Annotated in this window: 50 protein-coding genes, 1 rRNA gene, 2 pseudogenes and 2 riboswitches (1 of these 55 running past the window's edge); of the genes and pseudogenes, 38 read left to right on the plus strand and 15 right to left on the minus strand. The window is 40.5% G+C overall.

Annotated elements, in window-relative coordinates; all coding sequences use genetic code 11:
• Together rrf and KP78_RS07425 are read left to right on the plus strand one after the other, a co-directional pair.
• A 5S ribosomal RNA gene (gene rrf, locus KP78_RS21185) occupies window positions 1-74 on the plus strand; the annotation flags it as partial.
• Window positions 75-590: 516 nt separating this feature from the next.
• Complete coding sequence (locus tag KP78_RS07425) at window positions 591-1250, plus strand: type 1 glutamine amidotransferase domain-containing protein (protein WP_041087729.1); 660 nt, start codon at window positions 591-593, stop codon at window positions 1248-1250.
• 558 nt (window positions 1251-1808) lie between these two features.
• Here KP78_RS07425 and KP78_RS21190 read toward each other — a convergent pair.
• Complete coding sequence (locus KP78_RS21190) at window positions 1809-2051, minus strand: Gfo/Idh/MocA family oxidoreductase (RefSeq protein ID WP_084219844.1); 243 nt, start codon at window positions 2049-2051, stop codon at window positions 1809-1811.
• Window positions 2052-2512: 461 nt separating this feature from the next.
• Here KP78_RS21190 and KP78_RS07430 point away from each other — a divergent pair, with 461 nt between their 5' ends.
• The 16 genes from KP78_RS07430 (at window position 2513) to KP78_RS19560 (ending at window position 18300) form a co-directional block, all read left to right on the plus strand.
• Window positions 2513-3043, plus strand: a complete 531-nt coding sequence (locus KP78_RS07430) for a DUF2179 domain-containing protein (RefSeq protein ID WP_422723699.1) — start codon at window positions 2513-2515, stop codon at window positions 3041-3043.
• Window positions 3040-3237, plus strand: a complete 198-nt coding sequence (locus tag KP78_RS07435) for an NETI motif-containing protein (RefSeq protein ID WP_041087733.1) — start codon at window positions 3040-3042, stop codon at window positions 3235-3237. Before KP78_RS07430 ends, KP78_RS07435 begins: the two co-directional genes overlap by 4 nt.
• Window positions 3238-3319: 82 nt before the next feature.
• Window positions 3320-3421: riboswitch (purine riboswitch) on the plus strand.
• A 91-nt stretch (window positions 3422-3512) separates the two neighbouring features.
• A complete protein-coding gene (locus tag KP78_RS07440; protein WP_041087735.1) occupies window positions 3513-3701 on the plus strand; it encodes a hypothetical protein in 189 nt (62 codons plus the stop codon).
• Window positions 3702-3825: 124 nt separating this feature from the next.
• Window positions 3826-4317: a 5-(carboxyamino)imidazole ribonucleotide mutase gene (gene purE, locus KP78_RS07445; RefSeq protein WP_041087737.1), complete on the plus strand. Its 492-nt coding sequence runs from the start codon at window positions 3826-3828 to the stop codon at window positions 4315-4317.
• A complete protein-coding gene (gene purK / locus KP78_RS07450) occupies window positions 4310-5431 on the plus strand; it encodes a 5-(carboxyamino)imidazole ribonucleotide synthase (protein WP_041087739.1) in 1122 nt (373 codons plus the stop codon). The genes purE and purK overlap by 8 nt, the downstream gene beginning before the upstream one ends.
• Before the next feature lie 25 nt (window positions 5432-5456).
• A complete protein-coding gene (gene purB, locus KP78_RS07455) occupies window positions 5457-6755 on the plus strand; it encodes an adenylosuccinate lyase (RefSeq protein ID WP_041087741.1) in 1299 nt (432 codons plus the stop codon).
• A gap of 286 nt (window positions 6756-7041) precedes the next feature.
• Window positions 7042-7758: a phosphoribosylaminoimidazolesuccinocarboxamide synthase gene (gene purC / locus KP78_RS07460; RefSeq protein ID WP_041087743.1), complete on the plus strand. Its 717-nt coding sequence runs from the start codon at window positions 7042-7044 to the stop codon at window positions 7756-7758.
• Complete coding sequence (purS, locus tag KP78_RS07465) at window positions 7755-8009, plus strand: phosphoribosylformylglycinamidine synthase subunit PurS (protein WP_041087745.1); 255 nt, start codon at window positions 7755-7757, stop codon at window positions 8007-8009. The genes purC and purS overlap by 4 nt, the downstream gene beginning before the upstream one ends.
• On the plus strand, window positions 8006-8692 hold the full coding sequence (gene purQ, locus KP78_RS07470) for a phosphoribosylformylglycinamidine synthase subunit PurQ (protein ID WP_041087747.1): 687 nt from the start codon (window positions 8006-8008) through the stop codon (window positions 8690-8692). The genes purS and purQ overlap by 4 nt, the downstream gene beginning before the upstream one ends.
• Complete coding sequence (purL, locus tag KP78_RS07475; RefSeq protein ID WP_041087749.1) at window positions 8676-10895, plus strand: phosphoribosylformylglycinamidine synthase subunit PurL; 2220 nt, start codon at window positions 8676-8678, stop codon at window positions 10893-10895. The genes purQ and purL overlap by 17 nt, the downstream gene beginning before the upstream one ends.
• Window positions 10880-12301, plus strand: a complete 1422-nt coding sequence (purF, locus tag KP78_RS07480; RefSeq protein ID WP_041087750.1) for an amidophosphoribosyltransferase — start codon at window positions 10880-10882, stop codon at window positions 12299-12301. Before purL ends, purF begins: the two co-directional genes overlap by 16 nt.
• Before the next feature lie 11 nt (window positions 12302-12312).
• On the plus strand, window positions 12313-13359 hold the full coding sequence (purM, locus tag KP78_RS07485; protein WP_041087752.1) for a phosphoribosylformylglycinamidine cyclo-ligase: 1047 nt from the start codon (window positions 12313-12315) through the stop codon (window positions 13357-13359).
• A 29-nt stretch (window positions 13360-13388) separates the two neighbouring features.
• Window positions 13389-13985 carry a phosphoribosylglycinamide formyltransferase gene (gene purN / locus KP78_RS07490; RefSeq protein ID WP_041087754.1) on the plus strand — a complete coding sequence of 199 codons (597 nt, stop codon included), beginning with the start codon at window positions 13389-13391 and terminating at the stop codon, window positions 13983-13985.
• 39 nt (window positions 13986-14024) lie between these two features.
• Window positions 14025-15560, plus strand: a complete 1536-nt coding sequence (purH, locus tag KP78_RS07495) for a bifunctional phosphoribosylaminoimidazolecarboxamide formyltransferase/IMP cyclohydrolase (RefSeq protein ID WP_041087940.1) — start codon at window positions 14025-14027, stop codon at window positions 15558-15560.
• Window positions 15561-15700: 140 nt separating this feature from the next.
• Entirely contained in the window at window positions 15701-16966 is a 1266-nt protein-coding gene (gene purD, locus KP78_RS07500; RefSeq protein ID WP_041087756.1) for a phosphoribosylamine--glycine ligase, read from the plus strand.
• A gap of 1057 nt (window positions 16967-18023) precedes the next feature.
• Window positions 18024-18118: riboswitch (cyclic di-GMP riboswitch) on the plus strand.
• 32 nt (window positions 18119-18150) lie between these two features.
• Window positions 18151-18300, plus strand: a complete 150-nt coding sequence (locus KP78_RS19560; RefSeq protein ID WP_235420875.1) for an anti-repressor SinI family protein — start codon at window positions 18151-18153, stop codon at window positions 18298-18300.
• Between the two features lie 52 nt (window positions 18301-18352).
• Here the strand turns inward: KP78_RS19560 and KP78_RS07510 are convergent, their stop codons facing one another.
• Complete coding sequence (locus KP78_RS07510; RefSeq protein WP_041087758.1) at window positions 18353-18673, minus strand: helix-turn-helix domain-containing protein; 321 nt, start codon at window positions 18671-18673, stop codon at window positions 18353-18355.
• A gap of 206 nt (window positions 18674-18879) precedes the next feature.
• On the minus strand, window positions 18880-19161 hold the full coding sequence (locus KP78_RS07515; protein ID WP_041087760.1) for a YgaP family membrane protein: 282 nt from the start codon (window positions 19159-19161) through the stop codon (window positions 18880-18882).
• A gap of 166 nt (window positions 19162-19327) precedes the next feature.
• On the opposite strand from KP78_RS07515, the gene KP78_RS07520 reads away from it, so the two are divergent.
• The 8 genes and pseudogenes from KP78_RS07520 to KP78_RS19100 form a co-directional block, all read left to right on the plus strand.
• Window positions 19328-21061, plus strand: coding sequence for an adenine deaminase C-terminal domain-containing protein (locus KP78_RS07520; RefSeq protein ID WP_041087762.1), 1734 nt, complete (start codon window positions 19328-19330; stop codon window positions 21059-21061).
• 84 nt (window positions 21062-21145) lie between these two features.
• Window positions 21146-22159, plus strand: a complete 1014-nt coding sequence (locus KP78_RS07525; protein WP_041087764.1) for a DUF3048 domain-containing protein — start codon at window positions 21146-21148, stop codon at window positions 22157-22159.
• A gap of 29 nt (window positions 22160-22188) precedes the next feature.
• Window positions 22189-22500 carry a YerC/YecD family TrpR-related protein gene (locus tag KP78_RS07530; RefSeq protein ID WP_041087766.1) on the plus strand — a complete coding sequence of 104 codons (312 nt, stop codon included), beginning with the start codon at window positions 22189-22191 and terminating at the stop codon, window positions 22498-22500.
• Between the two features lie 594 nt (window positions 22501-23094).
• The gene (gene pcrB, locus KP78_RS07535) at window positions 23095-23769 is read left to right on the plus strand and encodes a heptaprenylglyceryl phosphate synthase (RefSeq protein WP_041087767.1); all 675 of its coding nucleotides are present in this window, start codon (window positions 23095-23097) and stop codon (window positions 23767-23769) included.
• A 65-nt stretch (window positions 23770-23834) separates the two neighbouring features.
• A complete protein-coding gene (gene pcrA / locus KP78_RS07540; RefSeq protein ID WP_041087770.1) occupies window positions 23835-26075 on the plus strand; it encodes a DNA helicase PcrA in 2241 nt (746 codons plus the stop codon).
• A gap of 17 nt (window positions 26076-26092) precedes the next feature.
• A complete protein-coding gene (ligA, locus tag KP78_RS07545; RefSeq protein ID WP_041087772.1) occupies window positions 26093-28108 on the plus strand; it encodes an NAD-dependent DNA ligase LigA in 2016 nt (671 codons plus the stop codon).
• An 8-nt stretch (window positions 28109-28116) separates the two neighbouring features.
• Window positions 28117-29340, plus strand: coding sequence for a CamS family sex pheromone protein (locus tag KP78_RS07550; protein WP_041087774.1), 1224 nt, complete (start codon window positions 28117-28119; stop codon window positions 29338-29340).
• Between the two features lie 414 nt (window positions 29341-29754).
• Window positions 29755-29940: pseudogene (locus KP78_RS19100) on the plus strand (transposase); the annotation flags it as partial.
• A gap of 306 nt (window positions 29941-30246) precedes the next feature.
• On the opposite strand, the gene KP78_RS07555 reads toward KP78_RS19100, so the two are convergent.
• From KP78_RS07555 to putP, 6 genes are all read right to left on the minus strand, one after another.
• Window positions 30247-32646 (minus strand): glycogen/starch/alpha-glucan phosphorylase, encoded by a 2400-nt coding sequence (locus KP78_RS07555; protein ID WP_041087775.1) that lies wholly within the window; start codon window positions 32644-32646, stop codon window positions 30247-30249.
• 3 nt (window positions 32647-32649) lie between these two features.
• On the minus strand, window positions 32650-34089 hold the full coding sequence (glgA, locus tag KP78_RS07560; RefSeq protein ID WP_041087776.1) for a glycogen synthase GlgA: 1440 nt from the start codon (window positions 34087-34089) through the stop codon (window positions 32650-32652).
• Window positions 34086-35111, minus strand: coding sequence for a GlgC family sugar phosphate nucleotidyltransferase (locus KP78_RS07565; RefSeq protein ID WP_041087777.1), 1026 nt, complete (start codon window positions 35109-35111; stop codon window positions 34086-34088). Before KP78_RS07565 ends, glgA begins: the two co-directional genes overlap by 4 nt.
• Window positions 35108-36265: a glucose-1-phosphate adenylyltransferase gene (locus KP78_RS07570; RefSeq protein ID WP_041087779.1), complete on the minus strand. Its 1158-nt coding sequence runs from the start codon at window positions 36263-36265 to the stop codon at window positions 35108-35110. The genes KP78_RS07565 and KP78_RS07570 overlap by 4 nt, the downstream gene beginning before the upstream one ends.
• Window positions 36266-36320: 55 nt before the next feature.
• Window positions 36321-38183: a 1,4-alpha-glucan branching protein GlgB gene (glgB, locus tag KP78_RS07575; RefSeq protein WP_041087942.1), complete on the minus strand. Its 1863-nt coding sequence runs from the start codon at window positions 38181-38183 to the stop codon at window positions 36321-36323.
• Between the two features lie 349 nt (window positions 38184-38532).
• A complete protein-coding gene (gene putP, locus KP78_RS07580; protein ID WP_106388547.1) occupies window positions 38533-40017 on the minus strand; it encodes a sodium/proline symporter PutP in 1485 nt (494 codons plus the stop codon).
• A gap of 459 nt (window positions 40018-40476) precedes the next feature.
• On the opposite strand from putP, the gene KP78_RS07585 reads away from it, so the two are divergent.
• The 4 genes from KP78_RS07585 (at window position 40477) to gatB (ending at window position 44353) form a co-directional block, all read left to right on the plus strand.
• The gene (locus KP78_RS07585) at window positions 40477-40920 is read left to right on the plus strand and encodes a YueI family protein (RefSeq protein ID WP_041087783.1); all 444 of its coding nucleotides are present in this window, start codon (window positions 40477-40479) and stop codon (window positions 40918-40920) included.
• Between the two features lie 229 nt (window positions 40921-41149).
• A complete protein-coding gene (gatC, locus tag KP78_RS07590; RefSeq protein WP_041087784.1) occupies window positions 41150-41440 on the plus strand; it encodes an Asp-tRNA(Asn)/Glu-tRNA(Gln) amidotransferase subunit GatC in 291 nt (96 codons plus the stop codon).
• A gap of 12 nt (window positions 41441-41452) precedes the next feature.
• On the plus strand, window positions 41453-42907 hold the full coding sequence (gatA, locus tag KP78_RS07595) for an Asp-tRNA(Asn)/Glu-tRNA(Gln) amidotransferase subunit GatA (RefSeq protein ID WP_041087786.1): 1455 nt from the start codon (window positions 41453-41455) through the stop codon (window positions 42905-42907).
• 12 nt (window positions 42908-42919) lie between these two features.
• Complete coding sequence (gene gatB / locus KP78_RS07600) at window positions 42920-44353, plus strand: Asp-tRNA(Asn)/Glu-tRNA(Gln) amidotransferase subunit GatB (RefSeq protein WP_041087788.1); 1434 nt, start codon at window positions 42920-42922, stop codon at window positions 44351-44353.
• Window positions 44354-44531: 178 nt separating this feature from the next.
• On the opposite strand, the gene KP78_RS07605 is transcribed toward gatB, so the two are convergent.
• Window positions 44532-45077, minus strand: coding sequence for a cupin domain-containing protein (locus KP78_RS07605; protein ID WP_041087790.1), 546 nt, complete (start codon window positions 45075-45077; stop codon window positions 44532-44534).
• Window positions 45078-45277: 200 nt separating this feature from the next.
• Between KP78_RS07605 and KP78_RS07610 the strand changes: the two genes are divergently transcribed.
• Together KP78_RS07610 and KP78_RS07615 are read left to right on the plus strand one after the other, a co-directional pair.
• Window positions 45278-45838, plus strand: coding sequence for a thioredoxin family protein (locus KP78_RS07610; RefSeq protein ID WP_235420876.1), 561 nt, complete (start codon window positions 45278-45280; stop codon window positions 45836-45838).
• A 224-nt stretch (window positions 45839-46062) separates the two neighbouring features.
• The gene (locus KP78_RS07615; RefSeq protein WP_041087794.1) at window positions 46063-47016 is read left to right on the plus strand and encodes a diacylglycerol kinase; all 954 of its coding nucleotides are present in this window, start codon (window positions 46063-46065) and stop codon (window positions 47014-47016) included.
• Between the two features lie 51 nt (window positions 47017-47067).
• Here KP78_RS07615 and KP78_RS07620 read toward each other — a convergent pair whose 3' ends face one another.
• Complete coding sequence (locus KP78_RS07620) at window positions 47068-47514, minus strand: NUDIX hydrolase (RefSeq protein ID WP_041087796.1); 447 nt, start codon at window positions 47512-47514, stop codon at window positions 47068-47070.
• Window positions 47515-47742: 228 nt separating this feature from the next.
• On the opposite strand from KP78_RS07620, the gene rlmD reads away from it, so the two are divergent.
• Complete coding sequence (gene rlmD, locus KP78_RS07625) at window positions 47743-49125, plus strand: 23S rRNA (uracil(1939)-C(5))-methyltransferase RlmD (RefSeq protein WP_041087798.1); 1383 nt, start codon at window positions 47743-47745, stop codon at window positions 49123-49125.
• A 27-nt stretch (window positions 49126-49152) separates the two neighbouring features.
• Here rlmD and KP78_RS18575 read toward each other — a convergent pair whose 3' ends face one another.
• A complete protein-coding gene (locus KP78_RS18575) occupies window positions 49153-49503 on the minus strand; it encodes a hypothetical protein (RefSeq protein ID WP_131272610.1) in 351 nt (116 codons plus the stop codon).
• A gap of 52 nt (window positions 49504-49555) precedes the next feature.
• Here KP78_RS18575 and KP78_RS07635 point away from each other — a divergent pair.
• Window positions 49556-49888: pseudogene (locus tag KP78_RS07635) on the plus strand (recombinase family protein); the annotation flags it as partial.
• Between the two features lie 166 nt (window positions 49889-50054).
• A complete protein-coding gene (locus KP78_RS07640) occupies window positions 50055-50741 on the plus strand; it encodes a hypothetical protein (RefSeq protein WP_041087800.1) in 687 nt (228 codons plus the stop codon).
• A gap of 878 nt (window positions 50742-51619) precedes the next feature.
• On the opposite strand, the gene KP78_RS07645 is transcribed toward KP78_RS07640, so the two are convergent.
• Window positions 51620-52258 (minus strand): isochorismatase family protein, encoded by a 639-nt coding sequence (locus KP78_RS07645; protein WP_041087946.1) that lies wholly within the window; start codon window positions 52256-52258, stop codon window positions 51620-51622.
• Between the two features lie 299 nt (window positions 52259-52557).
• Window positions 52558-53046 carry a GNAT family N-acetyltransferase gene (locus KP78_RS07650; RefSeq protein WP_041087802.1) on the minus strand — a complete coding sequence of 163 codons (489 nt, stop codon included), beginning with the start codon at window positions 53044-53046 and terminating at the stop codon, window positions 52558-52560.
• A 106-nt stretch (window positions 53047-53152) separates the two neighbouring features.
• Here KP78_RS07650 and KP78_RS18580 point away from each other — a divergent pair, with 106 nt between their 5' ends.
• The 3 genes from KP78_RS18580 to KP78_RS19990 all read left to right on the plus strand — a co-directional run bounded on the left by KP78_RS18580 (window position 53153) and on the right by KP78_RS19990 (window position 56209).
• Complete coding sequence (locus tag KP78_RS18580; protein ID WP_084219848.1) at window positions 53153-54289, plus strand: N-acetylmuramoyl-L-alanine amidase family protein; 1137 nt, start codon at window positions 53153-53155, stop codon at window positions 54287-54289.
• Window positions 54290-54941: 652 nt separating this feature from the next.
• Entirely contained in the window at window positions 54942-55922 is a 981-nt protein-coding gene (locus KP78_RS07665; protein WP_041087806.1) for a ring-cleaving dioxygenase, read from the plus strand.
• Between the two features lie 134 nt (window positions 55923-56056).
• Entirely contained in the window at window positions 56057-56209 is a 153-nt protein-coding gene (locus tag KP78_RS19990; protein WP_157841463.1) for a hypothetical protein, read from the plus strand.
• Between the two features lie 376 nt (window positions 56210-56585).
• Here the strand turns inward: KP78_RS19990 and KP78_RS07670 are convergent, their stop codons facing one another.
• Window positions 56586-57671, minus strand: partial view of a sigma-54 interaction domain-containing protein gene (locus KP78_RS07670; RefSeq protein WP_052474695.1) — the 3' portion only. Its footprint extends 621 nt past the window's final position; 1086 of the gene's 1707 nt are visible here — the last part of the coding sequence; its start codon lies off the right edge, out of view; its stop codon occupies window positions 56586-56588.

Below are 57671 nucleotides of genomic sequence, written 5' to 3' on the forward strand. Positions count from 1 at the left end.
AACACGGAAGTTAAGCTCTTCAGCGCCGATGGTAGTTGGGGGTTTCCCCCTGTGAGAGTAGGACGTCGCTAGGCACTTGAAAAAGAACTGTTACCGAAAGGTGGCGGTTTTTTTGTGTTTAAATTTTATTACGTAAATAGGCAAACCTTTTTGAGGGTATTCATTACATTGTCGTTTTCTATTTATTGCAGATAGGGGGGCAAAAGTGTTTAAAAAAACAGCTAAATGTTCAAAATATGACAAAGAAATTCAAGGGAATGAAGAGGGTTTAAGTAAAAATACGTTATCCTGAAAGAGAAGAGATGACTTAAATTAAAGCCTTTACAGCGAAAATATATTGCGAAAAGTGCTGTGATGATAAGAAAAAACAAAAATAAATAAAACTAAGGTAATTGTGAATAACATTCCAGAAAAAAGATTTCACTTTCAGAAAATCCACCGAACCAAACAAAGGTCATCTGCACACGACTTTCCCTGTTCCTAAAAGAATAATCATTCAAGAATTCTTCATTCAGTACAAGTTTACTTTTTCCCCAACCGGGTAATACATAAAGAGTGCAAACCAATAACCAAAAAGGTGGAATGCGAAAATGTCTAAAAATGTATTAATGGTTTTAACGAATACGAGTGAAATTGATGCGGATCATCCAACAGGGTTATGGCTGTCTGAGTTTGCAGAGCCTTATGTAGAATTTAAAAAAAATGATTTTAATGTGACAGTTGTGAGCCCAAAAGGCGGAGGGATTCCGATCGATCCCAATAGTTTAGAGGACGAACAGCCGGAAGAATGGAAAAAAGCACAGGAAAAGCTTGAAAAGACTGAGCTGCTTTCAAGCGTAGTGTTTGAACATTTTGATGGGATTTTCTTGCCGGGTGGGCATGGAACAATGTTCGATCTTCCAGAAGAGCCTCATTTACAGGATGGGCTTGCTCACTTCGCTGAGAATAATAAGGTCATTGGCGCGGTTTGCCATGGTCCAGCAGGTTTTGTTGGAGTTGAATTGTCTGACGGTACGCCATTAGTTAAGGGGAAAAAGCTGACTGCATTTACAAATGCTGAGGAAAAGGACACTGGTCTTGATGAGTTAATGCCATTTCTACTTCAATCAAAGCTTGAAGAAGAAGGTGCTCACTTTGTAGCGCAAGGGAATTGGGCAAATCATGTGATGATAGATGGGAAATTTATTACCGGTCAAAATCCTCAATCTAGCCAAAAAACAGCGGAAGCTTTTGTTGCTGCATTAGGTTAATAATAGAACCAATAAAAAAGAACGCGGAGCCATTTCCGTGTTCTTTTCTCTTTTGAATTAATTTTGCTGCAAAAGTAATTCGAGTGTTTCTTGTATTTTTGAATCTTCTTTAAATGAAATGAGGTCTGTTGGTGCTCCTTGAACAGCTTTAACAAATACACTAATAATGCCAGGTGCTGCTTTCTTCTCTCTATCTTGAATCAGTGCAAGAGGAGAATAGGCATTCCCTTCTTTTAGTTCAGCCCAGTGATCAAGAGAAAGGACACCATTATCACTATAAATACGATAAAAAAGTTCGTCTTTATATCCAATGGGGCTGAGTCCGTTAATTAATACTTTAACACCGTTTGCCAGTGTTCAGTGTGCGATGATCCCCTCTTCACTTAGGTTTTATCAACTGGATAATCAACGGCACTGTCTACATCAACTATGTTCCCAATAAGCTCCTGTGTAAGCTGTAAAAGGTGCGGGTAATTTCACGAATAAAGCCGCCTTGTTCTCTTTTGGCAACCCATTTATTTTGCTGCCAAAAACGAGGCCGTTGTTCAAAGTGCATGGTTAGTTCAACACGTCTAATGGTGCCGATAGTGCCATTATATAGTTTTCTTTTAGTAATGCTACTTCCTTTAAACAATGTAAAGGAAAGTGAATAGCGTTGATCTTATTTGAATTCAAGGAAGCATCTGCCATTTCTCTTGCTTCTGCTAGTGAGTGGGCTAACGTTTTTTCACAAAGGACGCGTTTTCCGGCCTTAAAAGCTTTTAACGTGAAAGCGCCGTGCCACTTTGGAGGAACGGCAATATATAAATACTATTAATTTCAGAATTTGCTAGGAGCTGATCAATAGAGGTATAGTGCATTGCACTATATGAATAGTTACTAGAGAGCTCTTCCATCCGTTCTTCATTTGTATCACAGATCGGTGCAACCTTTATATGAGAGTGTAAAAGAAGTTGTTTAATTATAGACGTTCACCAATTGCGCCTAAACCGATGATACCTATTTTAACCGGGGTGTCATTGGAAAATCACCGCTTCAATTTTATTTTAACTGTATTACAGCATTTAGAAAATTGAACAAGAGAAGAGGAGATATTTTCACAATAATACATTTTTATTAAAAATTACGAATGTCCTTTACAATTGATCCCTGTACTAGTAGGATTGCACTTGAGTTCGAATGGATAGAAAGTTTTCTCAAGAGAGAAACTTCTTTATTCAAGGTGAAAAGGAGGAACAGTTTTGCTTGAAAGTGGATTAGTCATGATGGCAATTATCTTTGTGATCAATATATTTTATGTCTCCTTTTTTACAATGCGTATGATCTTAACGCTAAAGGGGTACCGTTATATAGCAGCAGCAGTTAGTATGGTTGAAGTGGTAATCTATGTAGTGGGCTTAGGGCTTGTTTTAGATAATCTAAATGAAATTCAAAACCTGGCAGCATACGCAGTGGGATATGGACTTGGTGTGATTATTGGCATGAAAATTGAAGAAAAGCTGGCTTTAGGCTATATTACCGTTAATGTAATAGTGATGGATAATGGTATCAACCTTCCTAAGCAATTACGTGAAAAGGGCTATGGGGTAACGGATTGGGCAGCAAACGGATTAGAAGGAGACCGCATGGCCATGCAAATTCTTACACCAAGAAAATATGAGTTAAAACTTTACCAGATGATTAAGGAGATGGATCCAAAGGCATTTATTATTGCTTATGAACCGAAGACCATTCATGGTGGCTTCTGGGTTAAAAGTGTTCGCAAAAGCATGGCAAGGGAGCAGGCAAGATGAGTGAAAAAAAGTGGTTTGATGTAGAAGAAAATGAAACCATTGATGATTGTCTTAATCGAATGGCGGCGAGCGGCTTTATGCCAATTCGTCGGATAGAGGAACCGATGTTTCAAGAAATAACAGAAGGTTCCTCTGTAAAAAGAGTTCCAATTCGGCAAAAAATACGATTTCAAGGGATAAAAAGCGAACAATGATTATAATGTTATAATTATTGTTCGCTTATAAGGTTGACGTGATGATGTCAGCTTGTTATGATGATTATAGTAATTTACTGAAACGAATAATGCATTTCGACCTCATATAATCTTGGGAATATGGCCCATAAGTTTCTACCTAGTAACCGTAAATAACTAGACTATGAGGGAAAGTGATGCCTTGGATTTTCTTTACCTAAATTGGTAGGTATAGGGATAAAATTCGGAACCCAGGTGAACAACTTTCCTTCATATAAATAGGGGAATTTGTTGACGTGGGTTTTTCTTTTTTGATCCAGCTTCAGTGGCTAGCCCCTCGAGGTCATAAGCCACAATGCCCCAGCTGGCAAAGAACGCCAACCAGTGCATTGCGTCTTATGCTTGTCGGGGATGAGCGAGCCACTTCAGCTTTTCTAGTGATCCAGCTTCAAGCGGTAGCTGCTCGAGGTCACAAGTCAAGCTGACTTATTGGCAAAGAGCGCCAATTAGTCAACTCGCCCTGTGCTTGTCGCAGCTGAACGACCGCTTTCAGCTTTTCTTATACAAACGGCGAATTTTGTCGTTATTAAACGTTATTGGAGTGAGATGATGACGGCAGTAGTTGGAGTAATTATGGGTAGTACATCGGATTGGCCGACGATGAAGAAGGCTTGTCAGGTTTTAGAGGAATTAAATGTACTATATGAAAAGCAGGTAGTGAGTGCGCACCGCACTCCTGATCTCATGTTTGAATATGCCGAAAGCGCCCGAGAGAAGGGGCTGAAGGTTATTATTGCAGGAGCGGGAGGCGCTGCCCATCTTCCTGGTATGGTGGCTGCTAAAACGACCCTTCCTGTGATTGGTGTGCCGGTTCAATCAAAGGCTTTAAACGGATTGGATTCCTTATTATCCATTGTTCAAATGCCTGGAGGAATTCCTGTTGCTACGGTTGCAATTGGAGATGCGGGAGCTACAAATGCAGGTCTTCTAGCTGCTCAAATACTGTCATCCTTTGATCCGGAACTTGCTGAACGAATTGCGATAAGAAGAGAAGCTAGCAAAGAAAAAGTGCTTGAAAGCAGCGGTGAACTGTATGAGTAAAGTATTGCCAGGTCAAACCATTGGAATTATTGGTGGTGGGCAGCTTGGAAGAATGATGGCTTTGGCAGCAAAGGAAGCGGGGTTTAAGATCGCAGTACTTGATCCAACCAAAAATTCTCCATGCGGTCAGGTAGCAGATATTGAAATTACGGCTGCATTTGACGATCGTGATGCGTTAAAAAGACTGGCTGAAGTCAGTGATGTCATTACCTATGAATTTGAAAATATCGACGCAGATGCCTTGAAATGGTTATCAACGATTGCAGTTGTTCCTCAAGGATCAGAAATCATCCGGATTACGCAGGATCGCCGTTATGAAAAACAAATGCTTGAGGCCGCAGGTGTACCAGTCGCACGATATGAAATCTTTGAACACGAACATGAAATATATGATAATATAAAAACGTTCGGTTTTCCGGCTGTTTTAAAGACAGCGACCGGGGGATATGATGGAAAAGGACAGGTGAAAATAAATTCCGCTGCAGATCTTACAGAGGCAGCAGAGCTTGTTCAAAAAAATGGCCCTTGTGTAGTAGAGGCATTTATTGATTTTACGAAAGAAATATCAGTCATTGTACACCGGAATCAAAACGGACAAACAACGACGCTGCCAGTCGGAGAAAATATTCATGTGAATCATATCCTTCATAAAACCATCGTTCCGGCAAGGATCTCTGATAGTGTTTCACGGCAGGCGCTTGAACTAGCGGTGAAAATTGCGGATAAACTTGAATTAGTTGGTACACTTGCAGTCGAAATGTTTGTCACAGCTGATGATAAAATCTTTGTAAATGAATTGGCGCCAAGACCTCATAATTCTGGTCACTTTTCAATAGAAGCAAGCCTGACATCACAGTTTCACCAGCATATACGAGCAATTGCAAACTGGCCGTTAAAAAGCACAGAGCTGCTCAAGCCGGTCATAATGGTCAATCTATTAGGCCAGCATATTGAGCCAATTTTACATGCAATTGACCAGTATCCTGATTGGTCCATTCATCTGTATGGAAAATCAGAACCGAAGCATGATCGTAAAATGGGGCATGTTACGATTTTAACGAATAATATCGAACAAACTCTGAATGAAATTGATGAATCGCAAATTTGGAAATGAAGAAAAAAATCGGAGGAATGACGACATGATCGAACGCTATACACGTCCGGAAATGGGCGCAATATGGACTGAACAAAACCGTTTTCAAGCTTGGTTAGAGGTAGAAATTTTAGCATGCGAGGCTTGGGCAGAGCTTGGAGACATCCCAAAAGAAGACGTGCAAAAGATTCGAGTAAATGCATCATTTGATGTCGATCGTATTAAAGCCATTGAAGAAGAAACACGCCACGATGTGGTTGCATTTACACGTGCCGTTTCTGAAACACTTGGTGCGGAAAAGAAGTGGGTTCATTACGGACTAACATCTACTGACGTAGTTGATACGGCTCTATCGTATCTATTGCGACAAGCAAACGAGCTTCTATTAAAAGATCTTGAAAACTTTATTGATATTTTAGCAAATAAAGCAAAAGAACATAAATTGACGGTGATGATGGGGCGTACGCATGGTGTACATGCCGAGCCGACAACGTTTGGCTTAAAGCTTGCACTTTGGCATGAAGAGATGAAGCGTAACTTGGAACGCTTTAAAGCAGCAGCAGCGGGCGTTGAATTCGGTAAAATGTCAGGTGCAGTTGGTACGTACGCAAACATCAATCCTTTTGTGGAAGCGTATGTGTGTGAAAAGCTCGGTTTACAAGCGGCGCCAATTTCCACACAAACATTGCAGCGTGACCGTCATGCGGATTATATGGGAACACTTGCATTAATCGCCACATCAGTTGAGAAGTTTTCTGTTGAAATTCGCGGTCTTCAAAAGAGTGAGACTCGTGAAGTGGAAGAATTCTTTGCAAAAGGTCAAAAAGGTTCATCTGCAATGCCGCATAAACGCAATCCAATTGGATCTGAGAATATGACGGGCCTTGCACGTCTAATTCGTGGCTATATGCTGACGGCTTATGAAAATGTACCACTTTGGCATGAGCGCGATATTTCTCACTCATCTGCAGAGCGTGTGATCCTGCCGGATGCGACAATTGCGCTTAATTATATGTTAAATCGTTTTGGCAATATCGTTAAAAATCTAACGGTATTCCCTGAAAATATGAAACGCAATATGGACCGTACGCTCGGCCTAATTTATTCTCAGCGTGTACTGCTTGCGCTCATTGACAAAGGGCTATCTCGTGAAGAAGCATATGATACGGTTCAGCCAAAAGCAATGGAAGCGTGGGAAAAGCAGGTTCATTTCCGTGAGCTTATTGAGTCTGAAGAAGCCATCACCTCTAAACTATCAAAAGAAGAGATTGCTGACTGCTTCGATTACAATTATCATCTGCAGCATGTTGACACAATCTTTACCCGTCTTGGCTTAAACGAATAGCTTATGTTAAAGTCCATTGTTGATTTTTGAACAGCGTTAATTGGAGCGGATACGCGAGACTCCTGCGGGCTGAAGTGGGACAGGTGAGACTCAAGCAGGTGCGCCTGCGACCTGAGAGGCTCACCGCCCGCCCCGCGGAAGGCGAGCGCTTGAAGTGGAAATCAACAGTCACGTTGAACTAAGCCAAAGGAATAAAAATCGGGTTGGTGAGGATATTTAGTCTCACCCCGGCCCCTTTATTTTAATAATCGTGCCAATATTATGACTTTCAAGGAGTGACAAACACATGGAAAAAGGCCAGCTGCTATATGAAGGCAAAGCGAAACGTTTGTATTCAACAAGTGAAGAAGGAATTCTTTGGCTTGAGTACAAGGATTCCGCAACAGCCTTTAACGGTGAGAAGAAAGCGACAATTGAAGGCAAAGGTCAGCTTAACAATTTGATTACTAGTCTGCTGTTTGAAAAGCTAAAGGAACAAGGGATCGATTCTCATTTTGTTAAAAGATTATCTGATCACGAACAGCTTGTACGACATGTGGAAATTATCCCGATTGAAGTGGTCGTAAGAAACGTGGCTGCTGGTACATTAGCAAAACGAATCGGCTTAGAAGAAGGACTGCCGCTTAAGCAAACTATCGTTGAGTGGTATTACAAGGACGACGATTTAGGTGACCCTCTTATCAATGAAGATCACATTGCGATCTTGTCGCTTGCTTCACCAGAGGAACTTGTAACGCTGCGTCAAAAAGCGCTTGAAATTAACACATTTTTAACTTCATTCTTTAATGAAATTGGAGTGGACTTAATTGACTTCAAGCTGGAGTTTGGAAGAGGCAGCGATGGAGCCATTCTATTGGCTGATGAAATTTCTCCTGATACTTGCAGACTTTGGGATTCAAAAACAAAAGAAAAGCTAGATAAAGATGTTTTTAGAAGAGATCTTGGCAGTTTAACAGATGCATATAAAACGGTATTCACACGATTGGGAGGCGTTTCATCATGATGAAGGTAAAAATTTATGTCACGTTAAGAGAAAGTGTACTAGATCCACAGGGAACTGCAGTGAAAAGCTCATTGCACGCTATGAACTATACAGAAGTTCAAGATGTTCGCATTGGTAAATACCTTGAAGTTACGATGGAGCCAACTGAACGTCCATTAGATGAAGTTGTGAAAGAAATGTGCGAGAAACTTCTTGCTAACACGGTTATTGAAGACTTTGAGTATGAGGTGGAGGAGGCCGTCACACGATGAAATTTGCTGTGATTGTATTCCCAGGCTCAAACTGTGATATTGACATGTATCATGCGATTAAAGACGAGCTTGGCGAAGAGGTTGAGTACGTTTGGCATGATGCTGAGGATTTAAGCGGATATGACGGGATTTTGCTGCCAGGCGGCTTTTCATATGGCGATTATTTACGCTGTGGTGCCATTGCACGTTTTTCTAACGTAATGAAAGAGGTTGTTAAGGCTGCAGGGGAAGGCAAACCAGTTTTAGGTGTATGCAATGGTTTTCAAATTCTGCTTGAAGCCGGCCTATTGCCAGGTGCAATGCAGCGGAATACCAATTTGAAATTTATGTGCCGCACGGTTGGCTTGCGTATTGAGAATAACGAGACTATGTTTACAAATGGCTTTGTACCTAATGAAACAATCAAGATTCCAATTGCTCACGGAGAGGGAAATTATTACTGTGACGATGAAACCTACGAACAGTTAAAAGAGAACGGACAAATCGCTTTCACCTATGCAGGTACGAATCCGAATGGAAGCCGTGGAGATATTGCAGGAATCATCAATGAAAAAGGAAATGTTCTTGGGATGATGCCTCACCCAGAACGTGCCGTGGATGCGCTGTTAGGAAGTGCAGACGGACTTAAACTGTTTCAATCAATTGTGAAACATTGGAGGGACTCAAATGTCGTTACTGCTTGAACCAACTGCTGAGATTATTAAAGAAGAAAAAATATACAGTCAAATGGGATTAACGGATGAAGAATTCCAAATGGTCGAGAACATTTTAGGGCGTCTTCCAAACTATACAGAAACAGGATTGTTTTCTGTCATGTGGTCAGAGCACTGCAGCTACAAAAATTCTAAGCCGCTGCTTAAAAAATTCCCTGTTACTGGCGAACGCGTATTACAGGGACCTGGTGAAGGTGCCGGAATCGTTGATATTGGAGACGGACAAGCGGTAGCATTCAAAATTGAAAGCCATAACCATCCATCTGCAATTGAGCCATATCAAGGTGCAGCAACAGGTGTGGGAGGAATTATTCGAGACGTATTTTCGATGGGAGCAAGACCAATCGCTGTGCTAAACTCTCTTCGTTTTGGAGAATTGCAAACCCCTCGCGTGAAATACTTGTTTGAAGAAGTAGTAGCAGGGATCGCAGGCTACGGAAACTGTATTGGGATTCCAACAGTAGGCGGAGAAGTTCAGTTTGACGCTTCTTATGATGGAAATCCGCTTGTTAACGCGATGTGCGTTGGTTTAATTGACCATAAAGACATCCAAAAAGGTCAGGCAAAGGGTGTCGGCAATACAGTCATGTACGTTGGAGCGAAAACGGGCCGTGATGGTATTCACGGTGCGACATTTGCATCGGAGGAATTGAGTGACTCTTCTGATGAAAAGCGCCCGGCAGTTCAAGTTGGGGACCCATTTATGGAGAAGCTCTTGCTTGAAGCATGTCTTGAGCTAATTAAGTCTGATGCGCTGATCGGTATTCAGGATATGGGTGCTGCAGGACTCACAAGCTCTAGTGCTGAGATGGCAAGTAAAGCCGGGTCTGGTATTGAGATGAACCTTAACCTGGTACCACAGCGTGAAACAGGCATGACAGCGTATGAAATGATGCTGTCTGAATCTCAAGAGCGTATGTTAATTGTAATTGAAAAAGGACGCGAGCAAGAAATTGTGGACCTTTTCCATAAATATGATCTTGATTGTGTGTCAGTTGGACATGTAACGGATGATCATAACCTTCGTCTATTGCATAATGGAGAAGTTGTTGCGGATGTTCCGGTAGATGCTTTAGCTGAAGATGCACCTGTTTACTACAAGCCATCAAGTGAACCAGCATACTATCGTGAATTTAAAGCAATGGAAAATGTTGAGCCAGAGGTAGAAAACCTTGAAGAAACACTTAACCAATTACTTCAGCAGCCAACCATTGCAAGTAAAGAATGGGTTTATGACCAATATGACTATCAGGTTCGTACAAATACAGTTGTAGCGCCTGGATCAGATGCTGCTGTGCTTAGAATTCGCGGTACGGAAAAAGCATTGGCGATGACAACGGACTGTAATTCACGCTATTTATATCTTGATCCTGAAGTTGGAGGCAAGATTGCTGTAGCAGAAGCAGCACGTAACATCGTCTGCTCCGGTGGTATTCCGCTTGCAATCACAGATTGTTTAAATTTCGGTAACCCTGAAAAGCCGGAAATCTTCTGGCAAATGGAAAAAGCGGTTGATGGAATGAGTGAAGCATGCCGTGAGCTTAATACTCCTGTCATTGGAGGGAACGTTTCGCTATACAATGAAACGAACGGCACCGCTGTTTACCCAACTCCTGTAGTAGGAATGGTTGGTCTAATTGAAAACCTATCACATATTACAACACAAGCGTTTAAAAAAGCCGGCGACCTCGTCTATCTAATTGGGAAAACGAACACAGAATTTGGTGGCAGTGAATTGCAAAAGCTTGTTCATGGCCGTATTTTCGGACAATCGCCTGCCCTTGATTTAGAAACAGAAAAACAACGTCAACAAGTGCTATTGCAAGCAATTCAACAAGGACTTGTTCAATCTGCCCACGATCTAGCAGAAGGTGGCCTAGCGGTTGCCCTTGCAGAATCTGTCTTTGGAACAAATGGACTGGGTGTGGATGTTGATACAACTGGCTCGGCAGTAACAGCCCTATTTAGTGAGACACAATCACGCTTCTTGGTATCTGTTTCAGCAGAACAAAAAGAGGCATTTGAAGCGGCTGTAAGCGATGCTGTTCAAATTGGTACAGTAACAGATTCAGACACACTTGTAATTCGCAACGAAGGAAATACAGTTATCCAACGCTCAGTCAAAGAATATGAGAAGAGCTGGAGAGGAGCTATTTCATGCTTGCTGAACTAAAAGGCTTAAATGAAGAGTGCGGCGTATTTGGAGTTTGGGGTCATGAAAAAGCGGCACAATTAACCTACTATGGTCTGCAAAGCCTGCAGCACCGTGGACAAGAAGGTGCCGGTATTGTTGTGTCGGACGGAATGAAGCTTACCGGATATAAAGGTGAGGGACTTGTCACTGAAGTATTCAGCCAGTCAAAGCTTGATGAATTAAAAGGCTACGGAGCTGTAGGCCACGTTCGCTACGCAACTGCTGGAGGCGGCGGATATGAAAATGTTCAGCCATTGCTTTTTCAATCCCAAACCGGGGGCCTTGCACTTGCTCATAACGGCAATTTAGTTAATGCGAATGCATTGAAGCACATGCTGGAACGTCAGGGAAGCATTTTGCAAACAACCTCTGATACAGAAGTGCTGGCGCATTTAATTAGAAGAAGCGGCTACGATGAGTTAAAGGAGCGCGTGAAAAACGCGCTCACGATGTTAAAAGGTGCGTATGCATTTGTCATCATGACGGAAAATGAACTGATGGTCGCGTTGGATCCAAACGGCTTGCGCCCATTGTCTCTTGGCCAAATTGGAGATGGATACGTTGTAGCATCTGAGACGTGTGCGTTTGATATTATTGGAGCGGAGTATATTCGTTCTGTTGAACCTGGAGAAATTATTATTATCAACGATGAAGGAATGCGTTCAGAACGTTTTACGTACGCGACAAATCGTTCAATCTGTTCAATGGAATATATTTATTTTTCACGACCAGACAGTGATATTGATGGGATAAATATTCATAGTGCCCGCAAACGTCTAGGCAAGCAGCTGGCTGTAGAATTTCCTGTTGAAGCGGACGTTGTAACAGGTGTTCCTGATTCAAGTATTTCCGCTGCGATCGGGTATGCAGAGGCAACGGGCATTCCGTATGAAATGGGCTTGATTAAAAACCGCTATATAGGACGTACCTTTATTCAGCCTTCTCAAGAACTGCGAGAGCAAGGCGTGAAGATGAAGCTGTCTCCTGTGCGCGGTGTTGTAGAGGGAAAAAGAGTCGTTATGGTCGATGATTCGATTGTACGCGGTACGACAAGCCGCAGAATCGTCAACATGCTTAAAGATGCTGGAGCAACTGAAGTGCATGTAATCATTAGCTCACCGCCTATAAAGAATCCATGCTTTTATGGAATCGATACAAGTACGCATGAAGAATTAATTGCTTCTAAAAATTCTATAGAAGAAATTCGCAAGATTATTGGTGCTGATTCATTAAGCTTTTTGAGTGTTGATGGCTTGGTAAATGCCATTGGTCGTCAAGATACCGATGAAAACCGCGGGCACTGTCTTGCATGCTTTACAGGGAAATACCCGACTGAAATCTATCCAGATACGTTGCATCCATACGAGAAAGAGCTTATTCGCTAGGGGGAAGAAAGATGTCGAATGCTTATCGCCAAGCTGGCGTTGATATTGAAGCAGGCTACGAAGCTGTAGAACGAATGAAAAAACATGTGAAAAGAACAACACGTCCAGGTGTAATGGGACCGTTTGGAAGCTTTGGAGGCATGTTTGATCTGTCATCACTAAATTACAAAGAGCCTGTACTTATTTCAGGAACAGATGGAGTAGGAACGAAGCTTCGTCTTGCCTTTGCAATGGATCGCCATGATACAATCGGTGTCGATTGTGTTGCGATGTGCGTCAATGACATAATCGCTCAAGGTGCAGAGCCTCTTTATTTCTTGGATTACCTGGCTGTGGGAAAAGCAGTACCTGAAAAAATAGAGCAGCTTGTCAGGGGAATTGCAGATGGATGTGAACAGTCCGGCTGTGCATTAATTGGCGGTGAAACGGCAGAAATGCCTGGCATGTATGAAGAGGACGAATACGACATGGCAGGCTTCGCTGTTGGAGCCGCTGAGAAGAAGGAAATTATCACAGGCGAAGGAATCGAAGCGGGCAATGTATTAATTGGTCTTCCTTCAAGCGGTATTCACAGTAATGGCTATTCTCTCGTACGTAAAGCCTTGCTTGAGAAAAAAGGCTACTCTCTAGCTGAACCACTTGAGGGCTGTGAGCAGCCGCTTGGCGATGTGCTGCTCACACCAACAAGAATTTATGCCAAAGCTATTTTGCCTTTGCGTAAAGAAATTGAGATTAAAGGAATGGCTCATGTGACGGGCGGAGGATTTTACGAAAATTTACCGAGAATGCTTCCTGACGGCTTGGGTGTATCGATTAACCTAGGCAGCTGGCCGGTCCAAGAAATCTTTTCGGTGATTGGAGAAGCAGCTGAAATGACGACAGATGAGCTGTTCCATGTCTTTAATATGGGAATTGGCTTTGTTGTGGCTGTACCTAAGGATGCTGCTCATGATGCACTTAAATCTTTGCATGCACGCGGAGAAGCAGCCTACATCATTGGTCAAGTGACGAAACAGGAAAACGACGAGCGTGTTACATTTGTAGATTCAGCTCTCTAATGACAGATTGTAAAACCAGGAGGCTTATGATGAAGAAAATAGCTGTGTTTGCATCAGGAAGCGGCAGTAATTTTCAAGCCATTGTTGATGCCATTGACCAAGGAGAACTAGCGGCCAAGGTCGAACTGCTTGTTTGTGATAAGCCGAATGCTTATGTTGTGGAAAGAGCTCAAAAGGCTGGCGTGGATGTGCTTACGTTTCAAGCGAAGGAGTTCTCCTCCAAGGAAGCCTATGAGCGTGAAATTGCTGAAAAACTGGCAGAGAAAGAGATTGAGTGGATTGTACTTGCAGGCTTTATGAGACTGATAGGAACGGTTCTCTTAACGAAGTATCAGAATCGTATCATTAACATTCACCCTTCTCTTTTGCCTGCTTTTCCTGGGAAAGACGCAATTGGACAAGCAATTGATTACGGGGTAAAGATCTTTGGTGTCACCGTTCATTACGTAGATGAGGGGATGGACACTGGTGCCATCATCTCTCAGCAAGTGTTTGAATGTGAAGATGAGATGACCCGTGACGCAATCGAAGAGCAGATTCATAAAATCGAGCATCAGCTTTATCCATCTACATTGCAGATGCTTTTTACTGCAGGTGCAAAGGATCCATCTTTACAACAGAAGTAAGGCGGATAAGAGAGACAATGAATGGAGGATTTTTTTGTTATGACGAAGCGAGCGTTAATAAGTGTTTCAGACAAAACAGGCATTATTGAATTTGCAGAAGCGCTTCAATCCCTAGGCTATGAAATTTTATCAACAGGCGGAACGAAGAGCCTGCTTAAGGAGAACAATGTTGAAGTAACGGGGGTTGATGAAGTAACGGGATTCCCTGAAATATTGGAAGGAAGAGTGAAGACTCTTCATCCATCCATTCACGGAGGATTGCTTGCAAAACAAGATAATGAATCACATCTTAAGCAGCTTGAAGAGCAAGGCATTAAGCCGATTGACCTTGTGTGTGTCAATCTGTATCCTTTTCAGCAAACCATTGCTAAATCAAATGTTAGCATTGACGAAGCAATTGAAAATATTGATATTGGTGGTCCAACGATGCTTCGTGCGTCTGCAAAAAACCATGCATATATTACAGTAATTGTGGATGCAGCTGATTATGGTACTGTCATTGAGCAGCTGCAGCAGGATGGTAAAGTGGATGCTGAAACTCGACGCAAGCTTGCTGCAAAGGTTTTCCGCCATACAGCTGCTTATGACGCGTATATTTCACAGTATTTGACGAAGGTAGCAGGAGAAGAAAATCCTGAGCGCATGACGATTACATATGAGCGCAAGCAGGATCTTAGATACGGAGAAAACCCACATCAAAAAGCGGCATTTTACCGTAACCCGCTAGGCTCTGAATTTTCAATAGCTCATGCTCGCCAGCATCACGGCAAAGAGCTTTCTTATAATAATATTAAAGATGCAGATGCTGCCCTTCAAATTGTAAAAGAATATGATGAGGCGGCTGCGGTTGCGGTTAAGCATATGAATCCATGTGGAGTAGGTACGGGATCAAGTCCTTCAGAAGCATTTGAAAAAGCGTATGAAGCAGATCCAACCTCTATTTTTGGAGGGATTGTTGCTTTCAACCGAGCAGTGGATGGAAAAACAGCTCAAAAGCTCGTCGACATTTTCCTTGAAATCATTATTGCGCCTGCGTTTTCGGAAGAGGCGCTGGAAATACTTAAGTCAAAGAAGAATCTACGTCTTTTAACGGTTCCTTTCGATCGTCAAACGGATCACGAGTATGTATATACTTCAGTTGAAGGCGGCTTGCTTGTTCAGGATCAAGATAGCTTTACACTAGAAGATGCAGATGTTCGCGTTGTGACAAAACGTCAGCCTACAGATGAAGAATGGGCCGCAATGAAGATGGGCTGGAAGGTAGTGAAGCACGTTAAATCAAATGCAATCGTCGTTTCTGACGATCAAATGACACTCGGAATTGGAGCAGGTCAGATGAACCGGGTAGGAGCGGCTGCCATTGCGCTGCAGCAGGCAGGTGAACGTGCTAAAGGAGCAAGTTTAGCATCCGATGCGTTCTTCCCGATGGATGACACGGTAGAAGCTGCTGCTAAAGCGGGAATTACAGCGATCATTCAGCCAGGAGGCTCTGTGCGCGACGAGGATTCGATTCGCAAAGCGGACGATTATGGTATTGCAATGGTCTTAACGGGCGTTCGTCACTTTAAACACTAATATAATCCTTACTAAAAGCGTGAAATGTTCCATGTCAAAAGCATCACACGCAATCATTCATGTCCATGTCAATGAGGCTGACTCATAAGTTTTGAGTCAGCCTTTTCCATCATAACCGTAATCAATAGGAGGAATGAAAAATGAATGTACTTGTAATCGGAAGTGGAGGAAGAGAGCACGCCATTTGCTGGACGCTTGATCAGGCTCCTTCTGTAGAAAAGGTTTATTGTGCACCGGGAAATGCCGGGATTTCTCAACATGCAGAATGTGTGGCAATTGGTCAAAGTGACCAGCCTGCATTAATTCAGTTTGCTAAAGAAAATCAAATTGCCCTTACAATTGTCGGTCCTGAGCAGCCATTATCGGAAGGAATTGTCGACGCCTTTCAAAAAGAAGGACTTGCGATTTTTGGTCCAACACAAAAGGCAGCCATTATCGAAGGCAGCAAATCATTTGCGAAGGATCTAATGAAAAAATATAATGTCCCAACTGCCGGGTACGAAGTGTTTACAGATGCAGAAGAAGCGAAAACATACATAAAAGAACAAGGAGCACCCATTGTCATTAAAGCAGACGGACTTGCAGCCGGAAAAGGTGTAGTTGTAGCCATGACGGAAGAAGAGGCGCTTTCTGCAGTAGAAGATATGCTTGTCCATGGTCAATTCGGTTCTTCCTCCCGTCAAATTGTCGTTGAGGAATTTTTGGAAGGGGAAGAATTTTCTTTTATGTCACTTGTCCATCACGATACCATTTTGCCGCTTGAAATGGCACAGGATCACAAAAGAGCGTTTGATGGAGATCAAGGACCGAATACAGGAGGCATGGGAGCATACTCACCTGTTCTTCAGATGACGAAAGAGATCACTGCACAAGCACTTGAGACCATTGTGAAACCCGTTGTGGATGCAATGATACAAGAAGATCGATCCTTTACCGGTGTTCTGTATGCAGGACTAATTCTGACTGAGAATGGACCTAAGGTCATTGAATTTAATGCCCGTTTTGGTGACCCTGAAACACAGGTTGTCCTGCCGAGATTAAAATCAGACTTTGCTCAAGCTGTCATTTCTCTATTAAATGGAGAGGCTTCTTCTTTAGAGTGGAGCGATCAGCATGTAGTAGGTGTTGTACTTGCTGCCAATGGATATCCAAGAGACTATGATAAATATATTCCACTGGATTCTTTCGAGGAGACAAGAGATGATACATTAATCTTTCATGCAGGAACAGAACGAAAAGAAAATAAGCTTGTATCCAATGGTGGAAGAGTTTTGCTTGCTGCAGCACAGGGAAATACAGTAAAAGAAGCGCAGCAAAAAGTATATGAATCTCTTACTGGATATAACACGGAAGGGCTTTTTTATCGCAGCGATATCGCGCATCGTGCCATTTATATAAAAGAATAAGAAGCAGATGAAGGAGGATGGTTTAAAAAACCGTCCTCTTTTTTTATCAGTAAAGTCTTATCATTATTCAATTATCACTGTGAGAAAAAGCCTAACAGTGAGATTAGTAGTTTCAGGTCAGAGGGATAGGGTCTTTAAAATAAATAGGTTTAGAGATGCCCTATTTCAATATATACAACATGCATTTTGGTTCATTACTTCTATATAAATCACTCAATCCTCTACATTACTTCTATCATCGATCCTATCCAGCAAATTTCTTCTCTCTAAAGATCATCATAGGTCTTTATTAAGAAAATGCACTTATATAACTAAGAGTATATACTTTTCTTTATAAAGAACATTAAAAAGTGTATTTTTAAAAATCATTAGATAAATAGAGTATTCAGTAGAATAATTGAGGTAATTGTTCTTAATATGAAAAATTTAATCCTTTCCTCGTTTTTTTAATGTGTATATATCTATTATAATAGAATGCATAAAGTTCGTAATAAAGAACAATTAATTACCTTAATACCCATGAGGAAAGGTTTAGCGGAAATTACGCATGAATTAAAGCCAGGTAGGGGGAGATGAAATCATGTAACCATCCATATAGAAATTTTAATAATCCTTCATTGGTTTATGTTTGGCGCAAAAAATAGCCATAGACTAATTAGCACTCAATAACCGGCTATATGACGATTAGATCAATTGAGAAATGAGGAGGAAAATGAAGAAAAAACATTGCTATAGATGTGAACGATTTTCATATAGTAGTATCGATTCAGGAGTCTGGCTTTGTCCTACCTGTGGTGAAAATTTAGTACTGCAACCTCCTATGAAAGCTATCTCATACATTGAAATTAAGATAAATAAACTTAATGATAATCGACAAAAATACCTAGATTTGTATGACAAAAAAGAAAAGTACGTCGAGAATTGTTGATTATATCAAAATATTTAGGTATAAACTACTATATTCATCATATAAGCAGAATGATAATATTAAGACAATTGACTTATAGTAAATCGATTATAAATGGACGTTGAATGTTGTTGAGCTTGGGGGTGTTACAACAGTAAAAGGCAAACCATTTGAAAATTTGGGACGCAAAGCTATCAGGTCTAAGGCATAGAGAGAAAGAATGCTATGACGGCTGGGCCGCCTGAAGTACTATCAGTATTTTGGGAGGGGAAATTATTTGGGTCAGCAACAGGAATTGGATATGGAGTGGGTAGCATTAATCAAGGAAGCTTTAGGGGTCGGGATTACTGAAACAGAAATCTATGATTTTTTTAAAGGAAGCGCTCGTGAAAATGATTATAAAATTAGAAGAATTTGTGCCAGGTAGCTATCTTAATTTTAATAATGTTTAAATGACCTGAGCAGCGACAGCGGCCAGGTCATTTTTGATTGATTCGCCATTTATTAAATTCAATGAATTCTTTAAACTGTTCTTTAGAAATGCCAGACTCCATTGCTGATTTTGCTAAGTTCATCCAATCGGTGTCAACATTGTTTGGTGAATTATCAGGGTCTAGTAGCGAATTTACCGTTACTCCGAGGACGGGTGCAATTTTTTCTAAAAATTGAATAGATGGATTTTGCTGTAGATCTCTTTCTAATGAACTTAAATATGATTTCGCTACACCAGCTCTTTCTGCCAGCTCCGATAATGACATCTTTTTCTCTTTGCGTAGAGATTTTACACGATCTCCAATCATAGCACTCACACACCTTGAATTTTAATGAATTATAATCCACAATTTAATATTAACACAACTATTTCCTTTGGACACTATAACGCACAAAATAATTCATGTATTTTATCTTTTTTTGTCGAATACATAAAAAAAATAATATATGTACTCGTCTGACGCTCTACAGTTAAAAACGCTAAAAGGAAATCCCTTTTAGCGAACGAAAACAATTATTTCCCTGCTTCGAAATTGGTATTTTTCAGTGCATCATTTATTTTTTCTTCATCCCAATTAAATGCATCGTCCATCCAGTTGTTTTTACGTTCCCAAAGTGCAACGATTGGACAGTAATGTAAGAATCCTTCCGCCACTTTCATCGCACCAAGCATTGCAAGCATAAGATAAGACTGCTTCCACGGCTTTCTTGCCATCCTCGCCGTCGCAAAACTTAATAACGAGAACCCAACAATCATGCGAATAAAAGAATTTATACTGCCAATATTTTGATTCATTGTACGATCTCTCCTCTTTTGAACTATTTGTGAAAATGTAATTCTTTTATACGGTAACGGATAAAAATATGGTACGATAAAACTATATATTTAACGTGATCAGCGAATGCGCTGTCGCGGTAAATCGTTTATCTATATTGCAAGCTGCCAAGGGGGACAGAACGAGATGGAACAGCGATATCCATGGAAAATACAACAATTACGACATCACACGAATATTCTTGATGGTACGGCTGCACCTACTTTGGTGCTAAAGAATGCAAATTACTTAAACTCATCGTTAAAAATGTGGCAGCAAGGAAACATTTGGATCCATCAGGATCGTATCATTTACACGGGATCTCTATTTCCTTTAAATACAAATAATTGTGAAGTGATTGATATGACTGAAAAGTGGATTGTACCTGGTTATATTGAGCCGCATGTTCATCCGTTTCAGCTTTATAATCCCCAGTCATTTGCTGATTATGCGTCTCAGACAGGGACTACAACTTTTATCCAAGACAACTTAATGTTGCTTTTATTATCCAACAAAAAGAAAGCGCTTCCTTTTATTCAGCAGTTTAAATCATTGCCTTTGTCCTTCTATTGGTGGGCTCGCTTAGATGCTCAAACGGAGATGGCAGAAGAAGAGCATATTTTCACCAATGGAGAAATACATGACTGGCTTGATGATTCAAGTGTGCTCCTGGCCGGAGAATTGACGAGCTGGCCTAAATTGATCGAAGGTGACGATCTCATTCTTAGTTGGATTCAAGAAGCGAAGCTCAACCAAAAAAGAGTGGAGGGCCACTTGCCGGGTGCTTCTGAGAAGACGATTGCTAAAATGGCGTTACTTGGTGTTACAGGTGATCATGAGGCAATGACGGGTGCAGAGGCCTGGTCGCGTCTTCAACAGGGACTGGCGGTTACGTTGCGCCATTCCTCCATCCGTCCTGATTTACGTAAATTAATAAATGAATTAAAAGAAAAGGGACTAAAGTCATTTGATCAGCTTATGATGACGACAGATGGCTCAACGCCTGCTTTTTATCGTGAAGGAGTAATGGACCAATTAATTGCAATTGCGATAGAGGAGGGCGTTGACCCAATTGAGGCTTATCATATGGCATCTTATACAATTGCGCGTTACTACCAGCTTGATCATATGCAAGGAATGATTGCAACTGGCAGGATTGCAACATTGAACGTGCTTGAAGATTCACGCCAGCCAACACCTGTATCTGTAATGTCAAAAGGTGTATGGATGAAAAAGGATGGGATTCGGACAGCACAGTTGCCAGAAACGGATTGGACAAGCATTCCCCCGCTTGTAATTGATTGGGAGCTAGAAGACGGTGATATGCAATTTTCAATGCCATGTGGGATTGAAATGGTCAACAATGTGATTACAAAGCCTTATTCTATTCAGTTTGATGCCTCTAGGGACGAGCTTTCAACCGAGCATGATGAGTGCTTCCTCATGCTCATTGACCGATATGGCAAATGGAGGATGTGCACATTATTGAAAGGGTTTGCACAAAATATCGGCGCTCTAGTATCATCTTTTTCCAGTTCGGGCGATATAATTATTATCGGGAAAAGGAAATCGGATATGATGATTGCATTTAATCGTATGAAGGAGCTTCAAGGAGGTATTGTCGTTGTTGATCATGGGGAAGTCATTCATGAAATAGCACTAGCGATTGGCGGGGTAATGTCGACTGACAACATGGAGAAAGTGATGGATCTTGAGGCAGGATTAAAGGAAATTTTGAATGAGCGCGGGTATGGACATGACGATCCAGTTTATACACTCCTGTTTCTTTCTTCTACTCATTTACCTTATATTCGAATTACACAGCGCGGACTGTATGAGGTTAAGAAGAAGACGGTGTTATTTCCAACAATTATGCGTTAATTTTGGTGATAGGATAAAACGTTACTCTTTCTGACGATAATACGTTAAAATGAGAAAGTAAGGAATAGTGAGGTGCGCATAGTAATGAAATATTGGCTTATTGCGATCCTGATGGTCCTACTTGTCGTTGGCTGCACCCCAAAGCAGGAAGAGAGTACTGGTCATTCTCCACCAGAAGAACAAACTGTTCCAGATTCGACCGAGGCCGTCTATCCTTTAACAGGTGAAGCAATGGATAGCGATTATTCACAGCGAGCGATAGCGGTTGTGTTAAATAATCATCCTAAGGCACGTCCTCAAAGTGGACTTGAAGAAGCTGATATTGTATATGAAGTATTAGCAGAAGGCGGGATTACACGCCTTTTAGCGATCTATCAAAGTGAATTACCTGAGCGTATTGGACCGATCCGCAGTGCTAGAGATTACCATATTGATTTAGCGGCAGGTTATAATAGTTTTTTCGTTGCACATGGATATAGTCCTGAAGCTCTAGCCATGTTGGATTCAGGTGTTATTGACCATATAAATGGTATTAAATATGATGGTCAGCTTTTTTTACGTTCTTCAGACCGTGTCGCCCCCCATAATTCATATAGTGGAGAATCATTGATTCGAGAAGGTGCTTTACAAAATGGAGTCTCTTTAGATGAATCACCGAAGTCAATGCCTTTCATGGATAATAAAGATGTAGCAGGTGATACTGTCTCTTCTTTTACGGTCAGCTATAATGATGATCCTTCTTATTCGAGTACATATCAGTACAATTCATCACAAAACAGATTTATACGCTATAATAACGGCGAAGAAACAATCGATGCAGAGACGAATAATTCCATTGCGATCTCAAATGTACTAGTTTTGGAAGCGGATCACGAAATCGTTGATCAAGAAGGCCGGTTAACGGTTGATCTCATCTCTGGCGGAAGAGCTTTACTATTTCATAATGCGAAATGGAAAGAAATATCTTGGAGAAACGTAGAAGGACGAATGGTTCCTTACGATAATGGAATACCAGTTCCTATGACACAAGGAGCGAGCTGGATTCATATTATTCCATCCTCCGAAGGCTTTAGCTCGTTAGTAACAATAAATGAATGAACAAATGAAAAAGGAGATTTGACCTAATTATGCAAATAGACAAACTACGTGGTAAAGGACTGGATCAGTTATTTAACGCTGTTCTATCCTTAAAGGACCTAGAAGAATGTTATCGATTTTTTGATGATCTGTGCACGGTGAATGAAATTCAGTCCCTTGCTCAGCGGCTTGAAGTAGCTCGCATGCTTCGCGAAGGTAAAACGTATCACAAAATTGAAACGGAAACAGGAGCAAGTACAGCCACCATTTCCCGCGTAAAACGCTGCTTAAATTATGGAAATGATACTTATTCAATGGTGCTTGCACGTGTTCACAAGGAAGAAGCTAGTGAAGAAAAGTAATCGATATAAAGAAGCCTGCTCCTATCTGGGAGCGGTTTTTTTGTGGCGTGAAAAAGGGCGATTAGTAGCTGGCGTCCTGTAAATGTGCGAGCACGGCCAGTAAATTTCTCTGACGGCTTGTAAACGCTGTCTCCCTCGAAAATTTCCCTCAGCGATGCCCTCGAGGTCAATAGCGCCGCTGTCTATTCGGTAAAGAGCGCCAATTTAGGTAGCGGGACTTATCTATTTCAGAGCTGAACGATCCATTAAGCATAGCTAAAAGAGAGATGATCGGCTGATGGCCTGTAAATGTGCGAGCACGGCCAGTAAATTTTTCTGACGGCTTGTAAATGTTCTGCGACGGCTTGTAAACACATCCCCACGGCTTGCAAATGCTGTTTTCCTCGAAAATTTCCCTCAGCGATGCCCTCGAGGTTAATAGCGCTGCTGTCTATTCGGCAAAGAGCGCCGAACAGTGCAGTTTGTCTTATGCTTGTCGGTGCTAAGTGAGCCACTTCCGCTTTTCGACTTTAAACGAATAGCTTGGGGGTGCTATAATAGTACGGGCTATGGATAGGATCCAAAATGGCAGCAATGAAATGGAGGAAGTACCAGATGTATGACGTTCGAGAGTGGAAGCACGTATTTAAACTTGATCCGAATAAGACGATTACAGATGATGATTTGGAAAAAATTTGTGAGTCTGGAACGGATGCAGTATTGATAGGGGGAACAGACGGTGTACAATTAGATAACGTCTTGGATCTAATGGCGAGAGTACGTCAATATACTGTTCCCTGCGTGCTGGAGGTGTCCAATCTTGAATCAGTTACACCAGGGTTTGATTTGTATTTTATTCCAACTGTGTTGAATTCAAGGGAAGCAAAGTGGATTACGGGGCTGCATCATGAAGCGCTCAAGGAACATGGTGATTTAATGAACTGGGACGAAATTATGGCCGAGGGCTATTGTATCGTGAATCCTGATTGCAAGGCAGCATCATTAACCAATGCCAACACTGATTTAAGTACAGATGACATTATTGCCTACGCACGAATGACCGATCGATTATATCATCTGCCGATTTTTTATCTTGAATACAGCGGCATGTATGGTAAACCAAGCGTTGTGCAAGCTGTAAAAAAAGAACTGAAGCATTCTACATTTTTTTATGGCGGAGGCATCACGTCAAGAGCAAAGGCAGAGGAAATGGCTGCGTATGCAGATGTAATCGTTGTAGGAAACTTACTATATGAAGATTTGAACGAGGCTTTAAAAACAGTTTTATAAAAAGAATGTAATCAGGCAAGACATGATTTATAATAAGAACAAATGTTCTATACGGTGGTGAGGGAATGCAATTTTTAACAGATCGTTTGCTGAAAGGAATGAACCCTGAGCAAGCAGAGGCAATTAAAATAACGGAAGGCCCTTTATTGATAATGGCGGGGGCAGGATCTGGAAAGACGCGTGTGTTAACTCATCGAATTGCCTATTTGATGATCGAAAAAGGTGTCGCACCCTATAATATTTTAGCGATCACATTTACCAATAAAGCAGCGAGAGAAATGAAGAACCGTGTAGGAAACATCCTCGGCGGGGCAGCCGAAGATGTTTGGATTTCTACTTTTCACTCAATGTGTGTACGCATATTACGCCGCGATATTGACCGCATCGGCTTTAACCGCAATTTTACCATTCTAGATACGACAGATCAGCAATCAGTTGTAAAAAGTATTTTAAAGGACAAGAATCTGGATCCAAAGAAATTTGATCCTCGAGGGATTTTAGCTGCGATTAGTTCTGCAAAAAATGAACTAATCGGACCGGAAGAATTCGCTAAGGATGCAGGAAGCTTTTATGATCAGACGATCAGTGAAGTGTTTACGGAGTATCAGCGTCGTTTGCGCAAGAACTCTGCGCTTGATTTTGATGATTTAATTATGCAAACCATTCAACTGTTTGAGCGGATTCCAGAAGTGCTTGAATATTATCAGCGTAAATTCCAATATATCCATGTGGATGAGTATCAGGATACAAACCGTGCCCAATATATGCTCGTAAAGCAGCTGGCGTCCCGTTTTAAAAATCTTTGTGTCGTTGGTGACTCCGATCAATCGATTTACCGTTGGAGAGGAGCGGATATTGCCAATATCCTTTCCTTTGAAAAAGACTATCCAAATGCCCAGGTGATTTTGCTTGAGCAAAATTACCGTTCAACGAAGAAAATTCTAGAGGCAGCCAATGAAGTCATTAAAAACAACTCAAATCGCAAACCAAAGAAATTATGGACTGATAACCCGGACGGACCAAAAATCACCTATTATCGTGCAGACAGTGAGCAGGGAGAGGCACAATTTGTAGCTGGTCAAATTAATGAAATGGTAAAATCAGGGAAACGTAAACGTTCGGATATTGCGATTTTGTATCGTACAAACGCCCAGTCACGTGTGATGGAGGAGGTTTTAATGAAATCCAACATCGAGTATACGATTGTTGGCGGTACGAAGTTCTATGATCGTAAAGAAATCAAAGATATCCTTGCCTACTTGAGGCTCGTTGCAAATCCTGATGATGATATAAGCTTATCGAGAATCATTAATGTACCAAAACGTGGAGTCGGTTCTACGTCTGTTGATCGTATAGCTAATTATGCCCGTGACAACGACCTGTCGATGTATGAAGCGCTGGCATTAGGAGATTTTATTGGAATAAGCCCGAAGATTACGAAGACAGTCATTGAGTTTCGTAATTTTATGAATAATTATACTCAAATGCAGGAATATCTCTCTGTGACAGAGCTTGTAGAGGAAATTTTAGATAAATCAGGCTACCGTGAGGCGTTAAAAGCAGAAAAAACGATTGAATCTCAAAGTCGTTTAGAGAATATTGATGAGTTTCTATCTGTAACGCAGGCTTTTGAAGAAGCTAGTGAGGACAAGAGCCTCATTGCATTTTTAACAGACCTTGCACTTGTCGCGGATATTGATCAATTAGACAAAGAGGAGACATCCTCAGAGCTTGTAACCTTGATGACACTGCACTCCGCAAAAGGCCTTGAGTTCCCAGTTGTATTCCTTCTTGGGTTAGAAGAAGGGATATTCCCTCATAGTCGTTCGTTGATGGAAGAGGATGAGATGGAAGAGGAACGCAGATTAGCATATGTTGGAATAACACGAGCGGAGGAAGACCTGTTTATCACGAACGCGCAAATGAGAACACTGTATGGGCGAACAAACATGAATCCGGTATCTCGATTTATAGCTGAAATTCCTGAGAACTTAATTGATGAGCCAATGAAGCAGGAAATCTCATCCTCATCTAATCCATTTGGTTTGGGCAGTACTGGTTCATCCTTTAATCAAAACCGTCCACAGCCTCGTAAGCCTGTCACACGCCCGGCACCTAAAACAACTGGCGGCAATGAGATCGGATGGAGCGTAGGTGATAAAGCGGAGCATGGCAAGTGGGGAACAGGAACCGTGGTAAGCGTTAAAGGTGAAGGGGATTCAATGGAGCTTGATATTGCTTTTCCTAGTCCGACAGGTATTAAACGGTTATTGGCTAAGTTTGCTCCAGTTAAAAAAGTAATGTGATGAAAGGAAGAATGAATATGGATCGTTCATCTGCAGAAAAAAGAGTGCGAGAACTTCACGATCTACTTAGCCAATATAACTACGAGTATCACGTTTTGGACAAGCCTTCTGTACCGGACGTTGAATACGACCAGCTATTGACGGAGCTAAAAGAGCTTGAAGAAGCTTTTCCAGACCTCCAGTCTCCTGATTCGCCCACGCAGCGAGTAGGAGGAGCAGTGCTCGATCAATTTAAAAAAGTGACCCACCGCTCACCAATGCTGAGTTTGGGAAATGCATTTAATGAAGCGGATTTAAGAAGCTTTGATCGCCGTATTCGTGAATCAATGGGCGATCACGTTTCGTACATCTGTGAATTGAAAATCGATGGTTTGGCAATCTCTCTTCGTTATGAGGATGGTTTGTTTGTTCAAGGTGCAACAAGAGGTGACGGGACAATAGGAGAAGATATTACAGCAAATCTTCGAACGATACGCTCGATCCCTCTTCGTCTGCGTCAGCCATTTTCAATTGAAGTTCGAGGAGAAGCATTTATGCCAATGTCTTCTTTTCTGGCCTTGAATGAAGAAAAAGAAAAAAACGCTGAAGAGCCATTCGCGAATCCAAGAAACGCAGCTGCCGGATCTCTCCGTCAGCTTGATCCGAGAATTGCCGCTTCAAGAAACTTGGATATATTCCTTTATGGCATTGGAGATCCAGGTGAAACGGGAGTTGAGTCGCAGAGTGAGGGACTGAATTTACTCAGTGAGCTTGGCTTAAAAACAAACAACGAACGCCGCGTCTGTCCGACGATTGATGATGTGATTTCATATGTGCAGGAATGGACCGAAAGGCGTGCAGAGCTCTCCTATGATATTGATGGAATCGTCATTAAAGTGAATTCACTTGCGCAGCAGGAAGAGCTTGGTTTTACAGCGAAAAGTCCGCGATGGGCAATTGCTTATAAGTTTCCTGCTGAAGAGGTTGTAACGATTATTCACGATATTGAATTAAGCATTGGCAGAACGGGTGTCATTACACCTACTGCCATTCTTGAGCCAGTGAGAGTAGCAGGAACGACAGTACAACGTGCCTCCCTGCATAATGAGGATTTGATCAGAGAAAAGGATATTCGACTTGGTGACCATGTCATTATTAAAAAAGCAGGAGATATCATTCCGGAAGTAGTGAGTGTGCTGAAGGATCGTCGTACAGGTGAAGAGAGAGAATTCCAGATGCCTACACAATGTCCGGCATGTGAAAGTGAGTTAACCCGACTTGAAGGTGAAGTGGCATTACGCTGTCTAAACCCAAAATGTCCCGATCAAATTCAAGAGGGGCTGATTCATTTCGTTTCGCGAAACGCCATGAATATTGATGGCTTGGGTGAAAAGGTTGTGGCTCAGCTTTTCAGAGAAAAGCTGATTGAAGATGTTGCGGACTTGTATAGACTTACTTTTGATCAGCTGATTGCACTTGAAAGAATGGGAGAAAAATCTGCAAAAAACCTCCTTGAAGCAATTGAACAGTCAAAAGAAAACTCGCTTGAAAAGCTGCTGTTTGGATTGGGAATCCGTCATGTAGGAGCAAAAGCGGCCAAGACCATTGCCCAGTACTTTGAAACAATGGATGCTTTAGCTCATGCTTCTGTTGAAGAATTGTTACAAATTCATGAAATTGGTGACAAAATGGCCGCCTCGATCGTCTTATATTTTGACAATGAGGATGTTAGAGAGCTTCTCGCTGAATTGAAGGAAGTCGGTGTGAACCTAACCTATAAAGGACCTAGGCTGCAGAAGGTGACAGATACCAATTCGCCTCTTTACGGAAAAATAATTGTACTAACTGGGAAATTAGTACAATTGACACGCAATGATGCGAAAGAGAAAATAGAGTCACTGGGCGGTAAGGTGACAGGCAGTGTCAGTAAAAAGACGGACTTGCTTATTGCAGGTGAGGATGCGGGATCCAAACTGTCCAAAGCACAGGAGCTTGGAATTGAAATATGGGATGAAAATCGGCTTCTGGAAGAAATTAGTGGACAAGAGGTGTAATACAAATTATGAAAAAATGGCTAATTGCAGCAATTGGTACTTCTTTTCTTGTCAGTGCATGTTTACCATCATTTCAGCAAGAGGATGAAATAATACAGGAAACAAATCCGGAAGAAGCGGAAAGCCAAACGGTAATTATTCCAAATTTCCAGATTTCTGACGAATACTATAAAACTCTTTTGCCATTTGAAACGTCTCCATCCAGAGGGATGGTTGTGAATAATGTGCATACTCAGTACGATATTGCGGAGCTTGAAAATGGTTTGATGAGGATTGCTCAGGGAGAATACCCCCCAGATAACTACTTCTTTCGAGAAGGAAAGTATTTAAATAGTGAGTTGATCACCAGCTGGCTGGAGCGAGAGTATACGGAAGAACAGCTTCAGGAATATGAAATGGAACCTGAAGAGAATATTGGCTTAAACCCAATTGATAATGGCGGGGGTTCAAGAGAAGAGCGTGCGAGAAATAGTCCGATTTATTTGGCACATATCCTTGAGCATAACTATTTGACGAAATCAGCTGAGGATGAGAGCAAGGTGCGTCTTGGAGGTGTTGTTATTGGACTTGCGCTGAACTCAGTATATTATTATCGAAATGATAATGATCCATTTGGTCCAACTTTTGAAGAACCCATTGCACAAGAAAAAATTGAAGAAGAAGGTAAAAAAATCGCTGCAGAAGTCATTCAACGTATAAGAGCAATGAGTCAATCGGAAGATTCTTCTGAGGATATGACTGAATTAACGGATATTCCGATCACCGTTGCATTGTTTAAGCAAGAACCTAGAAGCTCGGTCGTACCAGGTAATTTCTTTGCTTATGCTACGGCTGCAGGGGGATCTAATACATTAGAGGACTGGAATAACGTCAATGAAAATCATGTACTGTTTCCGTCTTCAGAAGCGAACGAGCGATATCGTGAAGATGAAACTTATTTTCTTAACTTTAAGCAGGATGTAGAATCATACTTCCCTAATTTTAATAGTGTCATTGGAAGAGGCTTCTATCAAGGTGACCAAATGTCTATTTTAAACATTGAAATCCCGGTCCAATTTTATGGAAAAGCCGAAATTATTGGATTTACACAATATGTAGCTGGACGAATGATTGATATATTCCCAACTTACTACAATATCGAGGTAAGTATCACATCAGTAAATGGACCAGAAGCATTGATTATTAAAGAACCTGATGATACAGAACCATTTGTTCATATCTATGATCAATAAAAAAAGAGGGTGTCCCAAAAGTATAAAGCTTTTGGGCACCCTCTTTTTTCCAAGAAAATAGCTCTATAAAGTTAGCCTGTTGATTTCCGCTCCAGGGACTCGCTTTCCGCGGGCGGTCCGGGAGCCTCCTCGGCGCATTCGCGCCTGCGGGGTCTCCCGTTGACTCGCTTCTCCCGCAGGAGTCTCGCCCCTTCCACTCCAATCAACAGGGTGCAAGAATCAATATCAGCATATAAACTAAGGTAAAAAAAGAAGAAAATCATCCTTTTTGGTGTAATAAAGTCACCACAACCTACTATACGAGAAAGGAACGATTTTCTTATGTATAGAGAGTAGAACACGAATCAATTAACACTTCCAATGGAAATTCAATCACATCTTTCATGCGTTCGGATCGGAAGCCGGAATCAAAAGTACAGAAATCGAAAAATAGACGTTGAACCCGTCTTTGGACAAATTAAACACAACCGAAAGTTTGACCGGTTTTCTCTAAGAGGTCTATCCAAAAACACCACAGATTGGGGTCTTATTTGTGTTGCCCATAATTTGAAAAAATGGGATGAACATAGACAAAACAAAGTTAAGATAGTGAAAGTTTGAGGAGAATATCTTCTCAAATTTTCTATAAATAACCTGAAAACAGAAAAAATGCTTACAAGACAAAAAAACTGATTCAAAAGAGTCGTCGTTCAACGATCTTTTGAGTCAGCCTCTTTTTTATAACAATAGGCTATATTAAAGATAATTATTGATTTTCGCACTATGTTAATTGGAGCGGCTGTGTAATACTCCTGTTTAGAAAAAGGGAGACCTCGACCCCGCAGGCGTAAAGCATCGAGGAGTGACGGACCCGCCCGCGGAAAGCGAATGCCCTTCGCTGCAATTAACAGGCAAGTTGAACAGCGTTTAGCGATTAGGACGGATTTTCCAAATATCCTTCGCGTATTCAGATACAGTTCGGTCACTGGAAAAGAAACCGGACTGGGCAATATTGTGAATGCTCATTTCCAACCAGCGCTTTCTATCAGCATAGGCTTCAGCTACCCGTTCGTGAGAGTCCTGGTAAGAAGCAAAGTCTTTTAATAAAAAGTATTGATCGTTCTCCATTAAGAGTGAGTCAGCGATCGGTTCGAAATCATAATAAGCATCCTCAAAAAAACCAGAAGTAAGCTGGTCCACAACCTGCTTGATTCTGCGATCATTATGATAATAATCGTGAGAATGGTAGCCGCCGTGTCTCTCATATTGCATGACTTGATTTGCTTTTAAACCAAAGATAAAAATGTTTTCCGGACCTACTAACTCAGCGATTTCAACATTTGCCCCGTCAAGTGTACCCAGTGTGACTGCCCCGTTCATCATGAACTTCATATTGCCGGTGCCGGATGCCTCTTTACTGGCTGTTGAAATTTGCTCACTTACATTCGTAGCAGGAATGATTTTCTCTGCGAGAGAGACGCTGTAATTCTCTAAAAAAACGACCTTTATATATTCTTTAGTCAAAGGATCATTGTTTACAATTTTGGCTACAGAATGAATGAGTTTAATGACTCGTTTGGCAAAATCATATCCTGGAGCCGCCTTAGCACCGAAAATAAACGTTCTTGGGTGCGGGCGATAGGATGAGTCTTCCTTCATCCGATTGTAAAGATGCATAATATGCAAAACATTCATAAGCTGGCGTTTATAGGCATGAAGCCTCTTAATTTGCACATCGAAAATGGATGTTTCATCGATAACAATATTGTTTCTCTGATGAATAAGAGCAGCAAGCTCCTGTTTGCGATTTAGTTTTATTTGGTTGATTTCTTCTTGAAAGGCAGCATCAGCAGCAAATGGTAAAAGCTTCTTCATTTGTTCAGTTTCTGTGATCCAGCCGATGCCAATTGCACTGGAGATCGTGTCTGCAAGCCCCTTGTTAGATTGAATCAGCCATCGCCGATGTGTGATTCCATTGGTTTTATTATTAAATCGATAAGGATAAAATTCGTTGAAATTACTCATCTCACGCCGTTTTAAAATTTCAGTATGCAACTTTGCTACACCATTTACACTGTGGCTTCCCACAATGGAAAGATGAGCCATCTTGACATACCCATGAGCTATAATGGCCATTTGTTCGATGCGATCCCAATCTCCAGGATATTCATCCCATAGCTCCTTACAGAAGCGTTTATTAATCTCCTCAATAATCATATAAATACGAGGGAATAATGGCTTGAAGAGATCGATGGACCATTTCTCTAATGCTTCAGAAAGAATCGTATGATTTGTATAGGAAATCGTATTTGTGACAATCGGCCAAGCTTCCTCCCAGCGCATTCCCTCTTCATCAATTAAGATTCTCATCAATTCTGGGATGGCAAGAGCTGGATGGGTGTCATTGATATGGATCGCAACATATTCGTGAAAATGGTAAAGGTCACCATGATTTTTTTTGAAGTCACGAATAATGCTTTTTAAACTAGCGGTCACTAGAAAATATTGCTGTTTTAAACGCAGAATTTTTCCATCGTTGGACATATCATTCGGATAGAGAAATTCGGATATTTGTTCGGTTTCTTTTTTGTATTGCATAAAGTCTTTATGGAGGGGATAGTGCTTGGAAGGCTCTGCCCCCCATAGGCGCAATGTATTAACATGGTCCGTATTAAAACCAAGAACAGGAATGTCGAATGGAACGGCAAGTACGGTTTCCGCGTGATCATGAACAAATTGGAGCTTTCCATTTTGTTCAACCCACTTTACGTCACCCCAAAAAGGGACTTCAATCGCTAGATCGGCTTTTCGAACTTCCCATACATTTCCGTTGCGCAGCCATTGTTCAGGCAGCTCAACTTGGTAACCATCAATGATTTTTTGCTCGAATAATCCATGCTTGTAGCGAATGCCGTAGCCGTGTCCAGGCAGTTCAAGAGAAGCCATTGAATCTAGAAAACAAGCTGCCAGCCTGCCGAGTCCGCCGTTTCCTAAGCCTGCATCGGCCTCTGCTTCCTCAAGATCTGAAAGCTCTACCCCCAAATCTTTTAACCCTTCATCTACTACATCGCGTATTCTTAAATTAATGAGTGTACTCATTAAGAGTCGGCCAAGCAGAAACTCGATGGACAAATAATAGACTTTTTTATGGTTCCCTTGACGAGATTCCTCATTGGATGCTATCCAGTTCGTACTAATATATTCACGCACCATCAATCCCAAGGTATGATACTGATCGCGGCTGGTTGAATTACCGAATGAAACGCTTGCTGTTTGTTCTAAGCGTTGTAGAAAAGATGCTTTAAATACTTCTTTATTTATAAACAATTGCTAGCGCCTCCTCTTAAGCTTAGAATACAGATCAAAATATTGTTTGGCTGATTGTGCCCAGCTGTAATCTCCAGACATGGCATTCTCCATTAATAAAGGCCAGAGGGTTTCATGGTTATAAAATGAAAGCGCACGTTTGATCGTATTCTTCATGTCATGAGCATTATAATTTGTAAAAGTAAAGCCATTACCCGTTGAATCGAATTCGTTTAAAGCTTGAACTGTATCGTTTAGTCCCCCCGTTTCTCTCACAATTGGAATCGTTCCATAGCGGAGAGAAATAAGCTGACTTAATCCACATGGTTCAAAGAGGGAGGGCATCAAGAAAAAATCAGCTCCTGCATAAATGCGGTGAGCCATTGCTTCGTTAAAGCCTATGTATACACCTGCATTGCTTGGGTAAGCACCAGCCAAATGGTTGAAATATCCTTCAAATTCTGGATCACCGCTTCCAAGAACGACTAATTGGACATTTTCTTCTTCCAGCAGCTCATGCATCACTCTTTTGACAAGTGAGAGCCCTTTTTGCTCGGTTAGGCGGGTTACCATCGCAATAATTGGAACATCCTCTGATTGAGGCAGGTCAAATTCTTTTTGAAGCGCTAATTTATTTTGTTTTTTCATTTCCAATTCTGAAAAACTGTAGGGCTCAGCAATATGCGGATTATTTTCTGGATTATAGCTGTCTGTATCGATGCCGTTAATAATACCCTGAAGCTTAAAGGATTGCTCTCTAAGAAGCCCGTCTAGATTTTCACCAAAGAAGGGTGTTTGAATTTCATTTTTATAAGTTGGACTTACGGTTGTAAGAGCATTTGAAGCTAGAATGGCCCCTTTCATAAAACTAACAGCGCCATTAAACTCTAATTCACCAGAATGAAAGTAACCATTGTCTAAATTCAGCAGATCCTCAAGAACACCTTGTGGAAAAAGACCTTGGAACTGCAAATTATGGATTGTAAAAACTGTACGGATATCGCGATAAAAATTATCATGACGATATTTACGGTCCAGTAAATATGGAACCATACCGGTATGCCAATCATGGCAATGAATAATATCCGGTTTAAATGGAATTACTGGCAGAGCTTCTAAAATAGCCTGGCAAAAAAATGAAAAACGTTCCCCATCGTCATAATGACCATAAAGTGAATCGCGGTAGAAATAGTATTCATTTTCAATAAGGTAATAGGTAATGCCATTATATTCTAGCTGTTCAACTCCACAGTATTGATTACGCCAGCCCACCTGTACTCTGAAAGATGCAATCTTTTTTGCTTTTGATAAGAATTCTGACGAGATAAACCCGTATTTAGGCATGATCACTCGTACATCAGCATCTAGCTTCTTTAGTTCTTTTGGAAGGGCCCCGGCAACATCGCCGAGACCTCCTGATTTAACAAAGGGTGCGCATTCTGAAACCGTAAATAAGATTCTCACTTGCTCACCGCCATTTCACGAACAGCCCCTTTACGAAGAACAAGCGGCTTATCTGATGTCCCTTTAAGCGTTACCCCATCCTGGATGCGAACATCCTTATCAAGAATGACATATTCTAAATGGCAATTTTCACCGATTTGGCTTTTTTGCATAACAATACAGTTTTTTACAACAGAATGATTTCCGATTTTTACGGCACGGGATACGATACTGCTATCCACACGACCATGAATAATGCCTCCATTAGCGACCATTGAATTCGTTACAACGGATTCAGCACTATAGCGGGTAGGAGGTTCATCTTTAACCTTTGTGAAGACTGGACGATCAGTCGAAAATAGCTGACTCCATATTGAGTGGTCCAGAAGATCCATAGAATGCTTGAAGTAAGCATCGATCGAGTCCATAACGGCTGCATATCCGTGATGCTCGTATCCGCCAATTTTGTAATGGTGAAGAGGCTGTGTGGCAACATCGGAAATACTAATAAATTGTGAATTTTTTCGATTCTGGATTAATTCAATGAGCAATGATTTTTTTAGGATATACATTTCAAGTGAGCGGCTGCTTGTCGTGATTTCTGTAATATCATTATCCTGAATTAAATGCTCAGCCAATGCCTCATTTAAATCAATACTTGCAATTGTGTAGCTGTTCGCGATTAAAATATAATCCTGATGGCTTCTCTCGAAAAAGTCGAGATGCTGTTCAAGGCGGTCAAATGACCCAACGTTGCTGTTCTCATTCGGTTCGAAGTAAGGAGGGAAGAAGAATAAGCCATCTCTTTTTCTGTCGAGATCCCAATTCTTCCCTGAACCGATATGATCCATTAACGATCGATATTGATGTCTAGGGAAAATAGCAACACTTTCAACCCCTGAATTCACCATGTTGGATAGAATGAAGTCGATAAAACGATAGCGTCCTGCAAAAGGAATGGAAGCAACAGAGCGGTTAAGTGATAAATCCTGAAGTCCTTTTACTGAAGTAGCTGCATCAATTACGCCAAGTAAACGGCTCATGCGGTCACGTCCTTTCTAAGTTGTTCAATCATTTCATTCGTTACTAAGATAATTTCATCAGAGCCTTCCTCTGGCTTAATTGTAATGCCATCTGGAATAATGATCCCTTCAGGAATAATGGCCCGCTCTACCGTTGCATTTTTGCCAATGACGGCATCAGGTAAAACGACTGCCTGATGAAGGGAAGCCCCTTCTTTAATTTCGACCCCTTGGAAAATCACAGAGTGGTGAACGGTTCCCTCGATATAGCAGCCTTCGTTTATAAGTGATTCTTTTACTACAGCCTGTACTGAAAGGTATTGGGGTGGCTGATTGGGGTTACGTGAATAAATTCTCCAAGAGTGGTCAAATAAATTCAGTCCTGGGTTATCTTCAAGTAAATCCATATTTGCTTCCCATAAGCTTTTCACGGTACCGACATCTTTCCAATAGCCTTGAAACGGATAGGCGATTAGCCTTTTATTTTCTTTTAAAAACAGAGGAATTAAATCTTTTCCAAAATCATGGGTGGATTCTGTATTGATATTGTCCACATCAAGATATTTCTTTAGCTGTGACCAATTGAATATATAAATGCCCATGGAGGCTAGGTTGTTTTTTGGATTTTTTGGTTTTTCATCAAATTCAAGAATTTCTAACTCACTGTTTGTGTTCATGATGCCGAAGCGGCTTGCCTCATCCCAAGGAACTTCAACTACTGAAATCGTGGCATCTGCTTCATTTTGAATATGGTAATCAAGCATTTTTGAATAATCCATTTTGTATATATGATCCCCTGATAGGATCAGCACATATTCAGGGTTATACTGCTCAAGGTAATTCATGTTTTGATATATGGCATTTGCTGTTCCGGTGTACCATTTCACACCTGTTGATTCAGTGTAGGGAGGGAGAACCGTTACACCGCCGTTGCGACGATCCAGATCCCATGCACTTCCTATACCAATATATGTGTTTAATACGAGGGGCTGGTATTGAGTCAGTACGCCGACTGTGTCAATACCGGAATTCGTGCAATTGCTTAGTGTGAAATCAATAATTCTATATTTGCCTCCAAAAGGAACCGCTGGTTTGGCAATATTAGTAGTTAATGAATGCAACCTGCTTCCTTGTCCTCCTGCTAGTAACATCGCCACACACTTCTTTTTTACCATTGTGTTGTCACACTCCTCAATGTAGTAGGTTAATAAAATTTTGCACAATCATTCTTTATTTAGTAGGCTTCCAGACGGTTATCCCTAAAGGAGGGATATGGATGGATAAGGAATGATCACGACGGTGAGCAGGAGCTGCTTGAGTGTCGATTTTTACCAAATGGTCCGTTCCCGTTCCGCCGAAGGATCCTTCGTTACTATTGAATATTTCTTCCCATCTTCCTTCAAAAGGTGCACCGACTTTGTAATCGTTATATTCAATGTTAGTGAAATTACAGACAATCATTAATGTGTCCTTTTTTCGTTTTCCACGTCTAATGAAAGAAAAAATACTTTGTTCGGCATTGTCTGCATCGATCCACTCGAACCCTTGAGGATCATGGTCCAACTCATAAAGGGCTTTGTTTTGGTGGTAAAATTCCAGAAGGTTTTGTGTGTATTTATGCATCTGAGAATGTGATTCATAATCGAGAAGGAACCAATCCAGTCCTTGAACAAATTTCCATTCATCAAATTGGCCAAATTCAGCTCCCATAAATAGTAATTTTTTCCCCGGATGGGCCATCATAAAACCTAAAAGTAATCGAAGCTGTGCAAATTTCTCCCAATACTCTCCAGGCATCTTATGTAAGAGAGAGCGCTTTCCATGCACAACTTCATCATGAGAAAGTGGTAAAATGAAATTCTCTGAGTAAGCATACACCAGAGAGAAAGTCATCTTATGATGGTGATCTCTTCGAGCGAAGGGAGGCAGCTCCATATAAGACAACACATCGTTCATCCATCCCATGCTCCATTTGTAATTGAATCCAAGCCCGCCTTCATGCACAGGAGCCGTAACATTTGGCCAATCCGTTGAATCTTCGGCCATCATTAAAAATTGCGGATTTTCGTCGAATACTGCCGTATTTAATTTCTGTAAAAATTTCACTGCGTATGGGTTTTCGGTAAGAGGCTCGCTGTTTGCCCAATAAAGCATATTGGCAACCGCATCCACTCGAATGCCATCAATGCGGAAATGCTCCATCCAATAAATAGCGTTTGAAATTAAAAAGCTTTGTACCTCACCTTTTGTTAAATTAAAATTTGCTGTTCCCCACTCCCAATTTTCCCGATCACTCGTCTTGTCGTACTCAAAGGCCGGTTCTCCATCAAACATATAAAGTCCATGTGCATCTTTGCAAAAATGCCCGGGAACCCAGTCCAATAAAACGCCGATATCTTCCTGATGGCAATGATCAATAAAGTACATCAAGTCATGAGGGGTACCAAAGCGGCTGGTAGGAGAAAAATATCCTGTTCCCTGATAGCCCCAGGAAGCATCAAGAGGGTGCTCTGTCAGCGGCAACAGTTCAATATGGGTAAAGCCGCGTTCTTTTACGTAAGGGATCAGCTCGTCTACAAGCTCACGATAAGTAAAATAGGAGCTATCTTCTTTTTGTTTCCATGAATTTAAATGGAGTTCATAGATTGAGAGAGGACGTTCGTAAATCGGTTTCCTTCTTTTTACTCGCTGGCGATAGCGCTGGTCTCCCCATTTATAGCCTTTTAGATCATAGACAATCGAGGCTGTATTTGGACGCAGCTCAGAAAAAAAAGCAAACGGATCAGCTTTTAACAATTTTGTACCTGAACGGGTGATAATTTCATACTTGTAGATTTCACCTTCGAGGCTTTGATCAATGGTCAAAGTCCAGATCCCTTCCTCGTTTATTTTTTCAAGTCTGTGTTCATTTCCATTCCATTGATTGAAGTTACCTACCACAGACACTGATTGCGCATGAGGAGCCCATACTGTAAATCGAGTAGAAATATGTTTACGCGTTTTAAGCAAATGCGCACCAAACATTTTATGAGCTCGATGCAAGGAACCTTCATGAAATAAATGGACATCATAATCGCTTGGAGCAGTTATCATATGTTTTCCTCATCCTTTCGTAAGATTGTATAGTACTTATTCAACAGGAAGAGAGGAAATCCCTTGAAGAATTCTAAAAAAAAAATGATCATTCCTATAATTCATTATAATTAATAAATACTATATATAAAAAATATTTCATACCTTATATTTCGACATATAGAAGAAACTCGTCGAAAACAAGTCGAACGGTTTACATAATTTCCGGATCATAATATTAATATCGAATGTAAACGTTTAATAAATGTAGGTAAATTAAGGATGAAAAGGTTGGGATTCAGGAATGACTACCTATTCTCATACCCTAATTAAATAAAAAAGAACCGCTTTTCAGCGATTCTTTTTAAAATTATTTATTTGATTCAATTTCATGAATTTTTGTAAACTCATCAAATCCTTTTTGAACTTCCTTTTTAGGCCCTCCTGTAAGCTTACTTACTACAATTACAGCAATTAAGCTTAGGATGAAACCAGGGATCATTTCATACATAAGATTCGAAAGACTTTCAATGCTTATCCATACAATGACTGTAACGGCACCAACAATCATCCCTGAAAGTGCTCCCCAACGGTTCATGCCCTTCCAGTAAAGACTTAGCAGAATAGCAGGACCGAATGCAGAACCGAATCCTGCCCACGCATTCCCTACTAGACCAAGAATCGTATCGCTTGGTGTTAAGGACATCAAAATCGCTATAATGGATACGAGTAAAACTGATAAGCGTCCAATTAATACCAGCTCTTTATCTGTAGCATTTCGCTTAATAAACGTATTGTAAAAGTCCTCTGTCAGCGCACTTGATGTAACGAGAAGCTGGGAGGAGACCGTGCTCATAATCGCTGCAAGAATTGCTGCAAGCAAGAATCCGGAAATAATCGGGTGGAACAATAGTTGAGAGAAGAAAACAAAAATGGTTTCCGGATCAGCGAGCGTCATGTCATTTGATGTGATATAAGCAGCTCCTGTAATACCGGTAAATACTGCACCAAGGATGGCAATAATCATCCAGGACATCCCGATGCGTCGAGCTGTTTTTAATGCTTTTACATTTTTAATGGCCATAAAACGGACAATGATATGAGGCTGGCCAAAGTAACCAAGACCCCAAGCCATTAAACTTAAAAATCCTAGTATAGTTGTTCCTTGGAAAAAGCTTGTCATGGTTGGGCTGATTGTATTTAATGTATCAAAAGTTGGCCCAATTCCACCCAGTTCCATAAATGCTACAACTGGAACAAGAACTAGCGCAAGAAACATAAGAATTCCTTGCACAAAATCAGTCATGCTTACCGCAAGAAAACCACCAAAAAGAGTATAGGCAATCGTAACACTAGCCGTAAGAAATAATCCAACCCGATAATCGAATCCGAAGGCGCTATCAAATAGAACCCCTCCTGAGACCATCCCCGCAGAAGTGTAGAGGGTGAAGAATACGATGATAACAATGGCGGAAACAAAACGTAAAATTTTCGAGGTATCAGCGAATCGGTTTTCAAAGAAATCTGGAATCGTGATTGAGTCATTTGCAACCTCTGTATAGGTACGTAATCGAGGGGCAAGAAATAGATAATTTAAATAAGCGCCAATCGTCAAGCCAACAGCAATCCATATTTCAGAGAATCCTGAAACATAAAGTGCCCCTGGTAAGCCAAGAAGCATCCAGCCGCTCATATCAGAGGCACCTGCTGACAAAGCTGTTACCCCCGGTCCAAGCTTTCTTCCTCCCAGCATGTACTCTGATAGGTCACCTGTTGAATTTTTGTAGCCGTACCATCCAATCGCAAGCATGGCGATAAAATAGATCCCCAGTGAAATATAAACTTCAAATCCAATTTCCACAGCTGACATAAAATCTCTCCCTTCAATTTTTTTGTGTCTCTGTATCTATTGACACGGTTGTTGATTAACCTAACAAATAAATAACGATAAGACAAGGCGATTAAACTGGATTTCCTTTAAGGGATTGGGCTGAATGCCCTATGAAGCCGGGACGCATAGCAAATCTTCCGGAAAATAAATTAAAAGTATTCTGAATATAAAGTGAATAAAAACCAGCAAAATAAAAGGCGTAAATAATCGTTTTATATTTGATGTTATTCCAGTATTTTTTTCAAAGATGTGTGATCATAATAGAAGAGTAGAAATCTCAACTTTAGTCTTAATCCGGTGGGATAAAATATCATTCATTGAGGAAATCAAAGCAATTTCTTTGTTTTAATTGCTCAATCATGAACATAATAGAAAATGAGTGTATAATGATCAAAAAATGAAATATTCTTGAGGTGGTAATAGATGTCAGAAGGTAAGCGTACAGTCGATGATTATTTGCAGGATGGTATGTACGGTGCAAAGGAGACGTTGCCTAATGAACGGAGATTGTATTTAGGTACGATCAGAGAGCGAGTCGAAATCGTATTAAAGCAAAATCAAGTCCGCGAGTCCACCGTCTATCCAGAAATCGAACAAGCATTGAAACGTTACCCGGATCTTCATTTATATTTAAATGGAAACATGAATTATCGCTTCTTATCTAAATACGTTCAGTTAGCATCTGCATTAGGCAGATCCTATACGATGGTGACGAATAAGGAGCATAATTCTGAGTTTGGATTGGTCGCTGCACATGCTGATGCAGCGGAAAAGGAAGTCATTGAAGTGCCGAAAAGGACTGCTGGATCTGAGGAGCTAAAATCATCCGGAGGCTTCTTTAGTCGTTTGTTTAAGCGCAATAAATAGAAGAGCTACTTTCTTCTATTAAAATGCGTATTTTTAAAAAATAGTTTTGTTAAAGTCCATTGTTGATGTTTGCAGAGCGTTGATTGGGGCGAGCACCTGAAGCGGAAATCAACAGACTCGTTTAAATAGATCTTGAAGGTGCGCTATCTAGGCAGTTGCCGAGTATAGCGCCTTTTTGATATGATTAACAGTATTGTGAGTGTTCGAACATATCCGGAGGTGAATCTCAATGACGAAAATTACAAAAGACGAAGTAAAACACGTAGCTCATTTAGCTCGACTATCCATTACAGAAGAAGAAGCTGAAAAATTTGCTGGTCAATTAGGTGCCATTATTACCTTTGCTGAACAGCTTAATGAGCTTGACACAACAAACGTTCCACCAACAACTCATGTGCTTGATATGAAAAATATCATGCGTGAAGATAAATCAGTAGACGGCCTTCCACTCGAAGACGTGCTGAAAAATGCACCAGATCATCAGGATGGTCAGGTTAAGGTGCCGACAATACTGGAATAGGGAGGGAATATGATGGCTTTATTTGAACATAAATTAGCGGACCTGCAGGAGCTTCTACATAAAAAAGAAATTACCGTTACGGATCTTGTAAAAGAATCATATGCGCGTATTTCAGAAGTTGACAGCAAGGTTCAAGCATTCTTGGCTTTAAACGAAGATCGTGCATTAGCACAAGCAAAAGAGCTGGAATCAAAGCTTGGACAGACCGATAACGGTTTGCTTTTTGGCATGCCGATTGGTGTGAAGGACAATATCGTAACGAAGGATTTACGTACAACCGCTTCAAGTAAAATCCTCGGAAATTTTGACCCGATTTATGACGCTACGGTTGTTAACAAGCTGCAAGCAGCGGATGCGATTACAATCGGAAAGCTAAATATGGATGAGTTTGCAATGGGTTCTTCTACTGAAAATTCCCATTTCCAAAAAACGAAAAATCCATGGAATCTTGAAACGGTTCCAGGCGGTTCATCAGGTGGTTCTGCTGCAGCTGTAGCGGCTGGAGAAGTTCCGTTTTCACTTGGCTCTGATACAGGCGGATCCATTCGACAGCCGGCTTCCTTCTGTGGAGTAGTTGGACTTAAGCCGACATATGGCCGTGTATCCCGTTTCGGTCTGATCGCATTTGCTTCTTCCTTGGATCAAATCGGACCCATTACACGAAATGTAGAAGATAATGCGTATATGCTGCAGGCAATCGCAGGACTTGATCCAAATGATTCAACCTCAGCAAATGTAGCTGTACCTGATTACAGAAAAGCACTTACAGGCGACATTAAAGGCTTAAGAATTGCCGTGCCAAAAGAATATCTTGGCGAAGGTGTCAGCGAAGAAGTGCGTCAATCCATTCTTGCTGCATTAAAGGTGCTTGAGGGATTGGGTGCAACGGTTGATGAAGTATCATTGCCGCATTCTAAATATGGTGTAGCTACTTATTATCTTCTATCATCGTCTGAGGCTTCAGCGAATCTTGCCCGCTTTGATGGTATCCGTTATGGCTACCGTGCAGAAAATGCCGAAAACCTTATCGATCTTTATAAGAAAACACGTGCGGAAGGCTTTGGTGACGAGGTTAAACGCCGTATCATGCTTGGAACATACGCACTTAGCTCTGGTTATTACGATGCTTATTACAAAAAAGCGCAGCAGGTTCGTACATTGATTAAGCAAGACTTTGATCAAATCTTTGAGCAATACGATGTAGTAGTAGGACCTACGACGCCAACGCCTGCATTTAAAATCGGCGAAAACATCGACGATCCATTAACGATGTATGCGAACGATATTTTGACAATCCCGGTAAATCTTGCGGGAGTTCCTGGTATTTCTGTACCAGCAGGCTTCTCAAAAGGCTTGCCATTAGGCTTGCAAATTATCGGAAAGCATTTCGACGAAAGCACTGTATACCGCGTTGCCCATGCATTTGAGCAGGCAACAGATCATCATAAACAACGACCAGGATTGTAAGGGGGGACAGACATGACGAACTTTGAAACCGTCATTGGACTTGAGGTCCATGTAGAATTAAAAACAGACTCTAAAATGTTCTCACCTGCACCTGCTCACTTTGGTGCGGAACCGAACACAAATACAAACGTTATTGACCTAGGCTACCCAGGCGTACTTCCGGTCATTAATAAACGCGCGGTAGAATGGGGCATGAAGGCAGCACTTGCTCTTAACTGTGAAATTGCAGAGCATACGAAGTTTGACCGTAAAAACTATTTCTATCCGGATAATCCAAAAGCCTATCAAATCTCCCAGTTTGATCAGCCAATTGGAGAGAATGGCTGGATTGAGATCGAAGTAGACGGCTACAAAAAGAAAATTGGTATCACACGTCTGCATTTAGAAGAAGATGCTGGCAAGCTGACGCATACAGATCAAGGATATTCACTGGTGGACTACAATCGCCAAGGAACACCACTGATCGAAATCGTATCAGAGCCAGATATCCGCACACCTGCAGAAGCGTATGCCTATTTAGAAAAACTGAAAGCCATTATCCAGTATACAGGCGTATCTGATTGTAAAATGGAAGAAGGCTCTCTTCGCTGTGATGCCAATATTTCGCTGCGTCCAGTAGGACAAGAGGAATTCGGTACGAAAGCGGAGCTTAAAAACCTAAACTCCTTTAACTTCGTAAAAAAAGGTCTTGAGCATGAAGAGATTCGACAAGAGCAGGTGCTGTTAGCAGGTGGAGAAATCCAGCAGGAAACACGCCGCTTTGACGAATCAACAGGCAAAACTCTTTTAATGCGTGTAAAAGAAGGATCGGACGATTATCGTTATTTCCCTGAGCCGGACCTAGTAGACATGTATATCGATGAAGAGTGGAAAGAGAGCGTTCGCGCCTCCATTCCTGAGCTTCCAGATGCACGTAAAAAGCGCTATGTTGAGGATCTTGGTCTTCCAGCCTATGATGCAATGGTCTTGACGCTGACAAAGGAAATGTCTGATTTCTTTGAAGCAACGATTGATCAGGGAGCTGACGCCAAACAAGCCTCCAACTGGCTGATGGGCGAAGTATCGGCTTACCTTAATGCTGAGCAGAAGGAATTGAAGGATGTTGCACTTACTCCTCAAGGTCTTGCCGGCATGATCAAGCTCATTGAAGACGGCACGATCTCATCTAAAATTGCGAAAAAAGTTTTCAAGGAATTAATTGAAAACGGCGGCGACGCACAGAAGATTGTGAAGGAAAAAGGACTTATCCAAATTTCGGATGAAGGCGCACTATTACAGTTCGTTACAGACGTATTGGATAATAATCCTCAATCCATCGAAGACTTTAAAAACGGTAAAGACAGAGCGATCGGCTTCCTTGTTGGTCAAATTATGAAAGCCTCAAAAGGACAAGCCAATCCGCCGATGGTTAATAAGCTTTTGCTTCAAGAAATTAATAAACGATAAGTTAGTGATTACAGTAAGGCTGTCCTTTTTATGGGGGCAGCCTTTTTTTGGTGTGTGAGAGGAAGATTTGGGCACAAAAGTGTGACTCTGGCCCATAAATGCTGGACTTATGCACTTAAATAGATCAATTTATTTCCATAATTTTCTGGCTGATTATGAAATAATTTGTTATCTTTAATCATCTTAGGTCTTCTTCCGCAGCCAGAGCATCGGCTTTCGTTAGATGAACCGTACCAAATGGATGTTCTGGAGGAGCATATATTGAATAAAGCTTTAACGGGATCGTCCCTGTATTGGTTACATTGTGCCATGTACCAGCAGGGATCATAATGGCAGAATCATCGAAAACATTTCGTGCAAAGTTTAAACGATCTTTTCTTTTGCCCATCTGAACAATCCCTTGACCTTGTTCAATACGTAAGAATTGGTCTACATTAGGATGAATTTCTAAACCGATATCTTCACCAACATTAATACTCATCAATGTCACCTGTAAATGTTCTCCTGTCCATAAAGCGGTGCGGTAGGTATTGTTTTGCTTCGTAGCCTCATTGATATTGACGACAAATGGTTTCGAACCATAATCTCTTAACTCAATTTTATTTCGTCCATTTGGTGATTGAGTCCAGTAATTAGGCTGCCTTACATAATTATACATTGGTACATTAGCATAATAAGGATTTTGTTGATATTGGTATGGATATAGAAAAGGAGCATAGTACATCTTTTTCAATCCCTTCAAAGATTTATACCCTTATCCTATGCACGATGTAAGGGAATGTACTTATTGTCTGAACTCAGCAAGCCCCCAGCCAAAAACGACCATCCCCCATCCCCCATCCCCCCTAAAAATCATATTTCTCGATTAAATTGTTCGGATGTGGCATTCTTAAAGGAGCTTACAAGGAAAAAATAACAGAGGTGATGACCATGACAACATTAAACGAATGGTTTGAAAAAGGAATTACGCCTGAGGAGTATATCGCTCAGATGCAAACACATAAAGAAAATCTTGAGCATGTGCTAAAAACCTTTACATTACCAGAAGAGGAGTCATTTTTTGACGCGCTTTCATCTAAGAAGCTGCGTGCTATTGCTATTACCGAGGACTGGTGCGGCGATGCCATGATGAATGTTCCCGTACTGATCAAGCTTGCAGAAAAAACAGGCATGGAGGTTCGGATGCTTCTGCGTGACAGCAACCTTGAACTGATGGATCAATATTTAACAAACGGAACAGCTCGTTCCATTCCGATTTTTATCTTTATTGATGAGGATGGACAAGAAGTCGCCAAATGGGGACCGCGTGCTGCTAAAGTACAAGCCTTTGTAGATGAAACACGTGCCAGCTTACCGGCTAAAGAGGATCCGGCTTTTGAAGGTAGTCAGCGTCTGGTATTTACAAAAATGGTTGCTGCGTTTAAGGAACGTGAGGATTTTTGGATGGCTGTGTATGAAGAATTAAAGAACACTTTGGACAAATAGACGCGTTATTTGTGAATATTTTACTATTGAATATAGAAATCTTTGCTCAAAAAAGGTATGATAATCTGAGATGAAGCAATTAGTCGGGCAACCGGCTTTTTGTTTTGCGTACGTTGGGTCAGGCAAATGAATCCTTTGATAGTAGGCAAGAATATGCGTCAAATAAAATACGACATCAAAATGGCTCGCCAAGAGTTATACTATTAAGAGTAGGATGAGGAAAAATGAAAAGAGCTAGAATCATTTATAACCCCACATCTGGAAGAGAGTTATTTAAGAAGCAGCTGCCGGATGTATTAATAAAGCTGGAAGAAGCAGGGTATGAAACCTCTTGCCATGCCACGACTAGTGCTGGTGATGCGACAAAAGCAGCCGAGATCGCGGTTGAACGCAGGTATGAGCTAGTCATTGCTGCAGGCGGCGACGGCACATTGAATGAAGTCGTGAACGGGTTAGCGGAGAAAGAATACCGCCCAACATTAGGACTAATTCCGATGGGAACCACCAATGACTTTGCACGCGCCTTACATATTCCGCGTGATATAGAAAAGGCAGTTGATATTATTCTTCGCGGAGAGACCATCCCTGTTGATGTAGGCAGGATGAACGAAAAATATTTTATCAACATTGCTGGCGGAGGCCGAATTACCGAGCTGACCTATGAGGTGCCAAGCAAACTGAAAACGATGCTTGGCCAGCTTGCGTATTATCTGAAGGGAATCGAAATGCTGCCTTCCTTTAAACCGTCTCATGTACGGATTGAATATGATGGAAAGGTATATGAGGGAGAAGTGATGCTGTTTCTTGTCGGCCTTACGAACTCAGTAGGCGGATTTGAAAAGCTAGCGCCGGATTCCTCGATCAATGATGGCTTGTTCACCCTAATGTTTTTGAAGAAAACGAATTTGGCTGAGACGATTCGTATTATTTCATCGGCTCTTCGCGGGGATCACCTAAAGGATCCGCACCTTGTATATGTAAAAGCGAACCATATAAAGGTCACAGCCAATGAAAAGGTTCAGCTAAACCTTGACGGTGAATACGGAGGACTGCTTCCAGCAGAATTTCTAAATCTGTATCGCCACCTAAATGTATTTGTTCCAATGGATCAGCTTCGTGAGCAGGACCGGGTGGATCGTGACCAAAATGTGGTGTTGAAAAATCACATCACGGATTAAAAAAGGATTGCTTTCCTATTTAAAGGGAGCAATCCTTTTCCTTTACGCTAATTATGCAAGCCACTCAACCGCATTATCCTGATCATCGGCCAAATAGTCTTTTAATTGTTTAATAGGTGCCCACTGGAACTGGAAATGCAGACCGCCATCTTCTCCATCTCCCGCTACAATATGCTCCCATTCATCATCGGTTTCAGTTGTCACTTCAAGATGAAAAAAGTTTCGCTCGTAATATTTTTCGCGATCCTCGGCATAATACATTTGTTTATGAAGCTTGCCAAGAAGATGAAGCTCCTCTCTCGTAAGACCGCATTCTTCCTCTACTTCGCGGTAAAGCGCATCAATTAACAATTCGGTATCCTCAACTGTCCCGCCTGGCACTTGAAGACCGGCTTCAGGATGATCGCGGTGTTTAAAGACAAGCAACTCTCTACGACCATCATTTTCTCTTGTAATATAAGCCAGCACTTTTCGTTTAACCAATGGTGATCGTACCATTGAATCATCCTCCTTTAGTAATTTATTTAATGAATATTCGGAATGAAATGAATAGTTTCTCTATTCTACATAAAAATGGATTATATTTCAAGATGTTCATGTGAATATTTTCTAAAATCATATATACCCGTATATAGAGGTTTTAATCTCCTTTACCCGAATAAATATGCTACAATGAACAGCGATATTAATACATTGAACGGACTAAACGACAAAGGAAGAGTGAATATGACAAAAAAACACGAGGGATCACCCCCCGTTCAAAAAAACGATCTTGTAGAGGTTGTAATAGAAGATTTAACCCATGAAGGCCACGGCGTCGCTAAAGTAAATGGATATCCACTATTTATACCCAACAGCCTTCCAGGTGAAAAAATAGAGGCAAAAGTCGTCAAAACAACAAAAAACTACGGCTTCGGCCGCTTACTAGAATGGCATGAAAAAAGTCCGGACCGCGTCACACCGCCTTGTTATATTTACGATCGATGCGGAGGCTGCCAGCTGCAGCATCTTGACTACGATGCACAGCTGAAGGCAAAACAAAAACAGGTTAAGGACGTATTAACGAGAATCGGCAAGCTCCCAGACGTCTCGGTCCACCCGACACTCGGCATGGAAGACCCCTGGCGCTACCGCAATAAAAGCCAGGTACCAGTCGGCACGCGGGATGGCAGCATCATCGCAGGCTTCTACGCAAAAAGAAGCCATGAAATCGTCGATATGGAAGAATGCATTATATCAGGGCATGTAAGTGATCAAGTTGTTCAGCTCGTAAAAGAAAAAGCCAATCAGCTCGGCATCCAGCCATATGATGAAATCCGTCACAAAGGCATTCTGCGCCATGTCCTCATTCGCTACGGCAGAACATCAGGTGAAGTCATGGTCGTATTCGTCACACGTACAAACGAGCTCCCGCATGCAAACGAGCTTGTAGATATGCTGAAAGAAAACATTACAAGCTTAACCTCTGTTGTTCATAACGTAAACAACCAAAAAACAAACGTCATCATGGGCAATAAAACAACCGTCCTATGGGGAAGAGAAGTCATCTACGACAGCATCGACGACATCCAATTCGCCATCTCGGCAAGAAGCTTTTACCAGGTAAACCCTGTTCAAACAGAAGTCCTGTACAAAAAAGCGCTTGAATACGCCCAGCTCACAGGAGAAGAAACCGTCGTAGACGCCTACTGCGGTATCGGCACCATCTCACTCTTTCTCGCCCAAAAAGCGAAAAAGGTATACGGTGTAGAAATCGTCGAGCAGGCCATAGAAGACGCAAAGAAAAACGCCGAACTAAACGGCATCAAAAACGCGGAATTCAAAGCCGGCCCAGCAGAAGTCGTCATCCCAAAATGGCACGACCAAGGCATCAAAGCCGACGTCATCGTCGTTGACCCACCGCGCAAAGGCTGCGACGAAGCACTGCTGTCTACTATTATTGAAATGAAACCGAAGCGGGTCGTGTATGTGTCGTGCAACCCCGGGACTCTTGCGCGCGACCTTCGTGTATTGGAGGATGGGGGATTCAGGACTGTGGAAGTGCAGCCAGTGGATATGTTTCCGCAGACGAGTCACGTGGAGTGCGTGTCGTTGATAGAATTAAAATAGAAAATTCAACAATTTTGAACGGATGGATCAGCTGGGTTCTTTAAATCGATAATGGATATTAGCTGTTCCGTCTGTATTTATTTCAATCTTATCAACTAAAATGTGAAGTAATTCAGGGGTAACTGTTTGTGAGTCTGCAAAAGCAGATAAATTCTTTTTAAACTCCTTTAAGTCTTTTTCAATATCTTGATGTTCAAGTTCTTTAATTAGTTTACTGTTTTCAGTCTCTAAATTAGTAATTACATCATTTACAGTGTTTATAGCCATTTGATAGTTACTGCTTGAAATAACTTCGTTGGAGAGGGCGATGAATAAATTGGTTTTATCTCTCTTTTTCGCTTCTAACTCACTGAAGTTATTTTCAATTATCTCTCGCATCTTTTCTTTATTTAAGGTTAATTCTTTTATTAGTGTTTGGTAGTAATTATCCTTATTTGATAGAAATATAAAAGTTCATGTTTTAAATATGGGGGTTATTGAAAACTCTCCGACGGGTAGATTAATTTTCACAAGTTTCTCTACGCTTGCTGAGTTTGAGAAAGATATGAATGTAGAACGAACTCAAGAAGGAAAAATATTAGCCAAGCAGAAGCCTGATTTCCGAGAGGGGAGACCGAAAAAATTTTCAAGGAAACAAATTAATCATGCCTTATCATTATTAGAAAAACACTCGTATAAACAAGTTGAAGATATGAACGGGATTTCAGTATCTACGCTCGTTAGGGCTAAGAAGGAAAGTAAAGCGGACCGAATCATGAACTGACTATAGGTGAAAATAAAGTAGTTTATGCTGATGATGAACCTACAAATGCTACAGTAAACAGACAAGAATTTTACAAAAAGTAAATCCTGATGCTGTTGCTTTTCGATGGGAAGAGTTTGATAATTGGAGTCAAACGGAGGCTGATTCAAAAACAAGCAATAGCGTAATGGTTACAATTCCACCAATAGGGCGAATTCAACCTTCGATAACCGTTTCTCAATCAATGCAAACGATGAATGAGTCGAAATATACTGTTAACATTAGTGATGGTGCATTTAGTATCGAAAACGCCGACTTACTAGACATGTTAGATGCTATTGATGTAGATGAAGAAATTGGTCTCCCTCTAAGGGATGGATCAAAAGGGATAGAATTAGCGAGTGTTATTCAAGATGGCCAAATTGGTTACGACCTATCTATGAATAACCAACTGCAATTTGAATTTAAATTGATCTTGGCCATGCCAAGTATCAATTTAGTTCCAGGAATATCTACCGGGATGTCAATAGTCATTAACTTTACTATCGACCCTGAATGGCCAACATTTGTAGAGCAATTTAAAGGTGTTTTTGAACCTGCAATGAATTTTGTTGTATCTAATGCTGCTACAATTATAGGAATTATCGTGTTAGCAGCAATTATATGGCTTGGATTTTTAGGTGTAGCAACATTGGGAGGAGGCGCCGCAGCTGCAGCCGTTATCTTATTTCTATACCATAGAGGTTTAGAAGAAGATCCAGATATGGCTCAAAAAAAAGTCGCCTTGAAACTCAAGGCGACTTTTTTACAATATAATATTGGTTTTTTTTATTTCAATCTCTTTTTTAAAAGTGAGCATAAGCTTAGTAACTGAAGAATTATCTTGTTCGTCGCCCTCAATAAATTTTGGAAGAACCAAATAGTCTAATTTTATTTTGTTACGAACAAAGAACAAATAGTTTGTATTAGACTCAACTATGTAGATTTGATTTAAAGGAATGACAATTTCTCTTCTTCCGACTACTATATAATCAGAACCCAACTGATAAGATAGAGAGAACTTATTCGCTTTTTTATAAAGACGAGAACCTATAAACAGACTCATTAAATAAGCAAAACCATACCAGAATAAAATTAATAACATAAAAAAAATTATGGCTAATATAAAACAAGAAAAAAACCCGTATTCTCTAGTTTGAATAAATAGATTTACTGAGAGAATCATAGCACCTAAAGATACTAAAAATCGAATTAATCTGTACTGAAAGCTTCTTCTAAACCATCCTGCTAGATCTCTTTTTTTACTGCAAAATTCATGCTAATTGTATCGATCTCGTAAACACCTTCTAATATATAAAATCTATTTATTAAAATTATTAGTTCATATAATATATTACTTTTATAACCATTGCAAAATGATGTTAATTAGAAACAGAAGGTAGAGTAAAGTCTGATATCTTGTCTCCTAATGAAAATTTAGACATTGAAAATCCCTCCTTGTTAATTTTCGGATTATGTTAAGACACTTTTTATAGTATCTTGATTTTAAAATTATTTATGTAAGGGACATTACATTAACAAAAAATGTTCATTTAGTCATTGAATTCTTTTACTGGATTGTCAACACTAAATCAGACAACTTTTTTAAGGGACGACTGTTTGTATTCAATCGGGTTTACATAGCCTAGTGTCCCATGAATGCACAGCTTGTTAAACCAGTTGACATTATTGAATCAGCCGGAGATACTGTTTTTATTGAGGAGAATACTCATTCTGCAAAAAGGAAATAGCCTCTTCACACATAAGCAACTCCGCATACTTCGCTTGCATATCAAATAGATTACTTTCATGCGGTTCTTTTGCTCGGTCTCCAACTGCATCTTTAATTACAAAAGGAATAATCCCGTTTTGGACAGAATCAACTACACTAGCTCTTATACATCCGCTAGTAGTAATGCCTGTTATAAATAAAGTACTAATTCCATTGGCGATTAATAAGGATGCAAAATTAGTTCCGGCAAAAGCTGAAGCATATTTTTTTACAATTAACGTTTCATTACTCTGGCGCTTTAATCTTGGGTCAACTTCTAGTAAAGGAGAACCGAGTTTTAAATTAGATAGCGAAGGAACTTTTTTGAACCATATCCCTGCTTCATTTTCATTTCCATAACCAACTACACAAAAGAAAATAGGTACATTCTTTTCCCTAGCTTTATCAAGCAATTGAGAGGTCCGAGATAGTTCTTCAGAAAAATCACCAGCCAGAGGGGATTGAGTGGGATCAGTAAATCCGATTTGAAAATCAACAACTAGTATACCTACTTTTCCCTCAATTTCAAACGCTCCGTTAAAGCCGGAATTTTCGTATTTTTCTATAATATCTTCCTTCATCATTTTTATCCTCCTTTATCTTACCCTAAGCTGAACTAGATTATTTATAAATTAAGGGATTCCTAGAGCCGATACTATCGAACTCAGATATTTTATTAATATTTTTAAAGTAAATGAACCCGGCAAGTGTAGCTTTAAAATAAAGTTTGATCAAAAACACCTCATAAACCCACATCTTACGTTAAATTAAAGGTGTGTAAGTACAAGAAGAATGGACATTTTCTGTTAAGAAAGGGGACCTTTTTTGCAACGTTTTAATAGATATTTCCTTGTATAATTAATTAATGATACGTTAAATCTTAAATGAAGAATGTCTGAACTATACATTCTTCAGCCTCTATTAATTTGTTTATCTCTTTAAATTCAATTTTTAATTCTCTATATATTTTTTTCCAAAAGGAAACTGCAGGGAGATTATTAACAAGTTCTATTACAAAGTATTGACCCTTTTTGTTATCAAATAACTCTTTTAATGCCTGGATTCCTAAGCCCTTACCTTTGTACTTATTCAGTATAAAAATATCATTAATTGAGTAATCATTCTCTTTAATTAAAAATGGCCTTTCTAAAAGAAGCATAAATCCAATAATCTCACCTTCAAACTTGATGAAGTACGGAGAAATACCATCAGTTGTCCAAAATGAATTTAAATCCTCATAATCAAAGAAACCTCTTTCATCAATATTAAGGTTTGGCGTAAACCTGGAGAGATCATGAAGATAATAAGAATATAGATTATGCAAAACTGTTTTTTCGTTTTCTGACACTTCCTGTAGTGTAACTGACATATAATCACCTCTTATTATTTATCTTAATTGCAGCAAATTTGATTTATACCGTAATACCTAAACGGAAATTAAAATACATCACACTCACTTATCCACTATTTTATATATGAACTTTGAGAAAGTATCCGACAACCGTTTGTTTAAAGTATATTGTCCTTCTTACACATCCACTCCGTACTTTGAAGATAGCTCTGGAGATTATGGAAATGGCGGAAGCGTGGGGTCGCCGCCTACTTTTAACTCAGGTGGGGCAAAAGTATTCTTAGATGCTGGACATGGCGGATCTGACTCAGGTGCTATAGGTCATGGGTTGCTGGAGAAAAACGTTAATTTATCAATCACTAGATTGGTAGGGTCAATCCTGGAATCAAGAGGAGCAAATGTTTACTATCGTAGAATTTCTGATACCTTTTTATCATTAGACGGTATTGTTAATATGGCTAATAGCTCTGGTGCTGACTTGTTTATCTCTATTCATGCAAACGCTCAGGCAAATTCGGCCGTTAGAGGAACAGAATGTTTTACCTACGCTGCTACTCAATCAACTCGAAATCTAGCTGCTAGTATTTCTGCCTCAATGGCAAATGCAGTTGGAACTCTTAATAGAGGGGCTAAGGTAGATAACTTTAGAATAATCACATATACGAATATGCCGGCAGTTCTTGTGGAAACTGGCTTTCTAACAAATAGCAGTGATGCTCAATTTTTGCGAAACAGACAAGGAACGATCGCTCTTGCAATTGCCGATGAAATTACGAATTATTTAAATTTGAGTGATTCTCCTGAACCGGCACCTGATCCTGATCCTATTGATCGAGTAGAGAAGGAACAAGAAGCACGTGAGAAGCAATTTAATTTGCTAAGAGATTTGTTTCCTATCTTAAGAGAAGTTGATTTCCCTTCACTGAGAGTAAGCAATAGTGTGACTTTAACCGTTCCACCAATAAGTCGAGTTCAACCTTCAATAACTTTTTCAGAATCAATGCAAACGATGAATGAATCAAAATATACGATTAACATTAGTGACGGGGATTTTAGTGTTGAAAATGCCGACTTACTAGACATGTTAGACGCCATAGATTCTGATGATGATATAATACATCGAACACGAACAATGCACCTTCCCATTAGCGAATTGCCCGGTATAGCGAACATTCCATTCGTACTGTTTGGCAATCTTCGTTTTCCGTTGAATGACTCTTTTTCGATGATGCCGATAATACGAGCACTCCGATTTTTTTGATGTGGTTTCATGTACAATCACACTCCCTGGGTAGAAGCTCAGCCTCCAAAAGTACCTAAAGAAGAATGTAACTTTTATAGGCTGAGTGTGATGGCAGCTAATAGGGATAGAAGGTACAATCTATTCACCTCTTATAAATGATCATCTTTTATTATATGATATTGTTGATGGATATGGTTGATTTTTGATTGGCGGTGGGATTGACGAAAATAGCGAACATCCTCATGTTTGGAAGATTTATTTTAGCTTTTGTCCTGGGGATATTTGGTCAGGGTATTGCATATTTTCTAAGCGGAAATATAGTAAAAATATATCCCATATACTATTTAACGACATTAACAATCCTAAGTGGTTTCTTGAATTTGGTTGCTTTAGTATTACGGGTTATAGCTTTTAAAAAGCAAAAAGATTCTATTTTTCCTTATTTTTAGTGCGATGGGCATACCGATTTTTCTTTTTTTACTATTTGTTTTGGCTATGTAGTGGGAGTAGTTTTCATAATTGACATCAGCCCTTTTTTTATGATATCTTGAATTGAAGATATTTGAATTATAACTAATTAGCATCATTTTCAGTCAAAACTTATCTATAGCTAAGAACAAAGAACTCTCATTTTAAACTATACATCCACAACCAAATGGAGGAATACTAAATGAATCAATTAAAAGGGATTCACCACGTAACGGCGATTACGAGCAGTGCAGAAAAGAACTATGAGTTTTTCACATATGTTTTAGGCATGCGTTTAGTGAAGAAAACTGTTAACCAGGACGATATTCAAACGTATCACTTATTTTTTGCGGATGATAAAGGGAATCCAGGTACAGATATGACGTTCTTTGACTTCCCTGGCATTCCAAAAGGCGTACATGGGACCAATGAGATTTCAAAAACATCGTTCCGTGTACCAAGTGATGCAGCAATGGATTATTGGGTTAAGCGTTTTGATCGTCTTGAAGTAAAGCATTCTGGAGTTAAAGAACAATTCGGCAAAAAGACGCTTTCTTTCGTCGATTTCGATGACCAGCAATATCAATTGATTTCTGATGAAAACAATGAAGGCGTAGCTGCAGGTACACCATGGCAAAATGGACCAGTCCCTCTTGAATATGCGATTACTGGTTTAGGCCCAATTTTTATTCGTATCGCTAATTATGATTATTTTAAAGAAATGATGGAAAAGGTTCTTTTGTTTAAAGAAATTGGTCAAGAAGGGTCATTCCATTTGTTTGAAGTTGGTGAAGGAGGAAATGGGGCGCAGGTTGTTGTAGAATATAATGCGATTCTTCCTCAAGCCGTTCAAGGCTTTGGTACCGTTCATCATACGGCATTCCGTGTTGAAGACCGCTCTGTTCTGGAAGAATGGAATACACGTATGCAAAGCTTTGGACTCCAAACTTCTGGTTTTATCGATCGTCACTTTTTTGGATCCTTGTACTCAAGAGTTGCACCGCAGATTTTATTTGAGTTCGCAACAGATGGTCCAGGATTTATGGGAGATGAGCCTTATGAAACGCTGGGAGAAAAATTATCATTGCCTCCGTTTTTGGAACCAAAGCGTGAACAAATCGAAAAATTAGTTCGTCCGATTGATACAGTAAGAAGTACGAAAGAGTTTACGAAAGAATACTAAAAGAAATCGCTGCGTTAAAAAGGATTATGCCGACTAAGGTATGATCCTTTTTTGCGTTGTTTCTAAACCTGTACATAAATCATACATTTAATGGTTATTTTAAAGGTGAAACCATTTTAGGGAGGATTTTATTGATGAGCGTTAAATCGTTTTCTATCGCATTTCTAATCATATTTTTGCTTGCAGGATGCAATCCTTTCCGAGTAGATGAGGCAGTGGATAACAACGAAAATCCTGAAGTTGAAAAACTTGTGGATGATGAGAATGAAATAGAAGTAAGTGAATAACTCATGCTCAGTTAAGAAAGAGGACCAGCCCAATGGAAAATGGAAGCACATATGATTTTTGTAGAGAAATTACATGATACGCAGAAAAAAGACACCTCAAATAAAGGCTATGATATCGTTCATTGTTGATATTTGCACGATGTTGATTGGAGCCGGGGTGTGAGAATCCTGCTTATAGAAGCGAATCAACGGGAGACTCCACAGCCGCATCAGCACCGAGAAGCGTAGGATCGCCCGCGAAAAGCGAACACTCGTGTGCTGCAATCAACAGGCAAATTTAACTGAGCCAATTTATAAGATTAAATGCTCTATGCTGCGCATTTCTGAAGTTTTGAAAAGCTAATTCCCCAAAAAAATACACAGCACTAGATGACGATTATTCATATTTTTTAATACTTATTTTATACTTCTTTAACTTTTTACTAACGGTAGATTGGTTTATATTCAGGGCTTTAGCAATTTGGGTTGTTGTATTGTAATGACTAGCAACATGTTCAATGATTTGATGTTCTATTGCTTCCAGTGTGCTATACAAGTCAATTTTATCGTTAAGGTTAATTTGAAAAGGAAGTTCCATGTCAACCTTTAAATGGGTGGTTGATTTAAGGTCTAATAAATTCGAAACGTCTCGAGCGGTTATTTGGTCTGATCTCGATACGATTAATAGACGCTCTACAAAGTTTTTAAGGTCACGGATATTTCCTTTCCATTGATGCTTCAGCATTTCAAGCTTCGAACAGTCTGAAAGGGATTTTTCTGAATTGTATTCTAAATTAAATTGCTGTACAAAATGCTCAGCGAGGATTGGTATGTCCTCTTTTCTTTCGCGGAGAGGCGGCACCTCAATAGGGATTACATTTAAACGGTAATACAAATCTTCTCTAAATTTTCCTTCTTTAATTAATGTTTGAATATTACGGTTGGCTGAAGCAATTATACGTACATTGATCTTTGTGGTTTTTACACTTCCAACCTTTCTTAACTCGGATTCTTGTAAAACACGAAGTAATTTGACTTGAAGTCCAAGGGGCATCTCCGTAATTTCATCTAGTAGAATGGTTCCATTATTTGCAGCTAAAAACAAACCCTCTTTTCCTTCTTTAACTGCCCCGGTAAAAGTTCCCTTTTCATAACCAAATAATTCAGATTCCAGCAAGTTTTCGGGGATTGCCCCGCAGTTTATTTTTATAAAAGGCTGGGTTGATCGGTTGCTCCATTCATGTATCATAGATGCTATGATTTCTTTTCCTACTCCAGACTCTCCAGTAATGAGTACTGAGCTATTATATGGAGCTACACGCCTTACCTGGTCAACTAGGTTCTCCATTACATTACTTGAATAGATTATTTTTTTGTTTATAGAGCGTTTTTTTCTAATAGTTTGGAGTTCCTTTTGGTAGCCTTCTGCAATCTCTTTGATTTCTTTTAACTCATCTTGCAATCTAGTTACTTCTGTAAGGTC

It is taken from the genome of Jeotgalibacillus soli (genome assembly GCF_000829435.1).
Classification (GTDB): Bacteria; Bacillota; Bacilli; order Bacillales; family Jeotgalibacillaceae; genus Jeotgalibacillus; species Jeotgalibacillus soli.

What these genes read in the sequence shown, in the direction of transcription:
- KP78_RS07615 (WP_041087794.1), top strand. Translation starts at nt 46,063, where the DNA reads ATGAAAAGAGCTAGAATCATTTATAACCCCACATCTGGAAGAGAGTTA.
- KP78_RS07640 (WP_041087800.1), top strand. Translation starts at nt 50,055, where the DNA reads ATGGTTACAATTCCACCAATAGGGCGAATTCAACCTTCGATAACCGTT.
- KP78_RS07620 (WP_041087796.1), bottom strand. Translation starts at nt 47,514, where the DNA reads ATGGTACGATCACCATTGGTTAAACGAAAAGTGCTGGCTTATATTACA.
- KP78_RS07430 (WP_422723699.1), top strand. Translation starts at nt 2,513, where the DNA reads ATGATGGCAATTATCTTTGTGATCAATATATTTTATGTCTCCTTTTTT.
- purK (WP_041087739.1), top strand. Translation starts at nt 4,310, where the DNA reads ATGAGTAAAGTATTGCCAGGTCAAACCATTGGAATTATTGGTGGTGGG.
- purM (WP_041087752.1), top strand. Translation starts at nt 12,313, where the DNA reads ATGTCGAATGCTTATCGCCAAGCTGGCGTTGATATTGAAGCAGGCTAC.
- ligA (WP_041087772.1), top strand. Translation starts at nt 26,093, where the DNA reads ATGGATCGTTCATCTGCAGAAAAAAGAGTGCGAGAACTTCACGATCTA.
- gatB (WP_041087788.1), top strand. Translation starts at nt 42,920, where the DNA reads ATGACGAACTTTGAAACCGTCATTGGACTTGAGGTCCATGTAGAATTA.
- KP78_RS19990 (WP_157841463.1), top strand. Translation starts at nt 56,057, where the DNA reads ATGAGCGTTAAATCGTTTTCTATCGCATTTCTAATCATATTTTTGCTT.
- KP78_RS18580 (WP_084219848.1), top strand. Translation starts at nt 53,153, where the DNA reads ATGAACTTTGAGAAAGTATCCGACAACCGTTTGTTTAAAGTATATTGT.
- purH (WP_041087940.1), top strand. Translation starts at nt 14,025, where the DNA reads ATGACGAAGCGAGCGTTAATAAGTGTTTCAGACAAAACAGGCATTATT.
- pcrB (WP_041087767.1), top strand. Translation starts at nt 23,095, where the DNA reads ATGTATGACGTTCGAGAGTGGAAGCACGTATTTAAACTTGATCCGAAT.
- purS (WP_041087745.1), top strand. Translation starts at nt 7,755, where the DNA reads ATGATGAAGGTAAAAATTTATGTCACGTTAAGAGAAAGTGTACTAGAT.
- KP78_RS07525 (WP_041087764.1), top strand. Translation starts at nt 21,146, where the DNA reads ATGAAATATTGGCTTATTGCGATCCTGATGGTCCTACTTGTCGTTGGC.
- KP78_RS07520 (WP_041087762.1), top strand. Translation starts at nt 19,328, where the DNA reads ATGGAACAGCGATATCCATGGAAAATACAACAATTACGACATCACACG.
- purE (WP_041087737.1), top strand. Translation starts at nt 3,826, where the DNA reads ATGACGGCAGTAGTTGGAGTAATTATGGGTAGTACATCGGATTGGCCG.
- KP78_RS07665 (WP_041087806.1), top strand. Translation starts at nt 54,942, where the DNA reads ATGAATCAATTAAAAGGGATTCACCACGTAACGGCGATTACGAGCAGT.
- KP78_RS07425 (WP_041087729.1), top strand. Translation starts at nt 591, where the DNA reads ATGTCTAAAAATGTATTAATGGTTTTAACGAATACGAGTGAAATTGAT.
- KP78_RS07565 (WP_041087777.1), bottom strand. Translation starts at nt 35,111, where the DNA reads ATGAGCCGTTTACTTGGCGTAATTGATGCAGCTACTTCAGTAAAAGGA.
- gatC (WP_041087784.1), top strand. Translation starts at nt 41,150, where the DNA reads ATGACGAAAATTACAAAAGACGAAGTAAAACACGTAGCTCATTTAGCT.
- purL (WP_041087749.1), top strand. Translation starts at nt 8,676, where the DNA reads ATGTCGTTACTGCTTGAACCAACTGCTGAGATTATTAAAGAAGAAAAA.
- purD (WP_041087756.1), top strand. Translation starts at nt 15,701, where the DNA reads ATGAATGTACTTGTAATCGGAAGTGGAGGAAGAGAGCACGCCATTTGC.
- KP78_RS07515 (WP_041087760.1), bottom strand. Translation starts at nt 19,161, where the DNA reads ATGAATCAAAATATTGGCAGTATAAATTCTTTTATTCGCATGATTGTT.
- glgB (WP_041087942.1), bottom strand. Translation starts at nt 38,183, where the DNA reads ATGATAACTGCTCCAAGCGATTATGATGTCCATTTATTTCATGAAGGT.
- purB (WP_041087741.1), top strand. Translation starts at nt 5,457, where the DNA reads ATGATCGAACGCTATACACGTCCGGAAATGGGCGCAATATGGACTGAA.
- KP78_RS18575 (WP_131272610.1), bottom strand. Translation starts at nt 49,503, where the DNA reads ATGCGAGAGATAATTGAAAATAACTTCAGTGAGTTAGAAGCGAAAAAG.
- KP78_RS07610 (WP_235420876.1), top strand. Translation starts at nt 45,278, where the DNA reads ATGACCATGACAACATTAAACGAATGGTTTGAAAAAGGAATTACGCCT.
- gatA (WP_041087786.1), top strand. Translation starts at nt 41,453, where the DNA reads ATGGCTTTATTTGAACATAAATTAGCGGACCTGCAGGAGCTTCTACAT.
- KP78_RS07605 (WP_041087790.1), bottom strand. Translation starts at nt 45,077, where the DNA reads ATGTACTATGCTCCTTTTCTATATCCATACCAATATCAACAAAATCCT.
- KP78_RS07645 (WP_041087946.1), bottom strand. Translation starts at nt 52,258, where the DNA reads ATGAAGGAAGATATTATAGAAAAATACGAAAATTCCGGCTTTAACGGA.
- KP78_RS07530 (WP_041087766.1), top strand. Translation starts at nt 22,189, where the DNA reads ATGCAAATAGACAAACTACGTGGTAAAGGACTGGATCAGTTATTTAAC.
- KP78_RS07435 (WP_041087733.1), top strand. Translation starts at nt 3,040, where the DNA reads ATGAGTGAAAAAAAGTGGTTTGATGTAGAAGAAAATGAAACCATTGAT.
- KP78_RS07550 (WP_041087774.1), top strand. Translation starts at nt 28,117, where the DNA reads ATGAAAAAATGGCTAATTGCAGCAATTGGTACTTCTTTTCTTGTCAGT.
- purQ (WP_041087747.1), top strand. Translation starts at nt 8,006, where the DNA reads ATGAAATTTGCTGTGATTGTATTCCCAGGCTCAAACTGTGATATTGAC.
- KP78_RS07510 (WP_041087758.1), bottom strand. Translation starts at nt 18,673, where the DNA reads ATGATTGGAGATCGTGTAAAATCTCTACGCAAAGAGAAAAAGATGTCA.
- rlmD (WP_041087798.1), top strand. Translation starts at nt 47,743, where the DNA reads ATGACAAAAAAACACGAGGGATCACCCCCCGTTCAAAAAAACGATCTT.
- purN (WP_041087754.1), top strand. Translation starts at nt 13,389, where the DNA reads ATGAAGAAAATAGCTGTGTTTGCATCAGGAAGCGGCAGTAATTTTCAA.
- pcrA (WP_041087770.1), top strand. Translation starts at nt 23,835, where the DNA reads ATGCAATTTTTAACAGATCGTTTGCTGAAAGGAATGAACCCTGAGCAA.
- purC (WP_041087743.1), top strand. Translation starts at nt 7,042, where the DNA reads ATGGAAAAAGGCCAGCTGCTATATGAAGGCAAAGCGAAACGTTTGTAT.
- KP78_RS07585 (WP_041087783.1), top strand. Translation starts at nt 40,477, where the DNA reads ATGTCAGAAGGTAAGCGTACAGTCGATGATTATTTGCAGGATGGTATG.
- KP78_RS07570 (WP_041087779.1), bottom strand. Translation starts at nt 36,265, where the DNA reads ATGGTAAAAAAGAAGTGTGTGGCGATGTTACTAGCAGGAGGACAAGGA.
- purF (WP_041087750.1), top strand. Translation starts at nt 10,880, where the DNA reads ATGCTTGCTGAACTAAAAGGCTTAAATGAAGAGTGCGGCGTATTTGGA.
- KP78_RS07650 (WP_041087802.1), bottom strand. Translation starts at nt 53,046, where the DNA reads ATGTCAGTTACACTACAGGAAGTGTCAGAAAACGAAAAAACAGTTTTG.